General features: G+C 71.4%; 53 protein-coding genes (1 of these 53 cut by a window edge). 30 read left to right on the forward strand and 23 right to left on the reverse strand.

Features of this window, described 5'->3' with window-relative positions; translation table 11 throughout:
• Window positions 1-70 precede the first annotated feature (70 nt).
• From AB0J76_RS07855 to glgX, 4 genes are all read right to left on the reverse strand, one after another.
• Entirely contained in the window at window positions 71-1,090 is a 1,020-nt protein-coding gene (locus tag AB0J76_RS07855) for a hypothetical protein (protein ID WP_352320341.1), read from the reverse strand.
• Window positions 1,091-1,236: 146 nt separating this feature from the next.
• A complete protein-coding gene (gene treZ / locus AB0J76_RS07860) occupies window positions 1,237-2,949 on the reverse strand; it encodes a malto-oligosyltrehalose trehalohydrolase (protein ID WP_352320339.1) in 1,713 nt (570 codons plus the stop codon).
• Window positions 2,939-5,089 (reverse strand): malto-oligosyltrehalose synthase, encoded by a 2,151-nt coding sequence (gene treY, locus AB0J76_RS07865; protein ID WP_352320337.1) that lies wholly within the window; start codon window positions 5,087-5,089, stop codon window positions 2,939-2,941. The genes treZ and treY overlap by 11 nt, the downstream gene beginning before the upstream one ends.
• A complete protein-coding gene (glgX, locus tag AB0J76_RS07870; RefSeq protein WP_352320335.1) occupies window positions 5,082-7,175 on the reverse strand; it encodes a glycogen debranching protein GlgX in 2,094 nt (697 codons plus the stop codon). Before glgX ends, treY begins: the two co-directional genes overlap by 8 nt.
• 608 nt (window positions 7,176-7,783) lie before the next feature.
• Here glgX and AB0J76_RS07875 point away from each other — a divergent pair.
• The 5 genes from AB0J76_RS07875 to AB0J76_RS07895 all read left to right on the forward strand — a co-directional run bounded on the left by AB0J76_RS07875 (window position 7,784) and on the right by AB0J76_RS07895 (window position 10,579).
• Window positions 7,784-8,632, forward strand: coding sequence for a helix-turn-helix transcriptional regulator (locus AB0J76_RS07875; RefSeq protein WP_352324307.1), 849 nt, complete (start codon window positions 7,784-7,786; stop codon window positions 8,630-8,632).
• 219 nt (window positions 8,633-8,851) lie between these two features.
• The gene (locus AB0J76_RS07880) at window positions 8,852-9,055 is read left to right on the forward strand and encodes a DUF397 domain-containing protein (protein WP_352324308.1); all 204 of its coding nucleotides are present in this window, start codon (window positions 8,852-8,854) and stop codon (window positions 9,053-9,055) included.
• A 162-nt stretch (window positions 9,056-9,217) separates the two neighbouring features.
• A complete protein-coding gene (locus AB0J76_RS07885; protein WP_352324309.1) occupies window positions 9,218-9,433 on the forward strand; it encodes a DUF397 domain-containing protein in 216 nt (71 codons plus the stop codon).
• Window positions 9,434-9,513: 80 nt separating this feature from the next.
• Entirely contained in the window at window positions 9,514-9,933 is a 420-nt protein-coding gene (gene mscL, locus AB0J76_RS07890; RefSeq protein WP_352324310.1) for a large conductance mechanosensitive channel protein MscL, read from the forward strand.
• Window positions 9,934-10,000: 67 nt separating this feature from the next.
• Window positions 10,001-10,579 carry a hypothetical protein gene (locus tag AB0J76_RS07895; protein WP_352324311.1) on the forward strand — a complete coding sequence of 193 codons (579 nt, stop codon included), beginning with the start codon at window positions 10,001-10,003 and terminating at the stop codon, window positions 10,577-10,579.
• Here AB0J76_RS07895 and AB0J76_RS07900 read toward each other — a convergent pair.
• Complete coding sequence (locus AB0J76_RS07900) at window positions 10,570-11,487, reverse strand: threonine/serine dehydratase (RefSeq protein WP_352324312.1); 918 nt, start codon at window positions 11,485-11,487, stop codon at window positions 10,570-10,572. The genes AB0J76_RS07895 and AB0J76_RS07900 overlap by 10 nt on opposite strands.
• A 66-nt stretch (window positions 11,488-11,553) precedes the next feature.
• Between AB0J76_RS07900 and pip the strand changes: the two genes are divergently transcribed.
• The gene (gene pip, locus AB0J76_RS07905; protein WP_352324313.1) at window positions 11,554-12,513 is read left to right on the forward strand and encodes a prolyl aminopeptidase; all 960 of its coding nucleotides are present in this window, start codon (window positions 11,554-11,556) and stop codon (window positions 12,511-12,513) included.
• Here pip and AB0J76_RS07910 read toward each other — a convergent pair.
• Window positions 12,479-13,027, reverse strand: coding sequence for a phosphatase PAP2 family protein (locus AB0J76_RS07910; protein ID WP_352324314.1), 549 nt, complete (start codon window positions 13,025-13,027; stop codon window positions 12,479-12,481). The two genes, pip and AB0J76_RS07910, sit on opposite strands and share 35 nt — an antisense overlap.
• An 86-nt stretch (window positions 13,028-13,113) precedes the next feature.
• The gene (locus tag AB0J76_RS07915; RefSeq protein WP_352324315.1) at window positions 13,114-13,416 is read right to left on the reverse strand and encodes a hypothetical protein; all 303 of its coding nucleotides are present in this window, start codon (window positions 13,414-13,416) and stop codon (window positions 13,114-13,116) included.
• A gap of 79 nt (window positions 13,417-13,495) precedes the next feature.
• Between AB0J76_RS07915 and AB0J76_RS07920 the strand changes: the two genes are divergently transcribed.
• Together AB0J76_RS07920 and AB0J76_RS07925 are read left to right on the forward strand one after the other, a co-directional pair.
• Window positions 13,496-14,290: a universal stress protein gene (locus tag AB0J76_RS07920; protein WP_352324316.1), complete on the forward strand. Its 795-nt coding sequence runs from the start codon at window positions 13,496-13,498 to the stop codon at window positions 14,288-14,290.
• Between the two features lie 10 nt (window positions 14,291-14,300).
• On the forward strand, window positions 14,301-16,403 hold the full coding sequence (locus AB0J76_RS07925; protein WP_352324317.1) for a histidine kinase: 2,103 nt from the start codon (window positions 14,301-14,303) through the stop codon (window positions 16,401-16,403).
• Here the strand turns inward: AB0J76_RS07925 and AB0J76_RS07930 are convergent.
• Genes AB0J76_RS07930 through AB0J76_RS07940 form a run of 3 tightly spaced genes read right to left on the reverse strand, consistent with a single transcriptional unit; the run spans window position 16,344 to window position 19,054 of the window.
• Window positions 16,344-16,952: a response regulator transcription factor gene (locus AB0J76_RS07930; protein WP_352324318.1), complete on the reverse strand. Its 609-nt coding sequence runs from the start codon at window positions 16,950-16,952 to the stop codon at window positions 16,344-16,346. The genes AB0J76_RS07925 and AB0J76_RS07930 overlap by 60 nt on opposite strands.
• Window positions 16,953-16,964: 12 nt before the next feature.
• A complete protein-coding gene (locus AB0J76_RS07935) occupies window positions 16,965-18,083 on the reverse strand; it encodes a glycosyltransferase (RefSeq protein ID WP_352324319.1) in 1,119 nt (372 codons plus the stop codon).
• Window positions 18,080-19,054, reverse strand: a complete 975-nt coding sequence (locus AB0J76_RS07940; protein WP_352324320.1) for a glucosyl-3-phosphoglycerate synthase — start codon at window positions 19,052-19,054, stop codon at window positions 18,080-18,082. The genes AB0J76_RS07935 and AB0J76_RS07940 overlap by 4 nt, the downstream gene beginning before the upstream one ends.
• Before the next feature lie 98 nt (window positions 19,055-19,152).
• On the opposite strand from AB0J76_RS07940, the gene AB0J76_RS07945 reads away from it, so the two are divergent.
• Window positions 19,153-20,103, forward strand: coding sequence for a Gfo/Idh/MocA family oxidoreductase (locus tag AB0J76_RS07945; protein WP_352324322.1), 951 nt, complete (start codon window positions 19,153-19,155; stop codon window positions 20,101-20,103).
• Complete coding sequence (locus AB0J76_RS07950) at window positions 20,096-21,214, forward strand: zinc-binding dehydrogenase (RefSeq protein ID WP_352324323.1); 1,119 nt, start codon at window positions 20,096-20,098, stop codon at window positions 21,212-21,214. Before AB0J76_RS07945 ends, AB0J76_RS07950 begins: the two co-directional genes overlap by 8 nt.
• A gap of 1,184 nt (window positions 21,215-22,398) precedes the next feature.
• On the opposite strand, the gene AB0J76_RS07955 is transcribed toward AB0J76_RS07950, so the two are convergent.
• On the reverse strand, window positions 22,399-23,184 hold the full coding sequence (locus tag AB0J76_RS07955) for a sugar phosphate isomerase/epimerase family protein (protein ID WP_352324324.1): 786 nt from the start codon (window positions 23,182-23,184) through the stop codon (window positions 22,399-22,401).
• A complete protein-coding gene (locus AB0J76_RS07960) occupies window positions 23,181-24,215 on the reverse strand; it encodes a zinc-binding dehydrogenase (RefSeq protein WP_352324325.1) in 1,035 nt (344 codons plus the stop codon). Before AB0J76_RS07960 ends, AB0J76_RS07955 begins: the two co-directional genes overlap by 4 nt.
• Window positions 24,216-24,665: 450 nt before the next feature.
• Between AB0J76_RS07960 and AB0J76_RS07965 the strand changes: the two genes are divergently transcribed.
• From AB0J76_RS07965 to AB0J76_RS07980, 4 genes are read left to right on the forward strand one after another with little or no spacing between them, the layout of a single operon-like run.
• Window positions 24,666-26,036: an extracellular solute-binding protein gene (locus AB0J76_RS07965; protein ID WP_352324327.1), complete on the forward strand. Its 1,371-nt coding sequence runs from the start codon at window positions 24,666-24,668 to the stop codon at window positions 26,034-26,036.
• Window positions 26,033-26,947 (forward strand): sugar ABC transporter permease, encoded by a 915-nt coding sequence (locus AB0J76_RS07970; RefSeq protein ID WP_352324329.1) that lies wholly within the window; start codon window positions 26,033-26,035, stop codon window positions 26,945-26,947. Before AB0J76_RS07965 ends, AB0J76_RS07970 begins: the two co-directional genes overlap by 4 nt.
• Entirely contained in the window at window positions 26,934-27,779 is an 846-nt protein-coding gene (locus tag AB0J76_RS07975) for a carbohydrate ABC transporter permease (RefSeq protein ID WP_352324330.1), read from the forward strand. Before AB0J76_RS07970 ends, AB0J76_RS07975 begins: the two co-directional genes overlap by 14 nt.
• Window positions 27,780-27,781: 2 nt before the next feature.
• Window positions 27,782-28,927 (forward strand): ROK family transcriptional regulator, encoded by a 1,146-nt coding sequence (locus tag AB0J76_RS07980; protein WP_352324331.1) that lies wholly within the window; start codon window positions 27,782-27,784, stop codon window positions 28,925-28,927.
• Here AB0J76_RS07980 and AB0J76_RS07985 read toward each other — a convergent pair whose 3' ends face one another.
• Window positions 28,928-29,653, reverse strand: coding sequence for a helical backbone metal receptor (locus tag AB0J76_RS07985; protein WP_352324332.1), 726 nt, complete (start codon window positions 29,651-29,653; stop codon window positions 28,928-28,930).
• 142 nt (window positions 29,654-29,795) lie between these two features.
• Here AB0J76_RS07985 and AB0J76_RS07990 point away from each other — a divergent pair, with 142 nt between their 5' ends.
• Window positions 29,796-30,602 carry an SAM-dependent methyltransferase gene (locus tag AB0J76_RS07990; RefSeq protein WP_352324333.1) on the forward strand — a complete coding sequence of 269 codons (807 nt, stop codon included), beginning with the start codon at window positions 29,796-29,798 and terminating at the stop codon, window positions 30,600-30,602.
• Between the two features lie 9 nt (window positions 30,603-30,611).
• On the forward strand, window positions 30,612-31,511 hold the full coding sequence (locus tag AB0J76_RS07995; RefSeq protein WP_352324334.1) for a TIGR03619 family F420-dependent LLM class oxidoreductase: 900 nt from the start codon (window positions 30,612-30,614) through the stop codon (window positions 31,509-31,511).
• A 63-nt stretch (window positions 31,512-31,574) separates the two neighbouring features.
• Here AB0J76_RS07995 and tpx read toward each other — a convergent pair whose 3' ends face one another.
• Together tpx and icmF are read right to left on the reverse strand one after the other, a co-directional pair.
• A complete protein-coding gene (tpx, locus tag AB0J76_RS08000; RefSeq protein WP_352324335.1) occupies window positions 31,575-32,075 on the reverse strand; it encodes a thiol peroxidase in 501 nt (166 codons plus the stop codon).
• Window positions 32,076-32,271: 196 nt separating this feature from the next.
• On the reverse strand, window positions 32,272-35,478 hold the full coding sequence (gene icmF, locus AB0J76_RS08005; RefSeq protein WP_364389118.1) for a fused isobutyryl-CoA mutase/GTPase IcmF: 3,207 nt from the start codon (window positions 35,476-35,478) through the stop codon (window positions 32,272-32,274).
• 126 nt (window positions 35,479-35,604) lie between these two features.
• Between icmF and AB0J76_RS08010 the strand changes: the two genes are divergently transcribed.
• Window positions 35,605-36,657, forward strand: coding sequence for a glucose 1-dehydrogenase (locus tag AB0J76_RS08010; protein WP_352329393.1), 1,053 nt, complete (start codon window positions 35,605-35,607; stop codon window positions 36,655-36,657).
• A 29-nt stretch (window positions 36,658-36,686) separates the two neighbouring features.
• On the opposite strand, the gene AB0J76_RS08015 is transcribed toward AB0J76_RS08010, so the two are convergent.
• Together AB0J76_RS08015 and AB0J76_RS08020 are read right to left on the reverse strand one after the other, a co-directional pair.
• On the reverse strand, window positions 36,687-37,673 hold the full coding sequence (locus AB0J76_RS08015) for a CHAP domain-containing protein (protein ID WP_352329395.1): 987 nt from the start codon (window positions 37,671-37,673) through the stop codon (window positions 36,687-36,689).
• 124 nt (window positions 37,674-37,797) lie between these two features.
• Window positions 37,798-38,568 carry a protein phosphatase 2C domain-containing protein gene (locus tag AB0J76_RS08020; protein ID WP_352329396.1) on the reverse strand — a complete coding sequence of 257 codons (771 nt, stop codon included), beginning with the start codon at window positions 38,566-38,568 and terminating at the stop codon, window positions 37,798-37,800.
• Between the two features lie 75 nt (window positions 38,569-38,643).
• Between AB0J76_RS08020 and AB0J76_RS08025 the strand changes: the two genes are divergently transcribed.
• Together AB0J76_RS08025 and AB0J76_RS08030 are read left to right on the forward strand one after the other, a co-directional pair.
• Complete coding sequence (locus tag AB0J76_RS08025) at window positions 38,644-40,515, forward strand: N-6 DNA methylase (protein ID WP_364389121.1); 1,872 nt, start codon at window positions 38,644-38,646, stop codon at window positions 40,513-40,515.
• A gap of 38 nt (window positions 40,516-40,553) precedes the next feature.
• The gene (locus AB0J76_RS08030; protein ID WP_352320112.1) at window positions 40,554-41,450 is read left to right on the forward strand and encodes a serine/threonine-protein kinase; all 897 of its coding nucleotides are present in this window, start codon (window positions 40,554-40,556) and stop codon (window positions 41,448-41,450) included.
• On the opposite strand, the gene AB0J76_RS08035 is transcribed toward AB0J76_RS08030, so the two are convergent.
• The gene (locus AB0J76_RS08035) at window positions 41,434-42,444 is read right to left on the reverse strand and encodes an alpha/beta hydrolase-fold protein (protein WP_352320110.1); all 1,011 of its coding nucleotides are present in this window, start codon (window positions 42,442-42,444) and stop codon (window positions 41,434-41,436) included. The two genes, AB0J76_RS08030 and AB0J76_RS08035, sit on opposite strands and share 17 nt — an antisense overlap.
• 161 nt (window positions 42,445-42,605) lie before the next feature.
• Between AB0J76_RS08035 and AB0J76_RS08040 the strand changes: the two genes are divergently transcribed.
• Genes AB0J76_RS08040 through AB0J76_RS08065 form a run of 6 tightly spaced genes read left to right on the forward strand, consistent with a single transcriptional unit; the run spans window position 42,606 to window position 48,925 of the window.
• The gene (locus AB0J76_RS08040) at window positions 42,606-43,898 is read left to right on the forward strand and encodes an extracellular solute-binding protein (RefSeq protein ID WP_352320108.1); all 1,293 of its coding nucleotides are present in this window, start codon (window positions 42,606-42,608) and stop codon (window positions 43,896-43,898) included.
• Complete coding sequence (locus tag AB0J76_RS08045; RefSeq protein ID WP_352320107.1) at window positions 43,895-44,854, forward strand: sugar ABC transporter permease; 960 nt, start codon at window positions 43,895-43,897, stop codon at window positions 44,852-44,854. Before AB0J76_RS08040 ends, AB0J76_RS08045 begins: the two co-directional genes overlap by 4 nt.
• The gene (locus tag AB0J76_RS08050) at window positions 44,851-45,654 is read left to right on the forward strand and encodes a carbohydrate ABC transporter permease (protein WP_352320105.1); all 804 of its coding nucleotides are present in this window, start codon (window positions 44,851-44,853) and stop codon (window positions 45,652-45,654) included. The genes AB0J76_RS08045 and AB0J76_RS08050 overlap by 4 nt, the downstream gene beginning before the upstream one ends.
• Complete coding sequence (locus AB0J76_RS08055; protein ID WP_352320103.1) at window positions 45,651-47,021, forward strand: GH1 family beta-glucosidase; 1,371 nt, start codon at window positions 45,651-45,653, stop codon at window positions 47,019-47,021. The genes AB0J76_RS08050 and AB0J76_RS08055 overlap by 4 nt, the downstream gene beginning before the upstream one ends.
• Before the next feature lie 32 nt (window positions 47,022-47,053).
• A complete protein-coding gene (locus AB0J76_RS08060; RefSeq protein ID WP_352320101.1) occupies window positions 47,054-48,049 on the forward strand; it encodes a LacI family DNA-binding transcriptional regulator in 996 nt (331 codons plus the stop codon).
• A gap of 18 nt (window positions 48,050-48,067) precedes the next feature.
• Entirely contained in the window at window positions 48,068-48,925 is an 858-nt protein-coding gene (locus AB0J76_RS08065) for a phosphotransferase (RefSeq protein WP_352320099.1), read from the forward strand.
• A 13-nt stretch (window positions 48,926-48,938) separates the two neighbouring features.
• Here AB0J76_RS08065 and AB0J76_RS08070 read toward each other — a convergent pair whose 3' ends face one another.
• The gene (locus AB0J76_RS08070) at window positions 48,939-49,700 is read right to left on the reverse strand and encodes an SDR family oxidoreductase (protein WP_352320098.1); all 762 of its coding nucleotides are present in this window, start codon (window positions 49,698-49,700) and stop codon (window positions 48,939-48,941) included.
• An 82-nt stretch (window positions 49,701-49,782) separates the two neighbouring features.
• On the opposite strand from AB0J76_RS08070, the gene AB0J76_RS08075 reads away from it, so the two are divergent.
• Window positions 49,783-50,655: a LysR family transcriptional regulator gene (locus tag AB0J76_RS08075; protein WP_352320096.1), complete on the forward strand. Its 873-nt coding sequence runs from the start codon at window positions 49,783-49,785 to the stop codon at window positions 50,653-50,655.
• 4 nt (window positions 50,656-50,659) lie between these two features.
• Here the strand turns inward: AB0J76_RS08075 and AB0J76_RS08080 are convergent, their stop codons facing one another.
• The 3 genes from AB0J76_RS08080 to AB0J76_RS08090 form a co-directional block, all read right to left on the reverse strand.
• Window positions 50,660-50,920, reverse strand: coding sequence for a hypothetical protein (locus tag AB0J76_RS08080; RefSeq protein WP_352320094.1), 261 nt, complete (start codon window positions 50,918-50,920; stop codon window positions 50,660-50,662).
• 57 nt (window positions 50,921-50,977) lie between these two features.
• Window positions 50,978-51,967, reverse strand: coding sequence for a LacI family DNA-binding transcriptional regulator (locus tag AB0J76_RS08085; RefSeq protein ID WP_352320092.1), 990 nt, complete (start codon window positions 51,965-51,967; stop codon window positions 50,978-50,980).
• A gap of 191 nt (window positions 51,968-52,158) precedes the next feature.
• Window positions 52,159-53,031, reverse strand: coding sequence for a PfkB family carbohydrate kinase (locus AB0J76_RS08090; RefSeq protein ID WP_352320090.1), 873 nt, complete (start codon window positions 53,029-53,031; stop codon window positions 52,159-52,161).
• A 190-nt stretch (window positions 53,032-53,221) separates the two neighbouring features.
• Between AB0J76_RS08090 and AB0J76_RS08095 the strand changes: the two genes are divergently transcribed.
• The 4 genes from AB0J76_RS08095 (at window position 53,222) to AB0J76_RS08110 (ending at window position 55,820) form a co-directional block, all read left to right on the forward strand.
• Window positions 53,222-53,962, forward strand: coding sequence for a hypothetical protein (locus tag AB0J76_RS08095; protein ID WP_352320088.1), 741 nt, complete (start codon window positions 53,222-53,224; stop codon window positions 53,960-53,962).
• A 170-nt stretch (window positions 53,963-54,132) separates the two neighbouring features.
• Window positions 54,133-54,816 (forward strand): DUF4344 domain-containing metallopeptidase, encoded by a 684-nt coding sequence (locus AB0J76_RS08100; protein ID WP_352320087.1) that lies wholly within the window; start codon window positions 54,133-54,135, stop codon window positions 54,814-54,816.
• Window positions 54,817-54,833: 17 nt separating this feature from the next.
• Window positions 54,834-55,535, forward strand: coding sequence for a maleylpyruvate isomerase family mycothiol-dependent enzyme (locus AB0J76_RS08105; RefSeq protein WP_352320085.1), 702 nt, complete (start codon window positions 54,834-54,836; stop codon window positions 55,533-55,535).
• Window positions 55,536-55,547: 12 nt separating this feature from the next.
• Window positions 55,548-55,820: a DUF6343 family protein gene (locus AB0J76_RS08110; protein ID WP_352320084.1), complete on the forward strand. Its 273-nt coding sequence runs from the start codon at window positions 55,548-55,550 to the stop codon at window positions 55,818-55,820.
• 81 nt (window positions 55,821-55,901) lie between these two features.
• Here the strand turns inward: AB0J76_RS08110 and AB0J76_RS08115 are convergent, their stop codons facing one another.
• On the reverse strand, window positions 55,902-55,992 hold the end of the coding sequence (locus AB0J76_RS08115; RefSeq protein ID WP_352320082.1) for a DUF3040 domain-containing protein. 149 nt of this gene lie beyond the right edge of the window; the window shows 91 of its 240 coding nt (coding positions 150-240); its start codon lies off the right edge, out of view; it ends in the stop codon at window positions 55,902-55,904.

Here is a 55,992-nt window from a genome sequence, read left to right on the forward strand (position 1 = left end):
GTGAAACGTGTGCATGAGCGGGGAGGCACGTACGTGCTCCATGGGTCTGGCCGTCTCGCGGGGGCGGAGGTCAGGCGGCGAGGGCCGGGCGTGCGGCGTGGTCGGCGGAGGTCAGGTCGAGGCTGCCGGCGGCGCGGAGCCAGTCGTTGACCGAGCCGGTGAAGCCGGACGGCGGCCCCACCTTCAGACAGGTGAGCCGGCCGGAGCCGGGGGCGGGGCCCACCTTCAGGCGGCGGATGGCGCCCGAGCTGCCCGGCCCGCCGCGGTCGGCAAGGTCGGCGAGGTCCGCAAGGTCCGCAAGGTCCGCAAGGTCCGCAAGGTCGGCGTCGCAGGGAGTCAGTCGCACGCCGAAGGGCGGGACTCCCCGGAGAGCACCGGACGGCTGGATCCGCAGGAGGTCGTCGATCTCGTGGCAGGTGGCCAGCGGGTGCGCCCGCAGGTGGGCGAGCTGGTCGGCGACCAGGCGATGGGCCACTGATCGGAGGAGGGCGGTCGCGCACAGGCTGTGGGCGCAGGCGGCGCCGTCGAGCGTGATCTCCGGCAGGGCGAAGCGGCGCAGGCCGCGCGAGGTGACGCGCAGGCAGTCGCAGGCGGCCGTCTCGGACGGGTCCCACGGCGGGCAGGTGGCGTCGTCGCGCATCTGCACGTCCCAGGTGAGCCAGTCGTCGGCGAGGCGGAAGTCTCCCGGCTCGCCCGGCGACCTCGGGCAGGCGGGCACGGCCGAGGCGGTGGACGGGTCGATCAGCAGGCCGCCGCCCTGGCGGGCGAGGGCGCGGGCGACGGCTCTGGCGGTCTGCACGTTGCCGGGCAGGCGGCGTGGGGGCGCGGTGGTGGACACCAGCACGTGGTGACCGGCCCGGTGCAGCCGCCGGCGTTCGTCGCCCGTGAGGGTGAGGCCGGCCGGTCGCCAGGGGGTGGGGACATGGGTGACGGTCAGGGACGGCGGGGTGTCGAGCGCGTCACGGGCCGCCTTCCGGTACGGCCCGGGCACGCGCCAGGGCACGAACGTGTCGACGTCGAACGGCAGGTGCTCCACGGCTACGACGAACAGTGAGGTCAGCATGGCGGGGAGCGGCAGAACGATCTTCATGAGGTGCCTCGCCTTCGAAACGTGGTGAGGCACCCAGGATCCGGAACCGGGCCGGCCACGGTGCGGCCGAACCCGGTTCTGGGGACGAACCCACCGACCGGCCCCCCACCCTGTGGACAACCACCGGGGAGGCGGAGGGCCTTCGGTCAGGGAGTGGTGCGGGTGATGGCGAGGGTTTGGCCGGGGAGGCGGAGGCCGTCGGGGCCGGCGGCGACCGGGTCGTCCGAGGCCAGGAGGAGGGTGGCGCCCGCCGGCGGCAACGTCAGCGTCTCCGGGGAGAAGTTGACGCTGACGCACACCGTCCCGCGCCACATGACCAGCCACCTGCCCTCCGGATCGCTCTCCACCCGCACCCGGTCCAGCCGCGGGTCCGACAGCTCCGGCAGCGCCTTGCGCAGCGCGATGAGGTCCCGGTACCAGCACAGCAGGGACCAGTTCTCCTCCTCCTTCAGCTCGCTCCAGTCCAGCTTGGAACGCAGGAACGCCTCCTCGTCGGACGGGTTCGGCGCGTCCCAGGCGTACCCGAAGCCGTCGAACTCGCGCTCGCGCCGCGTCCCCTCGCTCTCCCGCAGCTCGGGCTCCACGTGGTCGGAGAAGAACAGGAACGGCGTGCCGGCCCCCCACTCCTCCCCCATGAACAACATCGGCGTGAACGGCGAGGTCAGCAGCAGCCCGGCCCCCAGCCTGAGTGCGGAGACGGGCAGCCGGTCGCCGCCGGGCCGGTTGCCGATCTGGTCGTGGTTCTGCAGGCAGGCGACCAGCCGGTGGCCGGGCACGCCGGTGAAGGGCTGCCCGTGCGTCCGGTCGCGGAAGCTGGAGTAGCCGCCGTCGTGCAGCACGCCTCGGGTCAGCACCCTGGCCAGCGCCGACGGGTCGGCGAAGTCCTCGTAGTAGCCGTGGCTCTCGCCGCTCACGGCGGTGTGCAGGGCGTGGTGGACGTCGTCGTTCCACTGCGCGGTCATCCCCAGGCCGCCGGCCTCCAGCGGGCGTACCATGCTCGGGTCGTTGAGGTCGGACTCGGCGATCAGCGACAGCGGCCGGCCGAGCGAGCAGGCCAGCGCGTCGACCTCCTCCGACAGCTCGGCCAGCAGGTGGCGGGCGCGCTTGTCGTGCAGCGCGTGGACGGCGTCCAGCCGCAGCCCGTCGATGTGGTAGTCGCGCAGCCACTGGACGGCGTTGCCGACGAAGTACCGGCGGACCTCGTCGGACCCCGGCCCGTCCAGATTGACCGCTTCGCCCCAATAACTACCAGCAAAGCCGGAAAAATACGGACCGAAGGGGTGGAGGAAGTTGCCCGACGGCCCCAGGTGGTTGTAGACCACGTCCAGGATGACGCCGATCCCGGCCCGATGGCAGGCGTCCACGAACGACTTCAGCCCGTCGGGCCCGCCGTACGTCTCGTTGACCGCGTAGAGATCGACGCCGTCGTACCCCCAGTTGCGCCCGCCGGGCACGGGGGCCACCGGCATGATCTCCACGAAGTCCACGGAGAGCTCGACCAGGTGCTCCAGCCGCTCGATCGCCGCGGCGAACGTGCCCTCGCCGGTGAACGTGCCGACGTGCAGCTCGTAGATCACCGAACCGCGCAGGTCGCGGCCCTTCCAGTCGTGGTCGGACCAGGTGAAGCGGTCGTGCTCGTAGACCGCGCTCGGCCCGAACACCCCCTCCGGCTGCCGCCGGGAGCGCGGGTCGGGGTAGGGCCCGCCGCCGTCGAGGACGAAGGCGTACCTGGTGCCGTGGCCGGCCTCGGCGACCTCGGCCCACCACCAGCCTCTCTCCCCCCGGGACATCGGCCGGCGTCCGTCCAGAACGTCGACCTCGACAGCCGTGGCCTTCGGTGCCCAGACCTCAAAGATCATGTCGCTCCAGCAGTGAGACGGGGTACTGATCGAGCAGCCGGGCCAGCGGAACCGTCCCCGAGTGCGGCTCGCCGGTGAGCAGGTCGCGCCAGGATCCACCGGGCAGCGTCAAGGTGGTGTCGCCCCACACCGAGTGGCCGGTGACCGCGGCGCGGCGCGCGAGGCGTACCGGCAGCCTGGTGGCGACCGCCACCGCCCGCGGGCCTTCGCCCCGTGCGAAGGCGATCGCGTGCTCGGCCGCCTCCCCCTCGGCCCGCAGCGGCAGGTACGGCGCCGCGCCCCCGAGCCGCCGGCGCAGCCGCAACGCCTGGGTCGTGACCAGGAGCTTGGCGGCGTCCCAGGAGGTCTCGGGCTTGCGCGGGTACGTCACGGGCCGCCGGTTGTCCGGATCGACCAGCGAGAAGTCGGTGGTCTCGTTGCCCTGGTACACGTCGGGCACGCCGGGCATCATGAGCTGCACCAGCTTGGCCCCGAGCGAGTTCGACATCGCGAACGGCTCGATGCGCTCGGTGAACTCCTCCACCGGCAGCCGCACGGCGGCCTGCGCGAACTCCCGCAGCCGTCGCTCGTAACCGGCGTCCGGACGCACCCACGAGATCGCGGTCTTGGCCTCGCGCGCCGCCTTGAGCAGGTAGTCGGTGAAGCGTTCCGCGGAGATCGGCCAGGCCGCCATCAGGTTCTGCCAGGCCAGGTAGTCGAGGTGGGGGTCGAAGGAGAGCTCCCGCGACCACTCGGACACCGTGGACGCCCACTCCCGCGGCATCTCCGACAACACCGACAACCGGGCCCGCACGTCCTCCGACCGCTTGGTGTCGTGCGTGGACAGGGTCGTCATCGTGTAAGGGGACATCTCCCCGCAGAAGTCGTGGAACTCCTCGACCGAGACGCCGAACACGTCCGGCTCGCCGCCCACCTCGTTGAGGCACGACAGGGGGAACCACCGGTACAGCGCGGTGTCCTCGACGCCCTTGGCCATGACCGGCCCGCACGTCTGCTGGAAGCGGACGATCGCCTCCGGCGAACCGTACAGGACCTGCTGGACGAGCGGCCGCACGGCGGGCGAGCACTCGGCGGCGGCCAGCTCGACGATCTCCACCGACTCGGGCGGCGGCTCCTCCCCCGGCACCAGGTAGGCGCGGTAGAGCGGCATCGCGGCCAGCAGCTCCGACACCGCTGACGGCGCGCAACCGGTGACCCTGGCCAGCCGGTCGATCTCCGCCCCGAAGAACAGGTCGAGCACCTCGCGCTTGGCCTGCGTCATCACCGGACGGTAGTCGTCGGGCTGCCCGGTCAGCTCGCTGAACAGCCGGACCAGCGGCTCCTTGCCCGAAGGGTCGACGAACAGGCCGTTGACCCGGTTGAGCACCTCGTAGCCGGTCGTGCCGTCGCACGCCCAGTCGGGCTGCAGCCGCTCGGGGCCGATGAGGATCTTCTCCACGACCGTCCAGGGGCCGCCGGTCCGCTCGCGCAGCCGGTCGAGGTAGCCACGGGGGTCGGCCAGGCCGTCGGGATGGTCGATGCGCAACCCGTCGACCAGGCCCTCGTCCAGCAGCCAGAAGATCACCTCGTGCGTGGCGGACAACACCGCCGGGTCCTCCACGCGCAGCCCGATCAGCGAGGAGACGTCGAAGAAGCGCCGGTAGCCGGGGCCCTCGCGCCAGTCGACCAGCCGGTAGTGGCCCGGGTGGGGGAAGGCGTGCTCGTGGTAGCGCAGGACGTCGCCGTCGACCACGGGCTCGGTGTCGTCGCCGAGCACCGGCAGCGCCACCTTCCCCTCCACCCATTCGATGTCGAACCAGTTCGCGTACGGCGAGGCGGGCCCGTCCTTGAGCACCGACCAGAACTGGGCGTTCATCGTGTTCATGTGGTTGGGCACGATGTCGATGACGATGCCCAGGTCGTGCGCGGCCAGTTCCTGGGCCATCTCGCGGAAGCCGGTGGCCCCGCCGAACTCCTCCCTGATCCTGGAGTGGTCGACGACGTCGTAGCCGTGCCGCGAGCCGGGCGTGGCCTGCAGCACCGGCGACAGGTAGACGTGGCTGACGCCGAGGTCGCGCAGGTAGCCGGCGATCTCGGCGACCTGCGCGAAACCGAAGTCGGGGGTGAGCTGCACCCGGTACGTCGAGGCCGGCCTAGACACGGCGCAGCACCCGCACGCTGCGTCCGGGGACCTCGATCGCCTCGCCCGCGCGCACCATCCGCACGTCGAGCCTGATGGGCATCGCGGTGTCGATCTCGGTGTGCCACATCTCGCCGTAGTCCTGGGGGATCGTGAACTTGATCGTGTCGTGGTGGGCGTTGAACAGCAGCAGGAAGGAGTCGTCCCTGATGGGGCGGCCGCGCCGGTCGGGCTCGGTGATGGCGTCGCCGTTGAGGAAGACGGCCAGCGACTTGGCGTAGCCGACGTTCCAGTCGCTGTCGGTCATCTCCTCCCCGGACGGGGTGAGCCAGGCGATGTCGCTCAGCCCGCGTACCGGCCTGCCGTAGAAGAACCTCCTGCGCCGGAAGACCGGATGTTTCTTCCGCAGCGCCGCGAGCTCCTGGGTGAACTCCAGCAGCAGCCAGTTCTCCCTGACGTCGGACCAGTCGACCCAGGTCAGCTCGTTGTCCTGGCAGTAGCCGTTGTTGTTGCCCTTCTGGGTGCGGCCCAGCTCGTCGCCGTGCGAGAGCATCGGCACGCCCTGCGACAGGAACAACGTGGTGAGGAAGTTGCGTTTCTGCTGCTCGCGCAGCGACTCGATGGCCAGGCTCGCCGGGCCCTCCTCGCCGCAGTTCCACGATCGGTTGTCGTCGGTGCCGTCGCGGTTGCCCTCCTTGTTCGCCTCGTTGTGCTTGTCGTTGTACGCGACGAGGTCCTGCAGGGTGAAGCCGTCGTGGCAGGTCACGAAGTTGATGGAGGCGGCCGGGCGGCGGCTGTCGTCCTTGTACAGGTCGCTGGACCCGGTGAGGCGGGAGCCGAACTCGGGCAGCGTGGCGGCCTGCCCGCGCCACAGGTCGCGGATCGTGTCGCGGTAGCGGCCGTTCCACTCGGTCCAGCGGGAGGGGAAGTTGCCGACCTGGTAGCCGCCGGGGCCTACGTCCCAGGGCTCGGCGATGAGCTTGACCTGCGACAACACCGGGTCCTGCTGCACCAGGTCGAAGAACGCGCTCAGCCGGTCGACCTCGTGCAGCTCGCGGGCGAGGGTGGAGGCGAGGTCGAAGCGGAACCCGTCGACGTGCATCTCGATGACCCAGTAGCGGAGCGAGTCCATGATCATCTGGAGGACGTGCGGCGAGCGCATGAGCAGACTGTTGCCCGTGCCGGTGGTGTCGACGTAGTAGCGCTTGTCGTTCTCGACCAGGCGGTAGTAGTTGGTGTTGTCGATGCCCCTGAAGCCCAGCGTCGGCCCGAGGTGGTTGCCCTCGGCGGTGTGGTTGTAGACGACGTCGAGGATGACCTCGATGCCCGCCTCGTGCAGGCTGCGCACCATCGCCTTGAACTCCAGCACCTGCCCGCCGCGCTGCCCGGTGCTGGAGTAGCGGTTGTGCGGGGCGAAGAAGCCGATGGAGTTGTAGCCCCAGTAGTTGGACAGGCCGCGCTGCTCCAGGATGTGGTCGGTGACGAACTGGTGCACCGGCATCAGCTCCAGCGCCGTCACGCCGAGCTTGGTGAGGTGGTCGAGGATCTCGGGGTGGCCGAGCGCCGCGTACGTGCCGCGCAGGTGCTTGGGGATCTTGGGATGGCTTATCGTCAGCCCGCGCACGTGCGCCTCGTAGATCACCGTGTCGTGGTACGGCGTCGCCGGCGGCCGGTCGTGCCCCCACCCGAAGAACGGGTTGATCACGATGGACCGCGGCACGTACGGGGACGAGTCGGCGTCGTTGCGCGTGTCCGGCTGGCCGAACCGGTAGCCGTAGACCGCCTCGTGCCAGTCGACGCCGCCCTCGATCGCCATCGCGTACGGGTCGAGCAGCAGCTTGTTGGGGTTGCAGCGCAGCCCGCGCGCCGGCTCGTACGGCCCGTGCACCCGGTAGCCGTAACGCTGGCCGGGGCCGATGCCGGGCAGATAGCCGTGCCAGATGAACCCGTCGACCTCCGTGAGCGGCACCCGCGACTCGACGTTGTCCTCGTCGAACAGGCACAGCTCCACCGCCTGGGCGACCTCGGTGTAGAGCGAGAAGTTCGTGCCCGCGCCGTCGTAGGTCGCCCCGAGAGGATAGGGGTCTCCAGGCCAGATCTCGATCATCGAGGCTCCCTTGCGGTCTTTCCCCATGTTCTGTTCCCCCGCTCCGCCGGACAAGGCCACCCTGTTCCTTCCCACGCGTCCGTCCGGAATACTCCGAAAAATCGAGTGAGCCGCCTCCGACGGCGCGGTCTCGAAGGCGGCTCACGTGTTCGGCCCGGTGGGGGGTCTGGCGAGGTTCGCGGATCCGGTGCGCGGCCCCCGCGCACCGGATCCGCACCCGCGATCGGACGACGCGACGCTGCGCCCCCCGATCCCCCGCGATCAGGACGGTCGATCCTCGCTCTGGCAGGAGCGAACGATCGTGGCAGCCGGGCCGACGAGCCCCCGTCGGCCCAGCCTTATGTGACGGACGGCCTCTGGTGAGCCATCACGCCAGGGAATGAACGCGGCATTTCGATCTCTGGTGGTTTGATCAAATCAGCCCCAGGGCATCCCCCTCTCTTACGGCTTGGCTGACTTTTACCCTCCGACGCCGGAATCCCACCCCGAATTGGCACTTGCCATGGGAACGTGCCGGTGACGATTACCTACCGCACATGCCTTCGAAACCGAACCCGGGGGTACGCTCCGGGGCAACCGGCCACCGCGCGGGAAGGGAGTGTGCGGCGATGACCATCCCCAACCCGACGCTCCGGCAGCGGCAACTGGCGATGCGCTTACGCGAGCTGCGCAACGAGAAGAACCTCAGCATCGCCGAGGTCGCCCAGCTCCTCCTGTGCTCCCCGGCCAAGATCAGCCGGATCGAGACCGCCCAGCGCGGCGTCAGCCTGCGCGACGTGCGCGACCTGTGCCGCCTGTACGAGGTCTCCCCCGCCGAGTCGGCCCAGCTCATGACGCTGGCCAAGGACGCCAGGCAGAAGGAGTGGTGGCAGTTCTACGACAACCGCGAGCTGCGGCAGATGCTCGGCCTGGAGGCGGAGGCCAGCGCCATCACCGAGTACGAGATCACCACCGTGCCCGGCCTGCTCCAGACCGAGGACTACGCCCGCGCCGTGATCCGCGGCTGGCTGCCCCGCATCGCGCCCGACGTGCTCGACGACCGGGTCAGGGTGCGGATGAAACGCCAGGAGTGGCTGCACCGGCCCGACACCCTGCGCTACTGGGTCCTGCTGGACGAGTCGGTGCTCTACCGGCACGTGGGCAGCCGGCAGACCATGCGTGAGCAGCTCGACCGGCTCATCGAGCTGAACGAGCTTCCGCACGTCACCATCCAGGTGATCCCGTTCACGGCGGGGGCGCACGTGGGTTTCGACAGCACCTTCCGGCTCATGGAGTTCGACCACGACTCCGGCATCGCCGACACCATTTTCGTGGAACATCAAATGGGCCTTTTCTACCTGGAGGCCGATAAGGTGGTCCGGCGTTTTCGCGAGATCATCGACCATCTGCGGGCCGAGGCCCTGGGCATCCAGGAATCGAAGCGGCGAATTACCGAGATGGCCGCAAGCTTCGGCTAGCACTCCGTCACGAGATCATCTCTTTTCTCCGGCCACCTGGCATGATGCCGCCGACACATCAAGAGCTCGCTTCCGTGGCAAGTGCCAGGTGCTACTGTTCATCCATTGGGACGCTTTCGCTCTCCACGTGAGATCGCCGGTGTCCGAGTTACACGTTCCAGCGCGCCCGGCGAGGTCCGACCGCCGCCGCGCCCATTGTCGATGCACGAGGGGGAGACAATGACGTCCCACCACCCTGACGTCCAGGCGGGTCCGCGCTGGCGGGCCGCCTCGCGCTGCAACAACGGAGAATGCGTCGAGGTCGCGTTGCTGTCCGCCGGCGAGATCGGCGTGCGGGACAACAAGAACCCGGCCGGCCCGGTCCTCACTTTCAGCGCCCGGGAATGGGACGCGTTCCTGCGTGGAATACGTCAGCCCGACTGAGCGCGCGGCGCTTTTCACGGCGGTCGTCCGCACGGACGCCCGCCTTTTGTTTTGTCCGGCTCAGGCGGGTGCACTGCCCCTTTGTCGCCTGGTCATCCTCGACTGTCAAGGTAAAATCACCTTCGGCTCAATACCTCTACAGCCGCCTTCAGGAGGTAATGGATGAAACGCCCACCTGCCCTTGACCAGGCACGCTGGCAACGGTGCAACAATGGCGACTGCGTCGAGGTCACCATGCTCGCCGACCGGGTCTGGGTGCGGGGAAGTCAGGACGCCAGCGGTGCCGTCCTGTCGTTCACCACCGACGAATGGGCCGCGTTCCTCGACGGCGTACGGCGCGGCCACTTCGATCTCGAACGGCTCGGGCCCCAGATCTGACCGGCCACGACGTTCTCCGTCGGGCTTCGTCGGGGGCCATCGGGGTTTCAGGCCGCGGCCCCCGGCAATATGCCGACTCCATGGGCGGTTTCAAGAAGTTCTTACTCCGAGGCAACATCGTCGAGCTGGCCGTCGCCGTCATCGTCGGCGCGACCTTCAGCGGGCTCGTCCAGGCACTGGTCACCGATCTCATCACCCCGCTCATCGGCGCGGTGACCGGCGGCCGGCAGCCGAACTTCGCCGAATACTCCTTCACCGTCAACGGCAGCCAGTTCAAGTACGGCGACTTCCTCAACCACCTGCTGACCTTCCTGGTCATCGCGGCGGTCGTCTACTGGCTGGTCGTGGCCCCGATGACGCGGCTGATCCACCTGTTCGAGCACGACAAGGCCGCGACGACCAAGGAGTGCCCCGAGTGCCTGTCCGCGATCCCGGCCGAGGCCAGCCGGTGCGCCCACTGCACGGTGGAGCTGGTGCCCCAGTCCGAGAAACCGCGCTGAACCGTACATCACGGACTCTTGACCCCAGTGGCGCGCCGGCACGGTGGTCGTTCGGCAAGATGGACCGATGAGCGTTGAGTTGATGGTCTGGGACGAGCCCGTGCCGATCAGCAGGGATCAGGCCCGGACCACGTATCTGGCGGTGAAGCGGAGCGACCCCGTCGAGGGGGACGTGCCCGACGTCGCCAAGGAGCTGCCCGGGCAGGTCACCCTGTACCCCGGGCACGTCCTGGTGACGATGGACCTGGACACGATGGACGAGAGCTCGGCCCAGGTGTTCACCACAGCCCGCGCGCACGGCCTGGTCTGCTACGACCCCCAGCGCGACCTGGTGCACAACGTGGCCCCGCTCGGCGTGTACGAGGGCATGCAGCTCCACACCGGCGACGGGATGGTCGTGCACGATCCCGACCTCGGGCTGGTCGACGACGTCCTGGCCACCCTGTCGCCGCAGAACCCGTTCGTCGCCCTGGTGAACTTCGGTCGGCACTTCCTCCAGGTCTCCCCCGGCTACGAGCTGGAGTACAAGGAGGGCACGATGGTCCGCGCGGTGGTGCCCGAGCTGGCCGAGGTGCGGCAGGCCTTCCACGAGTACGCCACCGGCGAGCGCGGGTTCCTCACCCGCCACGCCTGGACTCAGGCGTAGACCTGGGCGAACAGCTCCGGATCGACGTTCCCCCCGGACAGCACGGCCACCGTGCGCCCGGCGGGGACGCGTCCCGACAGCAGGGCGGCGGTGGTCGCCGCGCCGCTGGGCTCGGCCACCAGCCGGGCCGTGCGCGCGATGTGCCGCATGGCCGCCCGAAGCTCGTCCTCCGACACGGTGACGATGCCTTCGAGGTGCTCGCGCAGATGGGCGAAGGTCAGCTCGGACACCTGGTGCACGCGCAGCCCGTCGGCGATGGTCCGGAACGTGCGGGCGGTCTCCCAGGCGACGACGCGCCCGGCCGCCAGGCTCTCGGCGGCGTCGGCGGCCAGCTCGGGCTCCACGCCGTACACGCGCACGTCCGGCCGCAGCGCCTTGACCGCGGCCGCGACGCCCGCGGCCAGCCCGCCGCCGCTGACCGGCACGAGCACCGCCTCGACGTCCGGCAGGTCCTCGACGATCTCCAGCCCGATCGTGCCCTGCCCGGCGATGATCGCGCGGTGGTCGTAGGGCGGGACCAGCGTCAGGCCGCGCTCGCCGGCCAGCCGCTCGGCCGTCACCTCGCGCTGGTCGGGCGGCACGACCACCAGCTCGGCGCCCCACCCCTCGATGGCCGCCGCCTTGACCGCCGGGATGCCCTCGGGCACGACGACCACGCACGGCACGCCGAACCGCGCCGCCGCGAACGCCAGCGCCTGGCCGTGGTTGCCGGAGGAGTGCGTGACGACGCCGGCGGGACGCAGCTCGGCCAGCGCGTTGTAGGCGCCGCGGATCTTGAACGACCCGACCGGCTGCAGGCTCTCGGGCTTCAGCCACGCCTCGCCCATCCTCAGGAGCGGCGTGCGCACCGCGGTTCCGTCGATCCGGCCGGCCGCCGCGCGGATGTCGTCGATCGTCACCAGGTCCATACGGTCACTCTAGGCTCGGACCGGCACAATTCGGCCAGCTCCTGCTCCATGGCAGGATCGCGAGACATGAGAACTCTGTACCCGCCCATCGAACCCTACGAGTCCGGCCTGCTCGACGTGGGTGACGGCAACCAGATCTACTGGGAGGTCTGCGGCAACCCCGACGGAAAGCCGGCCGTCATGCTGCACGGCGGGCCGGGCGCCGGGTGCAGCGCCAACCACCGCCGGCAATGGAACCCCGAGCTGTACCGCATCGTCCTGTTCGACCAGCGCAACTGCGGGCGCAGCCTGCCGCACGCCAGCACGCCGGGCACGTCGCTGGCCGCCAACACCACCTGGAACCTGGTGGCCGACATGGAACGGCTGCGCGAGCACCTGGGCATCGAGCGGTGGCAGGTGTTCGGCGGGTCGTGGGGCAGCGCGCTGTCGCTGGCCTACGCCCAGACCCACCCCGACCGTACGACCGAGCTGGTGCTGCGCGGGATCTTCACGCTGCGCCCGCACGAGCTGCGCTGGTTCTACCAGGAGGGCGCCAGCTACCTGTTCCCCGACCTGTGGGAGTCGTACCTGGCGCCGATCCCCGTCGAGGAGCGCGGCGACCTCATGGCCGCCTACCGCGCCCGCCTCGAAGGCGACGACGACGCGGTCCGGCTGGCGGCGGCCAAGGCGTGGTCCCAGTGGGAGGGCGCCACGATCACGCTGCTGCCCGACCCGAGCCTGGTGGCGGAGTTCGGCGAGGACAAGATGGCGGTGTCGTTCGCCAGGATCGAGAACCACTACTTCCACCACGGCGGCTGGTTCGAGCCCGAGCAGCTCATCAAGAACGTCGACCGCATCCGGCACATCCCGGCCGTGATCATCCAGGGCCGCTACGACGCCTGCACGCCCATGGCCACCGCCTGGGACCTGCACAAGGCCTGGCCCGAGGCCGACTTCCAGGTGGTGCACGACGCCGGGCACGCGGCGACCGAGCCCGGCATCGTCGACCGGCTCATCGCGGCGACAGACGGCTTCGCGCGAGCCTGACCGCGGGGGTGACCGCGCCGACCAGCAGCAGCGCGAACAGCGGCGCGAGCACCAGGCCGAGCAGGAAGCCGCCGGCCACGTCGTGCGGGTAGTGCACGCCGACGAACACCCGGGAGAAGCCCATCAGGGCGGCCAGCGGCAGCACCACCCAGGCCAGGGCGCGCCAGACGAGGATGAGCGTGCCCGCCGCCCCGGCGGCGATCACGGTGTGGTTGCTGGGGAAGGACCAGTCCGTGGAGGGCGGGCAGGCCGCGATCGTGGCGATGCCGCCGCGGCACGGCCGGTCCTCCCGGACCAGCAGCTTCACGCCCTCGCTCACGACGTACGCGCCCACCACCCCGGCCGGCCCGGCGATGGCGAGCGCGAGGTCGCGGGCGGGGGCCTGGCGGGCCCGCCACCAGCACACGAGGAACAGCGCCGCGAAGATGAACAGGCCGGCGTCCGTGCCGAACTCGGCGAGGGCGTGCAGCCACCCGGGCGTGGTCAGGGCGAAGTCGACGATGTCGCGGTACACAGGTGTCCAATCCGTGAACGGGTAGTGGACACGACCTTATGAACTTTGATCGTCAAATGCTTCGACCGAAAGGGCGATTCCGGTCCTTACCCAAGATACTGGCGCACGAGGAGGGCACGCCGCTGCTCCAGCTCTCCCTCGGTGATGAGGCCGCGGTCGAACGCCTCGGCGGTGGCGTCCCGCTCGGCCATGTAGTACGCGGCCATGATCTCGCTGCGCAGCGGGGTGAAGCCGCGCTCCACGCAGTCGGAGAAGACGGTGACCTTCTGCTCGACGACGCCGGCGGGGACGGTGCACGTCAGGTCGTGCGCCTTGAGCTGCTGAACCGCTTCACGAAGGGTGACCGGGCCAAGGGACCCGTTGAAACGGGTGTCAAGGGTGATCTTCACTGTTTTTACGCCTCCAATCGTTTCAAACGCATCGGCAGAGACCGCGTATTCCCAGTTCAGAGCGGGTAAGGAGGCAAACGTGATCGGAGAGCACGTGATCGTCGGCTACAGCAACGACCCCGGTGGGCGGGACGCCCTCGCGCTCGGGGCCGCCATCACCCGGCTGACCGGGGGCGAGCTCACGGTGGCGTCGATCTATCCCCCGGGCAGCCCCGGGCTGGCCGTCGAGGCCCAGGCCAACCTGGCGCACGCGGGTGAGGAGCTGGGCGTCGTCCCGGCCGAGTACATGGCGTTCGAGAGCCGGGGCACCGGCCGCGGGCTGTCGGTGCTGGCCAGCAGGATCAGGGCCGACCTGATCGTGGTCGGCTCGGCGAGCGGCGGCCAGTACGGCCGCATCGCCGTCGGCAGCACCGCCGACCACCTGCTGCACCTGTCGCCGGAGGCGGTGATGCTGGCGCCCTCGGGCTACGTGCCGCCCGACGAGCCCGCCCGGCTCACCCTGGCCTACGTCCACCGGCCGCAGTGCGACGCGGCAGTCGAGCGGGTGGCGCAGGCGGCGCTCCGGTTCGACGTGCCGCTCCGGCTGATCACCCTCGACCTGCGCACCGAGAACCAGGGCAAGCTGCGCGACGACCTCGCCCTGGCCGTACGGCTGGCCTGGGAGAGCACCGGCATCGAGGCCGAGTCGGAGGTGGCCGAGGGCCACGACGTGCAGGCCGCGCTCAAGGACGTCGAGTGGCTGCCCGGCGAGCTGCTGGTCTGCGCCGCCGGCGAGGACGCCCAGCCCCACCGGGTGTTCCTGGGCGAGCTGGCGATGAAGGTGCTGCGGTCGTCGTCCTGCCCGGTCACCGTGCTGCCGCGGGGGTTCTCCTAAGCTTCTGGGCGTGCGTGTCGCCCGATTGATCGTCGTCGTGGTGCTGGCCTCGCTGGCCGGCGTCTACGTGGTGGCCGGCGCCTGGGGGGCGCTGCCGGTGCTGGCCGCGCAGTGCGCCTTCACGCTGCGGGCCAGGAAGGGGTGGCTGCTCGCCGTCCAGGGCGTGCTGGTCTACGCGGTGACGCTGGGGCAGGGCGCGTCCGTCGCGATCCTGGGCTTCCTCGCCGGATCGCTGCTGGTGACGCGCTGGTGGGCGCTGGCGCCCGCGGTGGCCTTCAGCGGCGTCGTGATCCACCACTGGCGCAATTCCGGGGACGCGGTCTCCACGACGGACCTCGCGATCACCACGGTGCTGGTGTCGCTGGTCGTGTTCGGCCTGATCCGGCTGGTCGAGCGGGTGGCCGAGATGGAGGCCACCCGTCCCGCGCTGGCCGCGGCGGCGGTGGCCGAGGAGCGGCTGCGCATCGCCGCGGAGCTGAGCGACGGCCTCGGCCGCGGCCTGGCCGCGATCAGGGCGGGCGCGCGGCGGGCGCTGGCCGCGCCGCGGGACGCGGCCGGGACGCTCGGCGAGGTGGTCGCGACGGCCCGGCTGTCGCTGGCGGACGCCCGCGCCGCGGCGGCGAGCTACCGCGCGATGTCCCTGGCCCCCGAGCTGACCACCGCCCGCGCCCTGCTGGAGGCGGCCGGCGTCGGCGTGGAGGTGCGCGCCGCCCACACCGAGCCGCTCGGCCCGGCGGGCGCGCTGCTCGCCTCGGTGCTGCGCGAGGCGGTCACGGACGTCGCCCGCCGCGGCACCGCCACGGTGTGCGCGATCGAGACCTGGGAGGAGCCGGAACGAGCCCAGGTGCACCTGCGCGTGGCCGACGACGGCCGCCGCACGGCCGAGGACGACGACGACGGCGGGCTCGCCGACCCGGCGGGGCTCGCCCGCCAGGTGGCGGCGGCGGGCGGCACCCTCGCCCGCGGCCTGTCCGGCCGGGGCCGGTACACGGTGGAGGCCGTGCTGCCCGCCACGCGCCCGCCCGCGGCGGCCCGGCGCGAGCCGCCCGACGTCTCGGTGGTCCTGCTGGCCGCCGTGCTGGTCGGGTTCAGCGTCAAGGCGCTGCTGCAGATCCCGGCCGGGCTGCTGGTCCCCGCGGTCGCGGCGCTGGCCGTGATCGTCGTCATGCAGCTGCGCTCGGTCGCCGGCCGCCACATGGTGGCGCTGGGGGTGATGGCGGCGCTCACCTTCGCCCCGATCCCGGTGTTCGGGCCGATCTGGCTGGGGACGGCGGGCTTCCTCGCCGGTCCGGTGCTGCTCGCCTTCCGCCCGCGCACGGCCTGGCCCCTGACGGCCGCGATCCTGGCCGCCGTCTGGACGGTCGCCTCCCTGTACGAGCTGCCCGGCCGCGTCAACATCACGGTGAGCACGCTCACCACCGGCCTGGTGGTCTACAGCCTGCTGCGCCTGGCCCAGCTCGCCAAGGAGCTGCACGCGGCCAGGGAGAGCCTGGCGCGTTCGGCCGTCGTCGAGGAGCGCCTGCGGGCCGCCCGCGACCTGCACGACCTGCTCGGCCACAGCCTGGCCGCCATCCTGCTCACCTGCGAGCTGGCCCGCCGGCTGCCCGACCCCGTCCGGGAGCTGGAGAACGTCGTCGCCATGGCCGCGCACGCCGAGCACGACCTGCGCTCGGTCACCGGCGAGCAGCGCGAGCTGTCCTTCGCCGCCGAGGCCGAGTCGGCCGGGAAGGTGCTGGCGGCGGCCGGGGTCGAGGTCACCCTGCGGCTCGCGCACCCCGAGCTGCCGGCCGACGTCGAGACCGTGCTCAGCGCCGTGCTGCGCGAGGCCGTGACGAACGTCCTGCGCCACAGCGCCGCGCGCGCCTGCGTGATCTCCACCTCCGCGGCCGGCGGCGAGGTCGGGCTGGTCGTCCGCAACGACGGCGCGGCCACGGCGGCCCCCCGTCGCGGCTCGTCCGGGCTGGGCAACCTCACCACCCGCCTGGCCACGCTGGGCGGCCGGCTCACGACCGCCTGCGAGGACGGCTGGTTCCGGCTCGACGCGCGCGCTCCGCTAGATCCAGCCGGCCTCGGTGGCGATGCGCACGGCGTCGGTGCGGTTGCGCGCGTTTAGCTTGGCCACGATGGCCGTCAGGTAGTTGCGCACGGTCCCGGCGGTCAGGTGCAGCCGCCGGGCGATGTCGGGGGCCTCGGCGCCGCCCGCCACCAGCCGCAGCACGTCGGCCTCGCGCGGCGTGAGCGGGTTGTCGGCCAGGTCCCAGGCGGTGACCGCGAGCGACGGGTCGAGCACCCGGCCGCCGCGGGTGACCTCCCTGATCGCCGCGACCAGGTCCTCCGGCGGGGCCGTCTTCAGCAGGAAGCCGTCCACCTGGGCGGCCAGGGCGCGCTTGAGATGGCCGGGCTTGCCGTAGGCGGTGAGCATGAGCGTGCGGCACGAGGGCACCCTGGCCCGGATCTCCGCCGCGGCGGCCAGCCCGTCGAGGGTGCCGGGCATGTCGATGTCCAGCACGGCCACGTCCGGCCGGTGCGCGGCGGCGGAGGCCACGGCGGCGTCACCGGACTCGACCGCGGCCACGATCTCGAAGTCGGCCTCCAGGCCGAGCAGGGTCGCGAGCGCGTGCCTGATCACGGCCTGGTCCTCGGCCAGAAGTACGCGAATCACCGGACATGTCTATCAGTCCGCGCGCAGCACCCGGTCGTACAGGTCGAGGTAGCGGTCGGCCATCACGCCGGGCGAGAAGCGGCGCCGGGCCTCGCGGCGGCACTCCTCCGGATCGATCTCGTCCACCCGCTGGACGTACTCGGCCAGCTCCTCCTCGGTGTCGGCGAGGAAGCCGGTGCGGCCGTGCTCGATGATCTCGGGCAGGCAGCCGCGGCGCAGGCCCACCGGCGGCACCCCGAGCGCCAGGGCCTCGACGACCGCCGTGCCGCCCGGCTCGTCCCACTGGATGGGGAAGAGCGCGGCGCGGGCCGAGGCGTACAGGTCATCCCTCTCCTGGCCGCCGACCGCGCCGACCCACCTGACCAGGTCGCCGTCGAGGTAGCCGGACACCTGGTCCAGGTGGTAGCGCACGTCGGGGTGGCTGTGCAGCGGGTGGTAGGGGTCCTGCAGGACGACGTCCAGCTCGGCCTGGCTGTCCCGGCCGCAGACCGGACCGGCCACGACCAGCGGCAGGCCGAGTTTCTGGCAGATCCGGGCGGCCACGTGCTGGCCCTTGAGGCCGCAGATCCGGCCCATGATCACCAGGTGCTCGCCGCGCTCGGCGCGGACGTCCTGCTCGGCGAGCGGGGTGGCCAGGTAGACGGAGCCCAGCGAGGCCGCGCGCAGGGCCTCCGGGGCGCGGGCGAGCTGCGAGTCCGACACCCCGTTGACCGCGATCGAGCGCGGGAAGGCGCCGTAGAACGCCGGGTGTTTACGCAGGTCCCAGTGGAGGGTGTGGAGGACCGGCGGCCCGCCCAGCGCGGCCAGCACCGCCGGCCCGACGACCTCCACGTGATCGTGCACGAGGTCGATGTCGTCGCGGGCGCGCAACTCGGCGGCCACCCGCGCCTGGTGCGCGTGCGCGATCCCCATGACCTGGTTGTACGGCTTCTGCAACTCCGCGAACTGGCCCTCGTCGTAGACGGCGATCAGCTCGTCGGCCTCCAGCGTGCTCGACGCCACGGAGGCCAGCACGACCTCGACGCCGCGTTCGCGCAGCGCCGGGACCAGGGTGGCGACGACGTTCTCGATGCCGCCGTAGCCGGGCGGCGGGACCGCCAGCCACGGTCCCGCGTTGATCAGCACCTTCACGCGACGTCCTCCTCCAGCATGAGCGAGGCGAGCGGCGGCCGTTCCGCCACTCCCACGTCCACCAGACCGGCCCGCCCGTCGAGACCGAACTGCAGCAGCGTGTGAGCCGGGGGTGTCGAGGACACCACGCGGCCCTGGCGTTCCAGCCGGGACCACGCGGTGAGCATGATCTGCCCGGCCATCCGGCCGAGCGCGTTCACGGACTGGTGGCCGTGCGCGCGGGAGCCCAGGTCCACCTGGGCCATGGCGTCGAGTCCCACCAGTTCCAGGAGGTCGACGAGGAGGCCGAACTCCACGCCGTACTCGGTGACGAAGGGCACCTGTTCCAGCACGTCGCGCCGGGCGGCGTACTCGCCGCCGAGGGGTTGGCGAAAGCCCGCCAGCTCCGGCCAGAACAGGTTGAGCAGCGGTCTGGCCACCAGCTCGGTGACCCGGCCGCCCGCGCCGCGCCTGGGCACGCCGTCCTCGCCGGTGAAGGGCCGTTCGTACGTCGCCTTGACGAACTGGGTGCCCGGGTTCACCAGCAGCGGACCGACCAGCCCCGACACGAAGTGCGCGCCGAAGTTGAGCAGGTCCGAGTCGACGAACGCGACGATGTCGCCGTGGGAGGCGGCCAGGCCCTTCCACAGCGCCTCCCCCTTGCCCGACAGGCGCGGCAGGTGGGGCAGCACCTCGTTCTGCGCCACGACGCGCGCGCCCGCCGCGCGTGCCCGTTCCGCCGTCGCGTCGGTGGAGTTGGAGTCGACGACGAGGATCTCGTCGACGAGTGGCGCCTGCTCCACCAGTTCACGTCTGATCACGGTGACGATGTCCCCGACCGTGCGCTCTTCGTCGCGCGCCGGCAGGACGACGCTCACCGTTGTGTTTCCCTTGGCCTCGATTAAGGCATCCACCGGCCATTCCGCGGCCGTACTGGAATGCGGGCCGCACCACTCCTGGGCCCTGGCCAAGGCTCGCACATCTGTCTCCATGCAGTCAGCCCCATCTCATTGGGGCACGACCCCTGCCCGATCTATGCGCCTTCGAACATCCTTGTTTGTTAACCCCTAGACGTGGCATATGTCGGGTTGTGTCCCCAATTACCCGTGTCGGCATCATTGGTGCCGGAAATGTCGCCGCTCGCCACGCAGATGTCCTGTCCGGCTTCCCCGATGTGACGATTGCCGGGGTGGCCGACACCGATCTCCACAAGGCTGAGGCGTTGGCCTCCGCGCACGGCGCCCCCGCCTACGGCGACCATGCCGGCCTGCTGGAGGCCGGCGGTCTCGACGCTGTCTACGTCTGTGTGCCTCCTTTCGCGCACGGTAACCCTGAATACGACGTCTTGTCGTGCAATCTCCCGATTTTTGTGGAAAAACCCCTTTCTCTCGACCTCAAAACCGCAGAAAACATCGCGGCCGAAATCGACCGGCGCGGGCTGCCGTCCGCCGTCGGCCACCACTGGCGCTACCTCGACATCGTCGACCGGGCCAGGGAACGGCTCGACGGCCGTCCCGTCCAGCTCGCGCTCGGGCACTGGCTGGACAAGGTCCCGCCGGTGGGCTGGTGGCTGAAGGCGAGCATGTCGGGCGGCCAGATCCTGGAGCAGGCGGTGCACGTCCTGGACCTGGCCAGGCTGCTGGTGGGCGAGGTGTCGATGGTGCACGCCGTACCGGCCGGGAACGCCGTGGACGGCGAGATCGACCGGGCCACCTCGGCCGTCATGAGCTTCGCGGGCGGCGCGACCGGCCTGCTGGCCACCTCCTGCCTGCTGCGCCGCAAGCACCGGGTGGGGCTGGAGGTGTGCGCCGACGGCATCGCGCTGGAGCTCAGCGAGACCCGGCTGCTCGTAGACGGCGAGGAGTCCGTCGAGGACGGCGGGCACGCCAAGACCCTCGTGGACCGCGCGTTCATCGACGCGGTGCGCGGGAAGGACGCCGACGTGCGCGCGCCGTACGGCGAGGCCCTGCGAACCCACCGCCTGGCCGTCGCGCTGGCGCGCTCCGCGGCGGAACGGAGGCCGGTGATGGTGGATGACTGAGGCGACGAGCACGATCCTGAGCATCGAGGCGCCCGGCGAGGTGTGCCTGGTCGAGGAGAAGCTGCCCGGCCTGCCCGAGGGCGGGTTCATGGTCGCCACCACGCACAGCGGCGTCTCGGCGGGCACCGAGCTGACCTATCTCAAGGGCGCCAACCCCTACCTCACCTCGGCCTGGGACCCGGCGCTCGGGCTGTTCCTGCCGGGCACGCCGTCGGTGGCGTACCCGGTGCGCGGCATCGGCTACATGCAGGTGGGCGTGGTCGCCGAGACCCGCACCCGGGCCGTGGCCGAGGGCGCGCGGGTCGCCATGGCCTACGGCCACCGCACGGCGTACGTGGCCGACCCGATGGCCGACCGGTTCGTCGTGCTGCCCGGCGACATCGACCCGCTGCTCGGCATCTACGTCGCCCACATGGGCCCGATCTGCGCCAACGGCCTGCTGCACGCGGCCGCCGACCTGCACGGGCCGGCCGTCCAGCACCTGGGCGACGGCGTGCGCGGCCGCCGCGTCGCGGTGGTGGGGGCGGGCGTGGTGGGGCTGCTGACCGCGTCCTTCGCCCTGTCCTGCGGGGCCGCCGAGGTGGTGGTCGTGGACGAGACCCGGGCCAGGCTCGCGGTGGCCGAGGCGATCGGCGCGCAGGTCCTGGCGGCCCCCGACGACGACCCGGCGGTGACGCTGAAGCGCCGCTGGCGGCACGCCCCGGGCGACCGCGGCGCGGACCTGGTCTTCCAGTGCCGCGGCCAACCGCGGGCGCTGGCCCTGGGGTTGCGGCTGCTGCGCCCGCAGGGCACGCTGATCGACCTCGCGTTCTACACCCAGGGCGCCGACGAGGTGCGGCTGGGCGAGGAGTTCCACCACAACGGGCTGGCGCTGCGCTGCGCGCAGATCGGCCGGGTGCCGCGCGGCCTCGCGCACGCCTGGGACCGGGAACGCCTGTCGCACGAGACGATCGGCCTGCTCAGGGAGCGCGGGAGGCTGCTACGCGAGCACCTGGTCACCGACGTCGTCGGCTTCGGGGAGGCCCCCGAACTTCTGACCGATCTCGCGGCCCGACGGCGGCAGGCCGTCCAGGCCGTGCTCAGCCACGACGTCGAGGATGAGGGCCGCTGACCAGCTGAAGTCCCGGCAACCGTGGCCGCGCAGCGTGAACGGGTTGAAGTACTCGCGGAAGCCGGAGTGGGCGACGGCGTGGATCATGCCCTCGGCGAGCAGGTCGGCCAGGTCGGGACGGCGGTCCCGGAGCCCCTGCCAGACCAGCCAGGTCAGGTTGATCCAGCTCGGCCCGCGCCAGTAGCGGGCCGGGTCGAACTCGGCCGTGGCCGGGGCGTGGCTGGGCAGCACGCCGTCCTTGAGGGAGAACTTGTCGAGGGCCGTGCCGATCAGCGCCTCGGCGATCTCCGTCGGCAGCCCCGGGAGCATGAGCGGCACCAGGCCGGCGGCGCTGCCCGAGCGGATCAGCCGGCCGGTGCGCAGGTCGCGGGGGCGGAAGTGGCCGTCCTGGTAGAGGTGGTCGACCATGGCCGCGGTGACGGCGGCGGCCTCGCGCCGGTGGGGCCCGGGGTCGTGGCCGCACACCTGCGCGATCTCGGCGAGCGCCGACTCGGCCACGCCGTACGCGGCGTTGAACAGCGGGTCCTCGATCTCGAACGCGCCGGCCCGCTGGTAGCCGCTGTCGCGGTAGGCGCCGGCGAGGGCGACGTACCGCTCGTAGTCGCGGTCGGTGGGGCGCTCGTCGGCGCTGACGGTGTTGAGGTCCCGGCGGACGAAGCCGGTCGCACCGGTCACCACGGCCCGCAGCGGCAGGTCCCAGGCCGGGCTGTTGTCCATGCCCGACTCCCACGGGTGGACGATCGAGATCAGGCCCTCGGGCGAGCGGCGGGAGGCGCGCAGGAACTCCTGCTGGGCGACGAGCTTGGGGTAGATCCTGGCCAGGAACGCCGGGTCGGGCTCGGCCTGGTGCACCTTCCAGGCGGCCAGCGCGTGCACCGGCGGCTGCACGATGCCGGAGGTCGCCGAGCCGGACGGCGCGCGGGCGCCCCAGAACTGCGGGCCGGGGAAGTAGGCGCCCTCGGGCACGACGGGGTTGAACACGATGTGCGGCACCCGGCCGTCGGCCCACTGGGCGCCGAACAGCGACAGCAGCTCCGCCCTGGCCCGCCGCGGCGACCAGCGGGCGTTGCCGATCGCGATGAAGGCGGAGTCCCAGCTCCACTGGTGGGGGTACAGCCGGCGGGAGGGAACCGTGTGGCTGCCGTCCCAGTTGGCGACGAGCACGCGTACGGCGTCGCGAAGGATCATAGGAATTTCCTGATGAAGGCCGCCGTCTGCGGGAGCACGATCTCGGGCTCGCCCCGCAGCCGGCATTCGAGGGCGAGGTAGCCGTCGAAGCCGACGGCGTCGAGCGTGGCGAGCTGCGCGCCCCAGTCGAGGTGACCGGTGCCGGGCTGGTTCCTGTTGGACTCGCTGATCTGCATGTGCGCGATGTACGGGGCCGCCTCCGCCAGGGCCCGGCAGGGGTCGTCCTCCTCGATGTTCATGTGGTAGGTGTCGCCGACGATCCTGATCGAGTCCATCGAGCAGTACGAGACCGCGTCGGCCAGCGTGTTGACCATGTGGTTCTCGTACCGGTTGAGCGGTTCGAGCATGATCAGCACGCCGTTGCGCTGGGCGTGCTCGCCGAGGATGCCGAGCGCCTCGGCCAGCACCTCGCGGTCGTCCGCGGCGGTGCGCGGCGGCTCGAACGGCGGCAGCCGGAGCGAGAACTGGCCCCATGAGGCCGGGGTCATGACGCCGATGCCGCCCAGCTCGGCGATCACGGTGAGCTGCGACCTGAGCTGCTGGATGGCGTCCTTGCGCCTGGCCGGGTCGAAGTCGCCGATGAAGTGCGGCATCTCGACGCACACCGTCGGCATCACGACGCCGTCGGCCAGCGCCCGCTTCAGCTCGGTCAGCCGGCCGGCGAAGTGGAAGTCGCCCTTCCCCCTCAGCTCGATCGCGTCGAACCCGGCCTCCACCGCGAACGCGAACTTCTCCTGCAGGCTGCGGCCGGGCAGAAGCTGCTCCTGGGCGGCGAGCTTCATCGTGACTCCTCGAAGGTGAAGACGAGCTGGAGCACCTCGGACTGGTGCTTGTCGATCAGGTCGAACGCCTCGGCCGCCTGCTCGACCGGCACGAGGTGGGTGACCAGGTCGCCGACCTCGACCTCGCCCCGGTGCACGAGCTCCATGAACGTGCGCTGGAGGCGTTCGACGTCCCAGCGGTGGGCCAGCCAGGAGGCGACGCCGCCGATCTGGGAGGAGACGAGCTGCACCTGGTTGTGGTGGAACTCCTCGCCCAGCCGCAGCCCGATGCCGTCGCCCTGGTAGAAGCCGGCCGCCACGACCCGGCCGCCCTTGCGCACACTCCTGATGGCCTCCTGGAGGCCCAGGTGGTTGCCGCTGAGCTCGATCGCGGTGTCGGCGCCCTCGATGCGCTTGCGCAGGAACTCGGCGACCGAGCCGGACCGCACGTCGAACGTCTCGGCGGCGCCGAACTTCCTGGCGAGTTCGAGCCGGTCGGGGATGGCGTCGGCGGCCACCACCCGGGCGCCGCTGAGCACCGCCATGCGGGTGGCGAGCAGGCCGATGACGCCCTGGCCGAAGATCGCGATCTGGTCGCCCAGGTGCACGTCGGCGGCGTGGACGGCGTTGAGCGCGATGGCGCCGACCCGGGCGAAGACGCCCGCGACGGGATCGGCCCCCGGCGGCAGGATGTGCCCGGCCAGCTTCTCGGCGGGGACGACGGCCTCGGCGCGGTGGCCCCAGATGCCCCACACGAGGCTGCCGACGGGCGGCTCGGCGACGTCGGGGGCCGCCTCCACCACCTCGCCGACCTCCTGGTAGCCCCAGCCGGACAGGGGGTAGGCGTGCGTCTGGCCTTCGAGGAAGAGCCGGCGCTCGGTGTCCCACTTGCGGGTGAGGTAGGGATTGGTGCCGCGATATGCGGTCAGCTCGGTGCCCGCGGAGACTCCGGAATAGAGGGTCCGCACCCGGACGGAGCCCGGCACGAGTTCGGCGGGCGACTCCAGGCTGACGCTGACACGGCCTGGCTCTTGGAAGGTGATGACGCGCATACCCCACACTTACGCTTTTTGATCAAACAAAAGTCAGAGATTTAGTGTTTGTTTGCACACCATAGTTGCGCTCGAAACACTCGTAAGTCTACGACTTCCGTCGATCGCGGCCGATGGAATCCAGGTTTCGGGTAGGGCGCGTTCTGGAAAGAGACCTTACCGACATGTCACGCCCCGTCTGTCCACCTGATCCGGAAGCGCCAGAAGCACTTGTCCGGGCAGCAACCGGATGACCGAAATGAGATCAGACCAGATCGTTTCGAGGTGGGCGTCCGTGATCGGTTCTGGGGAAGATTTGCCGGATCGCCGACCAACCTTTTACCGAAAGCCCTGATGACGGCGCGGGGGCGGCACGGCGAGGGTACAGGCCGGTCTCGTTCTCGCCTACGCCAGGTGCCTGGCCCTTTTCTGCGGGTAAGTGCGGCATATCCCCAACCAGAGGAGCGTGCCATGCCGAACAGGGTCACCGCCGTCCTCTCCGTCGCACTGCTGGCCTCGGCCGCCCTCACGGCCTGCGGCGACGGCGGCGAGCAGCAGTCCGGCGCGAACCAGATCACCGTCTGGACCGAGGAGAACCTCGGCGACCGGATGGCCGTGCAGAACCAGATCATCGCCGAGTTCACCAGGAAGACCGGGATCAAGGTGAAGCTGGTCGGCGTCGGGGAGGACCAGTTCAGCCAGACCGTGACGGCCGCCGCCGCCGCGGACGACCTCCCCGACGTCATCGGCGCGCTGCCGCTGGCCTCCGTCCGCGAGCTGGAGGCCAACGACCTGCTGGACACCGGGACGCCGGGCCGGATCGTGGACAAGCTCGGCAGGGACTCCTTCTCGCCGCGCGCGCTCGAACTGGACTCCTCGGGCGGCAAGCTGCTGGCCGTGCCCAGCGACGGGTGGGCGCAGCTCCTGCTCTACCGCAAGGACCTGTTCGATAAGGCCGGGCTGGCGCCGCCGGACACCTACGAGGCGCTGGAGGCGGCGGCGGCGAAGCTGAACGCGGGTGGGGTGGCGGGCATCACGCTGGCGATCGCGCCCAAGGACTCCTTCACCGCGCAGAGCTTCGAGCACGTGGCGCTGGCGAACGGCTGCCAACTAGTCGACAATTCCGGAAATGTCACGCTCGACAGCCCACAGTGCGTGAAAGCCTTCGATTTCTACGCAAAACTGGCGAAGAACTACTCGGTCAAGGGCAAACAGGACGTCGACTCCACCAGGGCCACGTACTTCTCCGGGAAGGCGGCCATGATGATCTGGTCGTCCTTCATCCTCGACGAGCTGGCGGGGCTGCGTAAGGACGCGCTGCCGAGCTGCCCCGAGTGCCGCGCCGACCCCGAGTGGCTGGCGAGGAACACCGGCGTGGTCACGGCGCTGAAGGGCCCGGGCGCGAGCGCGCCCGCCCAGTACGGCGAGATCGTCTCCTGGGCGGTGCTGCGCGGCGCCGCCGCCGATCCGGCCGCCAAGTTCGTCACGTACATGATGGACGAGGGCTACGAGCGCTGGATCGGGATGGCGCCCGAGGGCAAGTTCCCCACCCGCAAGGGCTTCGCGGACAAGTGGAAGAAGCTGCCCGCGGGCGTGGACACCAAGAAGCCGCTGTCGGAGGTCTACCCGGCCGACGTGCTGGACGCGCTGCGCAGGAGCCCCGACACCTTCGCCCGCTGGGGCATCCCGCAGGGCCAGGGCAAGCTGGTCGGCGCCACGATGGGCGAGCTGCCCGTGCCCAAGGCCCTCAGCCAGGTGGCCGACGGCTCGCTGACCCCGCAGGCCGCCGCCGCCCAGGCCAAGAAGGACGTGGAGACCATCAAGCGCGGGATCCGGCAATGAGCGCACCTCGCACCCTGCGGCAGCGGGAAGGGCGGGCCGGGCTGGCGCTGATCTCGCCCACGCTGGTCATCACGCTGGTCGTGGTGGTGCTGCCGCTGCTGTGGGCGATCATGCTGGCCTTCCAGGACGTGCGGCTGATCAACATCCGCCGGGCCGGCGTCTTCGGGCACTACACGCTGGAGAACTTCACGTACGTGATCTCCGAGCCGGGTTTCTGGGCGTCGCTGGTCAACACCCTGATCTACACGGTGGCCGGGACGGCCTTGTCGATCGCCATCGGCCTGGTGACCGCGCTCGCCCTGCGCGCCAGGTTCCCCGGCCGCACCCTGGTCAGGGCCTCGATCCTGATCCCGTACGTGGCGCCGGTGGTGGCCGTGGCCTTCCTGTGGGAGACCATGCTGAACCCCCAGTACGGCATCGTGAACACCTGGCTGAAGGAGCCGATCGCCTTCCTCACCCAGGCCCAGGGCGACCTCCTGGGGCTGAAGGTGCCGGTCGCGCTGCTCACGGTGATCGCGTTCGAGGCGTGGCGGTACTTCCCGTTCGCGTTCCTGTTCATCCTGGCCCGGCTCCAGGCGCTGCCGGCCGAGCTGGAGGAGGCCGCGGTCGTGGACGGCGCCACCCCCACCCAGCGCTTCCGGCACGTGATCATGCCGCAGCTCTGGCGCATCGTGGCGCTGCTGGCGGTGCTGCGGTTCGTGTTCACCTTCACCAAGTTCGACGACGTCTACCTGCTGACCGGCGGCGGCGCCGGCACCGAGGTGGTCAGCGTGCGCGTCTACAACTTCCTGACCGCCCGCGACGACATCGGCGCCTCGGCCGCGCAGGCGATCGTCCTGGCCGTCGTCCTCGTCGTGCTGCTGGCCGTGTACCTGCGCTTCTTCTCGGGAGGCGATCGTGAGCAGGGATAGGTTCGAGCGCGCGCTGTTCGCGGTGCTGCGGCCAGTGGTCATCGTGTTCCTCTTCGCCGTCACCGGGCTGCCGTTCCTGTACATGGTGACGCTGTCCGTACGGGACATCCAGGAGCTCATCCTGGAGCCCGGCTCGGTGTGGCCACGGCACTTCACCCTGGACACGTACGTGAACGTGCTGACCACGCAGGGGTTCCTCACGTTCATCAGGAACAGCGCGGTCGTGGCGGTCGCCTCGGTGGCCGCCACGCTGCTGATCTCGATCCCGGGCGCCTACGCCGTCGCGCGGCTGCGCTTCTTCGGCCGGCGGCCGGTGCACTTCCTGTTCCTCGCCGTCTACCTGTTTCCGGCGATCGTGCTGGCCATCCCCCTGTTCGTGCTGTTCACCATGCTGGGGCTCAGGGGATCTCTGGTCGGACTGATCCTGGTTTATATCGCGCAGACCGTGCCCGTCACGGTATACATGCTGCGCAACTACTTCGAGACCGTGCCGCAGAGCGTGGAGGAGGCGGCCGCGATCGACGGCTGCTCGCGGCTGTCGACCATCTGGCGGGTGGTGCTGCCACTGTCCAAGCCCGCGCTCATGGCAACCGGCCTCTACGCGTTCATGATCGCGTGGAACGAGTTCCTGTTCGCCCTGCTGTTCCTCGTGGAGCGGCGGGAGAGCTGGACGGTCTCCCTGGGGCTCTCTCAGCTGGCGGGGAGCATAGAGATCCCCACGACGGTGCTGATGGCAGGATCCGTGGTGCTGACGCTGCCCATCGTGATCGTGTTCTTCGCCAGTGAACGCCTGCTGACGGAGGGCCTCACGGCAGGAGCGGAGAAGGGATAGACATGCTGACGGCAGGGCAGGTCCTCCAGCTCATCCGCGATGGCTCCTGCCGTACCCGCAAAGATTTGATCGAGTTCACCGGCCTGTCCCGGTCGACCGTCACCGACCGGGTCGACCGGCTCATCGCCGCCGGCTACCTGCACGAGTCCGGCGTCGGCGCCTCGGGCGGCGGCCGGCCGCCCTCGGTGCTCGACGTCGACGCCGGCCGGCGGCTGATCCTCGTGGCCGACCTGGGCGCCACCCACGCCCGGGTGGCGCTCACCGACCTCGCCGCCCGTCCGATGGCCGAGGAACGCGCCGAGATGCGCATCGACCGCGGGCCCGAGCCCGTGCTGACGTGGGTGCGCGAGGCGTTCCAGCGCCTGCTGGACAGGGCCGGGCGGCCGGTCGGCGACGTGTGCGGCATCGGGCTCGACCTGCCCGGCTCGGTCGACCACACCGGCGGACGGGTGATCAGGTCGTTCCTGATGCCGGGCTGGGACGACCACCCGATCAGGGAGGCCGTCGGGCGCACGTACGACGTGCCCATCCTGGTGGAGAACGACGCCAACGCGATGGCCCTCGGCGAGTGGTGGTCGTCCTGGCGGGAGACCGACTCGCTGGTCCTGGTCAAGGTGTCCACCGGCATCGGCACCGGCATCGTCCTCGACGGGCGGATCTACCGGGGCGTCGAGGAGGCCGCGGGCAACATCGGGCACGTCCGCATCCGGGAGAGCGACGACCGGGTGTGCACCTGCGGCTCGCGCGGCTGCGTGGCCTCGCTGGCCGGCGGGCACGCGATCGCGGCCGACCTGGGCCGGGAGACCAGCCGCGACGTCGTGCGCCTGGTGCAGGCCGGCGACCCGGCGGCGATCGCGCGCGTCCAGGAGGCGGGCCGCACGCTGGGCGTGGTGCTGGCCACCGCGGTGAGCCTGCTCAACCCCGGCGTGCTGGTGCTGGCCGGGGACATGGCCGAGACGGAGGAGCACTACCTGACCGGGATCAGGGAGATCGTCTACCGGCGGAGCCTGCCGTACACGACGCGCAACCTGGAGATCGTCACCAGCAGGCTCGGCGACCGGGCGGGGATCGTGGGCATGGCGGTGATCGTCATGGAGCACGTGCTCTCCCCCGCGGCCGTGGACGCCGCGCTGGCCGCCGTCGGCTGATCAGGCCAGCGCGCGCGGCAGGGCGGTGGCGGCCTCGGTGAGCGAGGGGCCGTACCAGGTCAGCAGGCGGCCGCTGACCAGCGCGCAGTCCAGGCCGGGGAACGCCTCGGGGCCGTCGTCCGCGCTGAAGGCGTAGGGCTCGTCGGGCAGCACGACCAGGTGGGGGCGGTTGCCGGTCAGCTCGGGCAGCGGGATCTTCGGATAGCGGTCGGGGTGGGCGGCGTACAGGTTGTCCACGCCGAGGTGGCGCAGCACGTCCCCGGTGAAGGTGTCGCGGCCCACGACCATCCAGGGGCGGCGCCAGATCGGCACGATCGCGGTGCGCCGCGGGCCGTCCGCGGGGGCTCCCCACGCCTGGCGGGCCTCGGCCAGCCAGGCCGGGCGGTCCGTACGGCAGGCGTGCGCGAACATGCGCTCCAGCGAGGTGAACGCCTGCTCCAGCGTCTCGATCCTGGTCACCCACACCGCCACGCCCGCCGCGCGCAGGGCCTCGACGTCGGGCGCGCGGTTCTCCTCGGCGTTGGCCAGGACGACGTCCGGGCGCAGGCGCAGGACGGCGTCGAGGTCGGGGTTCTTGGTGCCCCTGACCCGGGCCACGTCCAGGTCGGCCGGATGCGTGCACCAGTCCGTCGCCCCGACCAGCGCCTCCGGGACGGTCGCCGCCACGGACTCGGTCAGCGACGGCACCAGCGACACGATCCGCCGGACGGTCTGGGGTACCTCCACAGGGATCCCTGTGTCATCGTGGACCACGGCACCACCTTAGGTTGCGTTTTCCTGAAATATGCGTAGCACCACTCTTATGTCGGTATAGATCCGTAGAATCCCGGTAAAGATCGTTAAAACTCTGTGATCGGGGGCTCGACGGTTGGAGCACGAGGCATCGGACTTCGATCCGAACACGCCGAACGTGGCACGGCTCTACGACTACTACCTCGGCGGCAAGGATCACTTCCCGGTCGACCGCGCGGCGGCCGAGCGCATCCTCGCGGTGGCGCCCGAGGTACGGGCGGCGGCGCGGGCCAACCGCGCCTTCCTCGGCCGCGCCGTCCGCCACCTCGCCGAGTCCGGGATCAGGCAGTTCCTCGACATCGGCACGGGGCTGCCGACCCAGGGGAACGTGCACGAGGTCGCCGCCAAGGTCGCGCCCGGCTCCCGCGTCGTCTACGTCGACCGTGACCCCGTGGTGCTGGTGCACGCCAGGGCGCTGCTCACCGGCCACGGCGAGGACACGACAGTGGTCGAGGGCGACCTGCGCAACCCGGGCGACATCCTGCGCGACCCGGAGGTGCTGCGGACCATCGACTTCAGCCGGCCGGTCGCCGTGCTGCTGGTGGCGATCATGCACTTCATCGAGGAGTCCGACGACCCGGAGCGGATACTCAAGACCCTGCGTGAGGCCATGGCGCCGGGTAGTTACCTGGTCATGTCCCACGGCACCAGCGACGCCCGTCCCGACGCGGTCAGCACGGGCACCGAGGTCTACCGCAACGCCACCGCGCGGCTGGCGCTGCGCAGCCGGGCCAGGATCAGGGAGCTGTTCGAGGGGTTCGAGCTGGTGGAGCCCGGCCTGGTGTGGCTGCCCGAGTGGCATCCGGACCAGGCGGACACGATCGACTTCATGGACCACCCCGAGTCGTCGCTCATCGTGTGCGGCGTGGCCAGGAAGCTCTAGGACACGCCCATGGACCTCGGCCTCGCCGTCCCGCAGTACGGCGGGTTCGCCGCGCTGAGCAGCGTGACGCGGGTGGCCCGCGAGGCCGAGGCGATGGGGTTCGCCGGCCTGTGGGCGGGCGACCGGCTGCTGACGCCGCTGCGGCCCAAGGACCGCTATCCCGGGGGCGACGGCAGCGTGCCGCGGGCCCATCGGGTGTTCCTCGACCCGTTCGCGGTGCTGGCGGTGGCCGCGTCCGTGACCTCGTCGGTACGGCTGGGCACCAGCGCGCTCAACGCCTGCTGGTACCCGCCGCCGGTGCTGGCCCGCTCGCTCACCACGATCGACCACCTGAGCGGCGGCCGGCTGGCGGCGGGCCTCGGCCTCGGCTGGTCCTCCGACGAGTACGCCGCCGTGGGCGTGCCCTGGAAGGGCCGGGCCGAACGTTACGAGGCCACCCTCGACGCCCTGGAGGCGATCTGGGGCACGGACCCCGTGACGTTCGAGCACGACCTGTGGACGATCGCGCCCAGCCACATCGACCCCAAGCCGGCCCGCCGCCCGCCGCTGCTGCTGGCCGGGTTCGCCCCGGAGGCGTTGCGCCGGATCGGGCGCAGGGGCGACGGCTGGCTGACGGCCGCGCTGCCCGTGCCCGTGCTCCTGTCGATGTGGGAGACGGTCAGGGACGCCGCCGAGCGCGCCGGACGCGACCCGGACGCCCTGCGCATGATCCTGCGCTCCAACCCGGTGATCACCGGCGACGGCGCCCCGCCGCGCAGCGGCACGGTCGCCCAGATCGCGGCGTACCTGTCGCGGGCGGCGGAGGCCGGGGTCCACGAGGTCGTCCTGGACCTCCAGCACACCGCCGCCGACGACGACCACCTGCTGGAGCTGGCCGCCGACTTCCGCGAGCGTCTCGGCGCGGATTGAGCGCGGATTGAGCGCGGATTGAGCGCGGTTTGAGCGAGGTTTGAGCGAGGTTTGAGCGCGGGGTTACTTGAGCGCGGACAGCGCGCCCTCGTAGTCGGGCTCCTGGGTGATCTCGGGCACCAGCTCGGAGTAGACCACGTTGTCGTCGGCGTCGATCACGACGACCGCGCGCGCGGCCAGGCCGGCCAGCGGGCCCGACTCCTGGGCCACGCCGTAGTCGGCGAGGAACTCGCGCCCGCGCATGAGCGAGAGCATGGTCACCTTGTCCAGGCCCTCGGCGCCGCAGAACCGGTTCTGGGCGAAGGGCAGGTCGGCCGAGACGCAGAGCACGACCGCGTCGGGGTGCTCGGACGCGACCTGGTTGAAGCGGCGCACCGAGGCCGCGCAGACGCCGGTGTCGACGCTCGGGAAGATGTTGAGCACCTTGGTCTTGCCGGCGAAGTCGGCCAGCGTGCGGTCGGACAGGTCGGTGCCGACCAGCTTGAAGGCGGGCGCGGCGTCGCCGGGCTTCGGGAAGGCGCCGCCCACGGTGATCGGGTTGCCCTTGAAAGTGACGTCGGACATGAAAGCCTCCTGATAGCGATGTTCCCCGACCAGCGATCCTAGCGGCGCGATCTCCCCCGCGCCGTAGCGGCTCGGGCACGGCACAGCGACGACCCAGCGACGGCCCGGAAGCGGCCCGGAAGGGCGCACGGGCGGCACGGCGACGGCCCGGCGGGCGGCGGCCGCCGCTCGCCGGGCCGTCGTTCGTCGCCTGCGCCTAGACGTTGCGCCGGTACTGGCCGCCGGCCTCGAACAGGGCCTCGGTGATCTGGCCGAGCGAGCAGACCCGCGCCGCGTCCATCAGCACCTCGAACGCGTTGCCGTCGGACATCGCGACCTCGCGCAGCCGGGACAGCTCCGCGGGCGCCTGCGACCGGTTGCGCTCGTGGAAGGCGCGCAGGCGGTCGAGCTGCGACTGCTTCTCCTCCTCGGTGCCCCTGGCCAGCTCCAGCTTGTGCGGGTCGGACTGCTCGGCGCCGGGGTTGCGGAACGTGTTGACGCCGATGATCGGCAGGGATCCGTCGTGCTTGCGCATCTCGTACAGCATCGACTCGTCCTGGATCTTGCCGCGCTGGTAGCCGGTCTCCATCGCGCCGAGCACGCCGCCCCGGTCCGACAGCCGCTCGAACTCGGCCAGCACGGCCTCCTCGACCAGGTCGGTCAGCTCGTCGATGATGAACGAGCCCTGCAGCGGGTTCTCGTTCCTGGCCAGGCCCCACTCGCGGTTGATGATGAGCTGGATCGCCATCGCCCGGCGCACCGAGTCGGCCGACGGGGTGGTGACGGCCTCGTCGAAGGCGTTGGTGTGCAGGCTGTTGCAGTTGTCGTAGATGGCGATCAGGGCCTGCAGGGTGGTGCGGATGTCGTTGAAGGACATCTCCTGGGCGTGCAGCGACCGGCCCGAGGTCTGGATGTGGTACTTGAGCTTCTGGGAGCGCTCGGCCGCGCCGTAACGCTCGCGCATGGCCACCGCCCAGATCCGGCGCGCCACCCGGCCGAGCACGCTGTACTCGGGGTCCATGCCGTTGGAGAAGAAGAACGACAGGTTCGGCGCGAAGTCGTCGATCCGCATCCCCCTGGCCAGGTACGCCTCCACGTACGTGAACCCGTTGGCCAGCGTGAACGCGAGCTGGCTGATCGGGTTGGCCCCCGCCTCGGCGATGTGGTAGCCGGAGATGGAGACCGAGTAGAAGTTCCTGACCCCGTTCTGGATGAACCATTCCTGGATGTCGGCCATCATCCGCAACGAGAACTCGGTGGAGAAGATGCAGGTGTTCTGCCCCTGGTCCTCCTTCAGGATGTCGGCCTGTACCGTGCCCCTGACCGTGGCCAGCGTGCGGGCGCGCAGGTCGCGGGCCTCCTGCTCGTCGGGCTCGCGGCCCTGCTCGGCGCGGAAGCGGTCGAGGGCCTGGTCGATCGCGGCGTTGAGGAAGAAGGCCAGGATCGTGGGCGCCGGGCCGTTGATCGTCATGGACACCGACGTGTTGGGCGCCGCCAGGTCGAACCCGTCGTAGAGCACCTTCATGTCGTCGAGCGTGGCGATGGACACGCCCGAGGTGCCGACCTTTCCGTAGATGTCGGGACGCAGGTCGGGGTCGTGGCCGTACAGGGTGACCGAGTCGAAGGCGGTGGACAGCCGGGTGGCGGGCTGGCCCTCCGACAGCAGCTTGAAGCGCCGGTTGGTGCGGAACGGGTCGCCCTCGCCGGCGAACATCCTGGTCGGGTCCTCGTCGTCGCGCTTGAACGGGAACACCCCGGCGGTGAACGGGAACGACCCGGGCAGGTTCTCCGAGCGCAGGAAGCGCAGCAGGTCGCCGTGGTCGCTGAAGCGCGGCAGGGCCACCCGCGGGATGCGGTTGCCGGACAGCGTCTCGCGCCAGAGCGGGGTGTGGATCTCCCGGTCGCGGATCTTGACGACCAGCTCGTCGCTGCGGTACGCCTCCTTGATCGCGGGCCAGCCGTCGAGCAGCCGCCGGCTCTCCTCGCTCAGCTCCCCCTCGGCCTGCTCGGCGAGCCCGGCCAGCCGCGCGTCCTCGCCGTCCAGGAGCTCCCGTACGGCGGCGAGCTGCTGACGACGGCGCGCGACCTCGGCCTGGGCCAGCGTCTCGGCGTGGTAGCTCCGGACGGAGTCGGCGATGTCGGACAGGTAGCGCGCCCGGGCGGGCGGGACGATCGCCGCAGCCGCCTTGGAGGTGCGCTCGGTCACCACGGGCAGCAGCCCCGGCCCGGCGTCCGCCAGCAACAGGCCTTTGAGGTGCTGGTAGAGGGCGGTGACGCCGGCGTCGTTGTAGCGGGCGGCGATCGTGCCGAAGACCGGCATGTCCTCCGGCGACTGCCCGAACGCCTCCCGGTTGCGCACGAGCTGGCGGCGCACGTCGCGCAGGGCGTCCTCGGCGCCGCGGCGCTCGTACTTGTTGATGACGACGGCCTCGGCGAAGTCGAGCATGTCGATCTTCTCCAGCTGGGAGGCGGCGCCGAACTCGGGCGTCATGACGTAGATGGGCACGTCGACGTGCGGGACGATGCCGGCGTCGCCCTGGCCGATGCCGGGGGTCTCCACGATCACCAGGTCGTAGCCGGCCGCGCGGCACGCGGTGACCACGTCGTCGAGGCAGGCCGGGACCTCGTTGGCGGCCCCGCGGGTGGCCAGCGAGCGGAAGTAGGTCTGGGGGCCCAGGCTGTTCATCCTGATGCGGTCGCCGAGCAGCGCGCCGCCGCCGCGCCGGCGGGTGGGGTCGATGGCGAGGATGGCGATGCGCAGCTTGTCGTCGTTGTCCACCCGGAACCGGCGGACCAGCTCGTCGGTGAGCGAGGACTTGCCCGAACCGCCCGTGCCGGTGATGCCCAGCACCCGCGCCGGGCGCTCCTGGACGGCGACCGCCGCCTTCAGCCCCTCGGCCAGCCCGGCGGGGGCGCGGCCGGACTCCATGAAGGTGATCGCGCGGGCCAGCGCCGCCTGGTCGCCCGAGAGCACGGCCTCGACCGACGGCGGGTCGCCGAGCTCGTGGTCGCACTCCTCGATGAGCTTGTTGATCATGCCGGGCAGGCCGTACCGCTGGCCGTCCTCGGGCGAGAAGATGCGCGTGACGCCCCGCTCGTGCAGCAGCTCGATCTCCTCGGGGACGATCACGCCGCCACCGCCGCCGTACACCTTGACGTGGCCCGCGCCGCGCTCGCGCAGCAGCTCGACCAGGTAGGTGAAGAACTCGACGTGGCCGCCCTGGTAGGAGCTGATGGCCACGCCCTGGACGTCCTCCTGCACGGCGGCCGTGACGATCTCGTCCACGGACCGGTTGTGGCCGAGATGGATCACCTCGGCCCCCTGCGTCTGGAGGATGCGCCGCATGATGTTGATCGCCGCGTCATGGCCGTCGAACAGCGCCGCGGCGGTCACGAAACGGACAGGGTACGCCGGAACGTGCACGCCTGATCACTCCTTTGTGAGGGGACCCCTCCTGCGAAGATACTAGGACGTCCAACTATTTCGGTAGTAGGACGTCCTCGTAGCTCCTTCCGGTCTGGGTAAGGACTGCCCCAGGGGGTGACGCCGATGCGCGCGTTGACGTTCGAGCCGGGCCGGCAGGGGACACTAGAGGTGGAAGAGGTGCCCGATCCGGAGCCAGGGCCAGGGGAGCTCCTCGTGCAGGGGCTGGCGCTGGGGGTCTGCGGCACCGACAGGGAGCTGGCGGCGGCCGAGTACGGCTGGGCGCCGCCCGGCAGGAGCCGCATGGTCATCGGCCACGAGTCGCTCGGCCGGGTGCTCCAGGTGCCCGACGGGTCCGCCTTCTCCCCCGGCGACCTGGTCGTGGGCGTGGTGCGCCGGCCCGACCCCGAGCCGTGCGGGGCCTGCGCGCGGGGCGAGTTCGACATGTGCCGCAACGGCCGCTACACCGAGCGCGGCATCAAGGAGATCGACGGCTACGCCAGCGAGCGGTGGGCGGTCGAGGCCGGGTACGCCGTCCGCCTGGACCCGTCGCTGGAGAGCGTGGGCATGCTCGTCGAGCCGACGTCCGTGGTGGCCAAGGCGTGGGAGCACATCGAGCGCATCGGCTCGCGGGCCTGGTTCGAGCCGCGCACGGTGCTGGTGACCGGCGCGGGGCCGATCGGGCTGCTGGCGGCGCTGCTGGGCCGGCAGCGCGGGCTGGAGGTGCACGTCCTGGACCGGGAGGCGGGCGGGGCCAAGCCCGCGCTGGTGGCCGACCTGGGGGCGACGTACCACGTCGGCACCGGCCTGGACGCCTTCGCCGACGCCAAACCGGACATCATCATCGAGGGCACCGGGGTGGGGCAGCTCGTCATGGAGGCGCTGACCTGCACGTCCGCGGCCGGGATCGTCTGCCTGGCCGGGCTCGGCGCGGGCGGGCGCACCCACCGCCTGGACGTCAGCGAGATCAACCGGGACATCGTCCTGGAGAACGACGCGATCTTCGGCACGGTCAACGCCAACCTCCGCCACTTCAGGGACGCCGCGACCGCCCTGGCCCAGGCGGACCGGAGCTGGCTCGAACGCCTGGTCACCCGCCGCGTCCCCCTCACCCGGGCGAAGGAGGCGCTCGCCCACGAGCCCGGCGACGTCAAGGTGGTCCTCGACCTCACCAGTTGATCCCCGCGGCCTCAGTTCTTCGGGGCGCCTCAGTTCTTCGGGGTGTAGGGCTTGCGGCGGTTGGCGGGAACCTGGGCCGCGCCCGTCCGGCCGTCGCGCGGGGCGGGCACCTCGGGCGCCGTCGCCCGGACGGCGCGTTGCCGGAGCGCGGCGGAGGAGGACGTCCTGGCCTGCGTGGAGGGGCCGGCCGCCGGGGCGGTGCCCACGCGGATCGCGGCGGCCTCGCGCGGCGGCGGCGGGGCGGGCGTGGGCACGTTCACCGGCGGCGCCCATTCCTCGTCACCCCTCGTCCGCGCGGCGCCGCGGCCCTCTGGCGCGTTCCAGAACCGCAGCCAGCCGAAGCGGCGGTGGACGCCACGACGGCGGCCGGTCACGCGTAAGGAGAGCACGACGGTCACCAGCACCATCGCGACCAGCAACGCGGGCGGCGTGCCCAGGACGTCGAGCGGCGAGGACCGGCCCACGTCCGAGCGCGGCGCGGGCACGAAGGGCCGCTCGGTCGACCGGATCTCGGTCGCCTGGTCGGCCGCGGCCTTGACCACCCGGGGAAGGCCGTAGCCGACGACCTTGTCGGTGTCCCTGACCTTGCGCTTGAGCCAGACGCGGTCGACGTTGGCCTCGATGGTGTGGATCTTCTTGCCCTCGACCCGTTCCACGATCCCGACGTGGTCCACGCCCTTGTAGCTCTTGCCGCCGCCCCAGTCGAAGAAGACCAGCGCGCCGGGCTCGGGCCGCTGCGCCCAGGCGTTCTGCTTGATGAACCAGGCGGCGTGCGAGGGCGTCCAGGCGAACTGCCCGACGTACGGGCCGAGGCCGGTCCTGTCGGCCGCCCAGGCGATGAACATGTCGCACCAGGGCGCGTTGCGGTACTGGGTGTCCTGGACGCGATCCGCGTACCACTGGCCGAATTTGGTGGTCTGGCCGCTCTTCTCCTTGTAACCGAGTTCCTGCCGTACCTGCTTCAGCAGCGCGTCCGCGATCGGGTCCAGGGTGACTCCTCCCCGAAAAACCGACAAATCACGATGGACTGTAGTAGCGCCATCGCGGAATTGCTCGAATCATTCAGAAAGTGTCTATTTATCGGCCCATATTTCGGCATTGGGACGCATGCGACTGCTGAGACGGGTGGTGCGCCGCCCGTCAGGTCCCCGCGCCCACGCGGTAGACGCTCACCTCGCCCGCGCCCGGCGCCACCACGTCGGCCACGATCACGGTGACGTTGTCGGGCGAGCCGCCCTCGTTCGCCAGGTCGATGAGCCGCTGGACGGCCGCCGCCGGGTCTGCCACCGTGGTCAGCACCTCGTGCAGGACCTCGGGCCCGAGCACGGTGGTGAGCCCGTCGGAGCAGAGGAGGTAACGATCGTCAGGCTCGGCCTCGCGCAGCGCCATGTCCGGTTCGGCCCTGCCCTCGCTGCCCAGGACGCGCAGCACCATGGAACGCCGGGGGTGCACGGCGGCTTGATCCTCCGTTATCCGCCCTTCGTCCACCATCGACTGCACAAGTGTGTGATCCTTGGTCATCTGATAGAGCGCACCATCACGAAGCAGGTATCCGCGGGAGTCACCCAGATGAGCAAGGGCGAACCGGTAGCCGTCCCACAGCATGGCGGTCACCGTGGTCCCCATCCCCCGGCGGGCGGGGTCGATGTCGGCCAGTTCGACCAGCCTGCGGGCCGCCTCGTGCACGGCGCCCTCCAGGGCCGCCTCCAGGTCCGAGCCGGTCTCGGGAAGCGTGGCATCCAGCTCGCGCATGACGGCGATCGCCGCCGAGCTCGCCAGCTCGCCTGCCGCGTGCCCGCCCATGCCGTCGGCAACCACGAGCAACCGGCCACTCGCATAGCCGGAATCCTCGTTCTGCTCCCTGCGACGGCCCACGTCTGATTCGGCGGCATAGCGGATGTTGTGCTTCATACCCAGCAGTAAATCATTGGTTGAAAGACTTCACAAGCAGATGCGCTGAAGACTCTTGTGAACTACTGTGGCCTCATGAGCCACGACCCGACCGTGAACGCCGGGGACATCGCCCGGCTCGCCGGTGTCGGGCGTGCCGCGGTGAGCAACTGGCGCCGCCGCCACGACGACTTCCCCCAGCCGATCGGCGGAACCGCGAACCAGCCGCTGTTCTCGCTGCGGCAGGTCGAGTCCTGGCTGCGCCGCTATGGGAAGTCCTACCAGGTCTCGCTGGGAGATCGGGTGTGGCAACGCCTGAAAGCCGCCGGCGATCTGCGGCTGGGCCAGCTGGTCGCCCAGGCTGGAACGTTGCTGACCAGCGGTGAGAGCGAGCTGGAGCCCGAGCTGGCCGGGCTCGTGTCGGAGCTGGCCGAGCGCCACGGCGCGCTCACGGCCTACGAGTTCCTCTGCGAGCGTTACCTGGAGGCCCACTCCCGCCAGCTCTCGGTCACCCGCCACGACGTGGCCGAACTGATGCTGCGGCTGGTCCGGGCCGAGGGCGCCACCGTCCTCGACCCGGCCTGCGGGGTCGGCACCCTGCTCCTGCCGCCCGCCGGCGCCCTGCCCACAACGCTGCCCACCGCGCTGCCCGCAGCGCTGCCCGGCGGGGCGGAACGGTCCGAAGCCGTTCCCGGCGACCCCGCGCCGGCCGCGGGCGACGACCCGCCGCCGGGCCGGCCCGCCCGGGTGCTCGGGCAGGAGCTCAGCGAGACCTCGGCCGCCATCACCGCCGCCCGCCTGCGGCTGCGCGGCATCGAGGCCGACATCGTGGCCGGCGACTCCATGCGGCTCGACGGCTTCCCCGAGGTCAAGGCCGACGCCGTGGTGTGCGATCCGCCGTTCAACGAGCGGGCCTGGGGTTACGAGGAGCTGACCGGCGATCCGCGCTGGGAGCACGGCCTGCCGCCGCGCGGCGAGCCTGAGCTGGCCTGGGTCCAGCACTGCCTCACCCACGTCCGGCCCGGCGGCCTGGTCGCCGTGCTCATGCCGCCGGCCGCCGCGAGCCGCAAGGCGGGCCGCCGGATCAGGGCCAACCTGCTGCGCGCCGGAGCCCTGCGCGCGGTGGTGGCGCTGCCCGGCTCCGACCTGTGGTTGCTGCGCCGGCCGAAGGCGGGCGAGCGGCCGCCGTCGGAGGTGCTCATCCTCGACGCGACGGCCGACCTGGCGCCGGTCGAGGCCGCCTGGCTGGCCTACCTCGACGACCGCTCCGACCAGACGGTGCGCATCATCGACCTGCTGGCCGACGAGGTCGACATGACCCCGGCCCGCCACCAGCGCCGCGACGACGTGGGCCGGGCCTTCGCGCAGGCCCGCGACCGGTTCCTGGCCGCCGCGGCCGTCCCGCCCGACCTGAAGGTGCTCGACCAGCCGCTCGACCAGCCGTCCACGACGCTGGGCGACCTGATCAAGGAGGGCCTGGTGAGCACGTCCCAGGCGCCGCCCAAGATGGCCGCCGACGGGGGTGACGTGGCCGTGCTCACGGCCGACGACGTGCTGCGCGGCGGCGCGCCCTCCGGCCTGACCACCATGCAGCCCGGCCTGATCGTGATCCGTCCTGGCGACGTGGTGGCCTCCTACTCCGGGGTGCGGGTGATCACCGACGGCGGCGCGGTGCTCGGCCCCCACCTGACCCTCTACCGGGTCGACGCCCGCCGGCTCGACCCCGACTTCCTGGCCGGCTTCCTGCGGGCCGCGGGCGGCCGGGTGACCACCGGGTCCAGCAGGTTCGACGTGCGCCGCACCCGCGTGCCGCGGTTGTCGCTGAAGGAGCAGAAGGCGTACGGGGAGGCGTTCAGGCAACTGGCCGTGCTGGAGGACGCGCTGCGCGAGACGTCGACCCTCGGCCGCACGCTGATCAGGCTGGGCCTCGACGGTCTGGCCGACGGCCATCTGCACCCGCAGTCCTGACGGTGTAGTTTTTCCCGAAAGGCTGCGTGGAGGGGCGAATGGTCATCGGCGACCGCTATGAGCTCGACGACCTCCCCCTCGGGCAGGGCGGGATGGGCGCGGTCTACGCGGGCCACGACCGCCACCTCGACCGCAGGGTGGCGGTGAAGCTGCTCAGGCTGCCGAGCGGCCCCGACCACGAGCTGGAACGCCGGTTCATCCGCGAGGCGCGCATCCTGGCCAGGCTGGAACATCCGGGCGCGCCCGTGCTCTACGACTTCGGCACCCACGAGCAGCGGCTCTACCAGGTGATGCAGTTCATCGAGGGCGTCACCGTGGCCGACGTGGTCAGCGAGCACGGCCCGCTGCCGGTGCCGTGGGCGGCGGCCATCGCGGCCCAGGCGTGCGCGGTGCTGTCGGCGGCCCACGCCCTGGCGATCTGCCACCGCGACCTCAAGCCGACCAACCTCATGCTCTGCCCCGACGGCAGCGTCAAGGTGCTCGACTTCGGGCTCGCGCTGCTGCGGGACGCCGACGTCACCACGTTCACCCGCATCGGCCAGATTCTCGGCACGCCGGCGTACATGGCGCCCGAGCAGATCCAGCACGGCGTGGCCGAGCCGCGCAGCGACCTGTACTCGCTCGGCTGCGTCCTGCACGAGATGCTGACCGGGCACCAGCTCTTCACCGGGCCGACCGACTACGTGGTGTTCGAGCAGCAGGTCAAGGAGCGTCCGCCGGCCATCCCCGGGCTTCCCGACGAGCTGGGCGCGCTCCTGGCCGAGCTGCTGGAGAAGCAGCCGGAGAACCGGCCGGCCGACGCCGACGAGCTGTACGAGCGGCTGGCCCCCTTCGCCGTCGAGCTGCCGATGCTGCCCGGCTTCCTGACCGAGGCGCCGAGCCCCGGCCGCATGTACGCCCGCATGGTGGGCCGCGTGCTCAGCCGCCGGTCGTAGCGCCCGGGAGCGCGGCGAAGGCGGCGATCAGGGCGTCCCCCAGGCGGTCGCGCCAGCAGTAGCGGTCGTGGCCGCCCTCGAACTCCCGGTAGTCCGCCGCCGCGCCGAGCACGGCCCGCAGCCGCTCGGTCGGGCCGTGCATGTCGTCGTCCTCCAGGCTGCCGAGCTGGAGGTGCACGCGCGGCGCCGGGCCCCTGGCCAGCTCGCCCGTCAGCCGTTCGGGCTCGGGGCCGTCCGGCCACCAGAACGAGCCCGACTGCGACACCGCCGCCGCGAACCTGCCGGGATGCCGGTGGGCGGCGTAGACGGCGGTGAGCCCGCCGAGACTCTGGCCGGCGATCACGGTGAAGCCGTCGTGGGGCAGGGCGTCCACGAACCCGGGGTCGCAGGTGAGCCGGGCCGTGCGCTCGGGGCCCGACTCGACCAGCCAGGCCCGGACCGGCGGGATGCGGCCGGCGGCGATGAGGTTGTCGAGGATGACGGGCAGGTCCTCGGTCCACTCCTCGCCGTCGAGCGCCACCAGCGAGCCGACCGGCGGCAGCGCGGGCTCGTACCGGAACCCGGCGGGCTCGCGGACGAGCCGGTGGCGGCGTCGGCCGGGAACCAGCCACGGTGACGACGGGGTCGTCTCCGCGATCGAGAAGCCCCGCCACAGGCGGGGGTTGAGCGGGTCGGCGACCGGTGCGCCGTCCACCTGGAGGTGATAGGAGGCGCGCCAGCCGCGCCGCACGCGGAACGTGCGGCTCCAGAGGCCCGGCGCGCGCTCCAGCAGGGCGTCGATGCCGTCGGGACGCAGCCTGCCGGCCAGGACGCGCACCTCACGGGCGGGACCGTGCCACAGGAACGTGACCGCGTCGTGCTCGTCGTCGAGCCGGGCGACGACGGGCGTGACGGGTGTGCCGCTCCGGCCGGGCGCACCGGGGCGCGGAACCTGCAGGGTCTCGGGCGGAAGGTCGCTCGTCACGGCGGGCCGCTCCTCAGTCCGGTCGGACACGTTGCAGCACCCTACCCCACCCCCTCCCGGCCCGGCCCTGAACGCGCTCTCTCGGTAACGCCGATCGTTATGCGGACCCCGTTGACAGGGCGGCGTGACGGCCGCGAATCTGGCGAGAGAGCGCTCTCTCACATCCCCCGTTCTCCCCCAGGAGGGTTTCCATGACCCCTCGTGTCCGGCGGCTCGCCCTGCCCGTGCTCGCCGCGTCCCTGCTCGCGCTGGCGACGGCCTGCGGTGGCGGCGCAGGCCCCACCACCGAGGCGAGCGCCAAGCCCGGCGAGAAGATCAAGCTGTCCATCGGCCTCTTCGGCGACTTCGGCTTCAAGCCGCTCTACGAGGAGTACAAGAAGACCCACCCGAACATCGAGATCACCGAGGCCGTCACCCAGTTCAACGACCACCACAACAACCTGGTCAAGCGCCTGGCCACGAACGCCGGCGCTGGTGACGTCGAGGCCGTCGAGGTGGGCTACATCAGCACCTTCACCTCCCAGCCCGGCAAGTTCGTCGACCTCAAGCAGTACGGGCTGGACAAACGCCAGGGCGACTACCTCGACTGGAAGTGGCAGCAGGGCCTCAGCAAGGACGGACAGCAGCTCCTCGGCCTCGGCACCGACGTCGGCGGCCTGGCGATGTGCTACCGCAAGGACCTGTTCAAGAAGGCCGGGCTGCCGAGCGACCGGGCCGCGGTGAGCGCTCTCTGGCCCACCTGGGAGCAGTACATCGAGACCGGCAAGAAGTTCGGCGCCGCGAACGTCGCCGGCGCCAAGTTCGTCGACTCCCCCGGCGAGATCTTCCGCGCCATGGTCAACCAGGCTCCGGTCGGCCTGTACGACGCCCAGGACAAGATCATCGTGGACAGCAACCCCGACGTGAAGAAGGCGTGGGACCTGTCCAACCAGCTCACCCAGGAGGGCCTGACCGCCAAGCTGGCCGCCTTCACCCCGCCGTGGAACACCGGCTTCGCCAAGGGCTCGTTCGCCACGATCATCTGCCCCGCCTGGATGACCGGGTTCATCCAGGAGCAGGCCAAGGACGCCTCCGGCAAGTGGGACATCGCGACCGTGCCGGGCGGTTCGGGCAACAGCGGCGGCTCGCATCTGATGGTGCCCAAGCAGAGCAAGCACCCGAAGGAGGCGGCCGAGCTGATCGACTTCCTGACCTCCAAGGAGAACCAGGCCAAGGTGTTCAAGGAGGAGGGCACGTTCCCGTCGATCCCGGCGCTGTACGACGACCCCTCGATCCAGAACTTCACCAAGCCGTTCTTCGGCGACGCCCCCATCGGCAAGATCTACTCCGACGCCGCCAAGGCGCTCAAGCCGCAGCACCTCGGCCCCAAGGAGGCCGACGTCCGGGTGGCGATCGGCAACGGGCTCGGCCGGGTCGAGCAGGGCAAGCAGACGCCCGACGAGGCGTGGGCGCAGGTCCTCCAGGACGTCCAGAAGATCAAATGAGTACGCTCCCGCTGTCGGCGCCGGCCCGGCACCGGCGGCGTGGCGTGCGGCACACCCTCGACGTGAGGGTGTCGCCGTACGCCTACGTCGCCCCCTTCTTCCTGCTGTTCTGCGCCTTCGGGCTGTTCCCGCTGGTCTACACGGCCTGGGTGAGCCTGCACGACTGGACCCTGCTGTCGGAGGAGCACACGTTCGTCGGCGCGAAGAACTTCCAGACGCTGCTGGCCGACGGCTACTTCTGGAACGCCACCTTCAACACGCTGTCCATCGGCGTGCTGTCCACCGTGCCGCAGCTCCTGCTGGCCGTCTGGCTGGCCCACCTGCTGAACCGGCGGCTGCGCTTCCAGACGCTGCTGCGCATCTCGATGCTGCTGCCCAACGTCACCAGCGTGGTGGCCGTGGTGGTGATCTTCAGCCAGCTCTTCGGCCGCGACTTCGGGCTGATCAACTGGGTGCTGTCGTGGGTCGGCATCGGGAAGATCGACTGGGCGGCGGGCACCGCCACCTCGCACATCGCGCTCTCCGTGATGATCATGTGGCGCTGGACCGGCTACAACGCGCTCATCTTCCTGGCCGCCATGCAGGCCGTGCCGCGCGAGCTGTACGAGGCCGCCACCCTCGACGGCGCGAGCAGCTTCACCCAGCTGCGCCGCATCACCATCCCGATGATCCGGCCGACGATCATCTTCGTCGTCATCGTCTCCACGATCGGCGCGATGCAGATCATCGCCGAGCCCCTGCTGTTCGGCCAGAGCAGCGGCGCGGGCGGCGGCGCGGCCAGCGGCGGCCCGGACCGCCAGTACCAGACGCTCGCGCTGTTCGTCTACGAGCAGGGCTTCACCAAGTTCGACTTCGGGTACGCCTCGGCGGCGTCCTGGCTGATGTTCCTGGTCGTGGTGGTCGCCGCCGGGATCAACTTCCTGATCAGCCGCCGGGTGAAGGGCGGCACGACATGAGACTGCGCTACCTGACCCTCATCGCGGTCGCCTTCTTCTCCGCCTTCCCGCTCTACTACAGTGTCGTGGTGGCCTCGCGGCACAACTCGGCGCTGGCCGAGGTCCCGCCGCCGCTGCTGCCCGGCGGGAACCTCCTCGCCAACGTCGCCCGCGTGTTCGACACCGTGCCGTTCGGGCTGGCGCTGCTGAACTCGGTCATCGTGGCGGGCTCGATCGCGGTCGCGGTGATGTTCTTCTCGACGCTGGCCGGGTTCGCCTTCGCCAAGCTGAGGTTCCGGGGCAGGAACGCCATGCTGGTGATCACCGTGGCCACCATGATGGTCCCGGCCCAGCTCGGCATCATCCCGCTCTACCTGCTCATGGTGAAACTGGAGTGGACCGGCACGGACTACGCGCTGATCGTGCCGGCGCTGGTCAACGCGTTCGGGGTGTTCTTCATGACCCAGTACCTGACCCGGGCGCTGCCGGACGAGCTGCTGGAGGCCGGGCGGGTGGACGGGTGCACGACGTGGGGCCTGTTCTGGCACGTCGTGCTGCCCGCCGCACGGCCGGCGGCGGCCGTGCTCGGCATGCTGACGTTCATGTCGGCGTGGAACGACTACTTCTGGCCGCTGGTCGTGCTGAACCCGGACAACCCGACCGTCCAGGTGGCGCTGTCCACGCTGGCCAGCGGTTACGTCAACGACTACGTGCTGGGCCTGGCGGGCACGGCGGTCGGCGTCCTGCCGCTCGTGGCGGTCTTCGTGCTGTTCGGCAGGCAAATCATCGGTGGAATCATGCAAGGAGCTGTTAAGGGATGAAGTTTCCCGAGGAATTCGTCTGGGGAGCCGCCACGGCCTCCTACCAGATCGAGGGGGCGGTCAAGGAGGACGGGCGCGGCCGGTCGATCTGGGACACCTTCTCCCACACCCCCGGGAAGGTCGCCGGCGGCGACACCGGCGACGTGGCCTGCGACCACTACCACCGGTACAAGGACGACGTCGCGCTGATGCGCGAGCTGCGGCTGCGGGCCTACCGGTTCTCGGTGGCGTGGCCGCGCGTGCAGCCGGAGGGAGCCGGGCCGGTCAACCCGCGCGGCCTCGCCTTCTACGACAAGCTCGTAGATGAACTACTAGCCGCCGAAATTTCGCCCTATGTCACGCTTTATCACTGGGACCTTCCCCAAGCCCTCGAAGACCACGGCGGCTGGACGAACCGCGACACGGCCTACCGTTTCGCCGACTACGCCCAGGCCGTGCACGACCGGCTCGGCGACCGGGTGACCCACTGGACGACGCTCAACGAGCCCTGGGTGTCGGCCTTCCTCGGCTACGGCAACGGCGTGCACGCGCCCGGCCGCCGCGACCCGGGCCAGGCCATGCGCGCGGCCCACCACCTGCTGCTCGGCCACGGCCTGGCGGCGAGCCGGCTGCGGGCGGCGGGGGCGCGCAGCATCATGCTCGTGGTCAACTCCGCGCCGGTGCTCACCCCGGCCCAGGTCAACGACCCCACGGCGGTCGCCGGCGAGGCGGACGCGGCCGCCGCCGAACGTGTCCACGCCCTGCTGACCAGGCAGTTCCTCGACCCGGCGGTGCACGGCAGGTACCCGGAGGAGGTCCTCGCGGCGGCGGCCCGCAACGGCGGGACCGCGCACGTGCACGACGGCGACCTGGAGCTGATCAACGTGCCGATCGACCTGGTCGGCGTCAACTACTACAACCCGTGCGTGGTCGAGTCGGGCCCGGGGCTGCCCGCCGACGCCGCCTGGCCCGGCTCCGACGGCGTGCGCTTCACCACGGCGGACGCGCCGGTCACCGCGATGGGCTGGCCGATCGTGCCCGACGGCCTGTCCCGGCTGCTCGTCCGGCTCTCGAAGGACTATCCGCAGGTCGGGCTCATGGTCACCGAGAACGGCGCGGCCTTCGACGACCTGGTCGAGGACGGCAGGGTGCACGACGACGAGCGCGTGGCGTACCTGGACGGGCATCTGCGCGAGCTGCACCGGGCCGTCGAGGCGGGCGCCGACCTGCGCGGATACCTCGTGTGGTCGTTGCTGGACAACTTCGAGTGGGCCGAGGGCTACCGGCGCAGGTTCGGCATCGTGCACGTGGACTACGCGACGCAGACCCGGGTGCCCAAGGACAGCGCCCTGTGGTACCGCGACGTGATCGGCAGGAACGGCCTGTAGATTTTTTCCGTGCTCTCCCTCTTGGTGCAGTCATGAGACGCCCGACGCTGGAGGCGGTCGCCGCCCGCGCGGGCGTCTCCCGCGCGACCGCCTCCAGGGTCGTCAACAACCAGACGACCGTCGCGCCGCACATCCGCGACGCCGTGCAGCGCGCCATCGACGAGCTGGGCTACATCCCCAACTCGGCGGCGCGCAGCCTGGTCACCCAGCGCACCGACTCGATCGCCCTGGTCGTCAGCGAGCCGGGCACCCGGGTCTTCTCCGAGGACCCGATGTTCTCCACGGCGATCAGGTCGGCCAGCTACGAGCTGGAGGCGGTCAACAAGCAGGTCGTGCTGATGCTGGCCTCCTCGCCCAAGAGCCACGCCCGGGTGGAGCGGTACATCTCGGGCGGCCACGTCGACGGCGTCATGCTGATCTCCATGCACGGCGCCGACCCGCTGCCGGCCGCGCTGTCGCGCCTGCGCGTGCCCGTGGTCTCCTACGGGCGGCCGGCCGTGCCGGTCGACATCCCGTTCGTCGACAACGACAACGTGGGCGGGGCCGAGGCGGGCGTCCGGCACCTGGTCGAGTCCGGACGGCGCAGGATCGCCACCATCGCCGGCCCACAGGACATGATCGCCGGGCAGGACCGCCTGACCGGCTACCGCAACGTGCTGCGCGACTCCGACCGCCGCTCGATCGTGGCCGTGGGCGACTTCACCCGGGAGTCGGGCGCGATCGCGATGCGCCAGCTCCTCGGCGACGACCCCGCGCTCGACGCCGTGTTCGTGGGCAACGACCTGATGGCGGTCGGCGCGCTTCAAGCGCTGCGCCAGGCCGGGCGGCGGGTGCCCGACGACGTCGCGGTGGTGGGGTTCGACGACATCGAGGCGGCCAAGTACACCGAGCCGCCGCTGACCACGCTGCGCCATCCCATCGCCGAGCAGGCGGCGGCCATGGTCCGGCTGCTGCTCGGCCTGTTCGAGGGCGGCTCGCGGGAGCCGGTGATCCTGCCGACCGAGCTGGTGGTCCGTGAGTCGGCCTGAGCCCGCCGCAGCCGCCCGGTGATCTCCGTTGGCGAGGCCGTGGCCGCCGCCGTCGCGGTGGCCGAGGAGCACGGCCTCACGGTGCGCGAGCCCGTCGTGCTGAAGGACTCCTACAACCTGCGCGTCCACCTGCGGCCGGCGCCGGTCGTGGCGCGGGTGCCCACGGTCACCGCCCTGGCCCGGCTCCGGCCCGAGGAGGCGATGCGGCGGGAGCTGGCGGTCGTGTCGTTCCTGCACGAGCGCGGTGCGCCGGTCGTGCCGCCGAGCGACCTGCTGCCCGCGCGGGTGCACGAGCGCGGCGGGGCGCTGGTGTCGTACTGGCGGCACGTCGAGCACGACGGGTCGCGGCCGGTGACGCCCGAGGTGTTCGGGCGGGCGCTGCGCGAGCTGCACGAGGCGCTGCGCGGGTATCCGGGCGCGCTGCCGCGCCTCGGGCCGGTCCTCGACGAGCCCGGTCACCTGCTCCGGGTGCTCGCCGCCGACCTGGAGCCGGCGGTGTCGGCCCGGCTCGCCGAGGCCCGCGCCGGGCTGGCGGCCCGGCTGCCGGAGGGCGGGCAGGCCGTGCACGGCGACGCCCATCCGGGCAACGTGCTGGTCACGCCCGCCGGCCTGCTGTGGAACGACTTCGAGGAGACCACGTACGGGCCTGTGGGCTGGGACCTGGCCTGCCTGCTCGGGACCGTGCGGCTCGACGGCCGCGCGGCCGTGCGCGCCTACGGCGCCGATCCCGGCGACCCGGCCCTGGCGGTGTTCGCGGAGGCGCGGGCGCTGCAGGCCGTCCTGTGGAGGCTGGTCAGGGCGCGGCGCTTCCCCGAGGAGCGGGCCGCCGCCCGCGCCGTCCTCGACGAATGGCTGCGCGACCCCGCCGGCCGCTGACCCGGGCCCGTTCTCAGACCGGTACGACGCCCTGCGCCGGGCCGAGGAAGTAGCCGCCGGTGGCGTCGAGCACGTGGCCGGTGATCCACCGGGCGTCCGGCCGGGCCAGCAGCGCCACGGCGTCGGCGATGTCCTCGGGACGGCCGATGCGGCCGAGCGCGGTGACCTCGGTGACGCGCCGCTCGGCGACGCCGTCGTGGTCCTCGCGCAGCCAGGCGTTCATGTCGGTCTCGGTGACGCCCGGGGAGACGGTGTTCACGGTGATGCCGCGCGGGCCGAGCAGCGGGGCGAGGGTGAAGCCGAGCGTGTCCAGCGCGCCCTTGGTCATCGAGTACACGACGTCGGGCAGCGCGATGCGCACGACCGCCGAGGACACGTTGATGATCCGGCCGCCGTCGTTCAGCAGCGGCAGCGCCCGTTCGATCACGAAGTACGGCGCCCGCACGTTCACCGCGAACACCCGGTCGAACTGCTCGGGCGTGACCGAGTTCAGCACTCCGCCCAGGATGGCGGCGTTGTTCACCACGATGTCCAGCCGGTCGTCGCGCAGTCCGTCGAACAGGGCGTCCACGCCGTCCTCGAAGGCGGCCTTGACGGCGTACGCCTGGCCGCCGGCGTGCTCGATCTCGGCGACCGTCTCCTTGGCCAGGTCGTCGTTGGTGGCGTAATGGACGATCACCCGGGCGCCGCCGGCGGCCAGGCGTCGCGCCACGGCCCGTCCGATGCCGCGCGAGGCCCCCGTGACCAGCGCGGTCCTGCCTGCGAACTCACTCAATGCGTGCTCCTTCATCGGTGGAGCTCCATCGTGCGGCGGGGACGCCGCGGGCGTCCAAGACCGGCTGTTATAGCTTCTTGCTATGGATGCCCATATCCGGGATCTGCGGTATTTCGTGGCGGTCGCGGAGGAGTTGAGCTTCACGCGGGCGGCCACCGAGCGGCTGTTCATCTCCCAGCCCTCGCTGAGCAGGCAGATCAGGCAGCTTGAGCTGTCCCTGCGGGCCAGGCTGTTCGACCGCGACCGGCGGACCGTCGCGCTGACCGCCGCCGGGGCCGCGCTGCTGCCGCTGGCCCGGCAGATCATCGAGCAGTGGGAGGACGCGCGGCGCGCGGTGGCCTCGGCGCGCGAGGAGCGCACGCTGACCGTGGGGTTCCAGACGCGGATCGGGCGGGGGCTGGTGCCGTCCATCGTGGAGGCGCTGCCGGGGTGGGAGCTGCGCTTCCGCCAGATCACCTGGGCCGACCCGACCGTGGGGCTGGGCGACGGGCAGGTGGACGTCGCGGTCGCCTGGCTGCCCGTCCCCGGCGACGGCGTCTACGACTGGACGGTGGTGAGCACCGAGGAGCGGTGGGTGGCGCTGCCCGCCGGGCACCGGCTGGCCGGGCGGGCGGAGGTCGGGCTGGCCGAGCTGGCCGGCGAGCCGTTCGTCGCGCTGCCGCGCACGGCGGGGCCGATGCGGGACTTCTGGCTGGCCGCCGACCGGCGCACCGGCCCGGCGCTGGTCGGGGCGGAGGCGGAGACGGCGGAGGAGGCGTTCGAGGTGGTGGCGTCCGGGCGGGCCGTCGCGCTGGTCTCGGCCGGGAACGCCGAGCTCTACCGGCGCGACGACGTGGTGGCGCGGCCGGTGACCGGCCTGCCGCCGAGCAGGCTGGCCATCGTCTGGCGGCGCGACGACCGCAGGCCGTCGGTGCGCGCGCTGGTGCGGGAGTTCGTCCGCTGCCTGTGCGCGTGACGGGTCAGGTCGGAATGGTGGCGCGGGCCTCCTCGACGTGGGCGGCCACGCGGTCGGCGCCGCACGACTTCGCCAGGGCGCGGGCCTCGTCGGCGAGCGCCAGCGCCTCGTCGTGCCGCCCCTGGGCGACCGCGATATGAATCAGCCCGACCTGGTTGGACGCGGCCTCGACCGCGTCCAGTTCACGGTCGGACGCGGCGAGCGCGGCGTCGTCCCCTGCGTAGATCCCGCGTTCGTAGAGCTCCCTGGCCCGCTCGATCCACATTCGCCCGAATGTACGGGAAGTCGAGGCCGTGACCAAGGAGGTGCACGGCGGCTCCGGTCAGCCGCGGGCCCGCGCCGTCGAGGCCCTGACCACCAGCTCCGGCTCGAACAGCAGCTCGTCGGCGGGCACCACGGCCTTGTCGATCTGGGCCACCAGCAGGTCGACGGCGGCCCGGCCCATCGCGTCGATCGGCTGGCGGACCGTGGTCAGCGGCGGCTCGGTGCAGTTCATCAGCGCCGAGTCGTCGAAGCCGATGACCGAGACGTCCCCCGGGACGTCGAGGCCGGCCCGCCTGGCCGCCCGGACCGTGCCGAGCGCGAGCAGGTCGCTGGCGCAGATCACGCCGGTCACGCCCTGCTTGACCAGCCTGGACGCGGCCGCGTGCCCGCCTTCCAGGGAGAACATCGTGTGCTCGACCAGCCGCGGGTCGCCGCCGCGGGCCTGGAACGTCTCCAGCTTGCGCCGGGAGGGCATGTGGTCCTTCGGGCCGAGCACCATGCCGACGCGTTCGTGGCCGAGCGCGCGCAGGTGGGACAGGGCCATCTCGGCGGCCACCACGTCGTCGCAGGAGACCTGCGGGAAGTCCAGCCGCTCGACGGCCGCGTTGACCAGGACGGTCGGCAGCTTGCGCTCGTGCAGCAGCTCGTAGTGGTCGTGCGAGGCGTCGGCCTGCGCGTAGAGGCCGCCGGCGAAGACCACGCCGCTGACCTGCTGCTGGAGCAGCAGATCGACGTAGTCTGCCTCGGAGACGCCGCCGACCGTGCGGGTGCAGAGCACCGAGGTGAATCCCTGCTGGGCCAGCGCGCCGCCGACGACCTCGGCGAAGGCGGGGAAGATCGGGTTCTGCAGCTCGGGGAGCACCAGGCCGACCAGGCGGGCGCGGTCGCCGCGCAACTGGGTGGGACGTTCGTAGCCGAGCACGTCGAGCGCGGTCAGGACGGCCTCGCGGGTGGCGTCGGACACACCCGGCTTGCCGTTGAGCACGCGGCTGACCGTCGCCTCGCTCACCCCGACCTTCTTCGCCACCTCTGCGAGTCGTCGCGTCATGCGCAAACTATACGGCCTCCCGCGCAAACGCTTGCGATCACTTACGTAACCCTCGCCCCCCCTTCCCACTCCCGCCCAGAGCAGCCTTCCCGGCAATTTCGGCGCAGCGGACGGGGGAAATGCGGAGTGCCGCACGACAATGACCAGTCAAATGTTTGCGCAATCACGTCAAGCGGTTGCGAAATCCTGCGTCACAACTCCGCCCTGGACGGCAAGCCTTGCCAGTCGCTCACGCTCGTCATCGCCGCCGCGCTCAGCAGCGCGCCCCGGTGCAGCCGTTCCTGCGGCGTCAGGCCGTCGAGCGCGGCGCTGATGTAACCGGCCGCGAACGCCTCCCCCGCGCCCGCCATGTCCACCACGGGCACCTGCGGGACGGCCACGTCGTAACGCATGCGGTCGGCGCGCACGCTGGCGCCCTTGGCGCCCCGGTCGACCACCACCTCGCGCTCGGGGGTGAGGGCTGGCTTGACCAGGTCCAGCTCGTCTTGGGCGAGGAAGAGCAGGTGGGACCGGCAGGCCAGCTCGCCGAGCACCTCCTCGGCCTCCCGGACCGAGGGCCACAGCTCGGGCACGTAGTCGACGGCGAAGGAGATCATCACCCCGGCCGTCCGCGCCGCGCCCATGGCGGCGTGCACGGCGTCGAGCGCGTCCCTGCCCAGGGCCGCCGTGACGCCCGTCACGTGCAGCATCTTGGCGGCGCCCACCCGGTCCATCGGCACGTTGCCGGGCGACAGCCGGGACCCGGCCGAGCGGGTGCGGTACTGGGCGGTCACCGGCTCGCGGCCGACGCGCACCTCCCTGAGCACCATCCCGGTACGCGCCCCTTCGACCACCCGCACGTCCTCGACGTCCACGCCCTCGCCCTTGAGCACGGTCAGCGCCCTGGCGCCCAGCTCGTCGTCCCCCACCCGGGCGGCGTACGCGCATCGGTGGCCCAGTCTGGACAGGGCGATCACCAGGGTGAACTCGGGGCCGCAGACGTCCAGTCTGGCCTCGTTCTCGTGCCGCACCCGGCCGCTGGAGACCACCCCGAGCGGCTCGCCGAGCGCGTAGACGTCCGTCATGAGCCAGACTGTAGTTGGTCACGACTGCGCGGATTGATTTTTTCGCATAAGTCCTGGTTGGGACCGTGATCAAATATTTTCTGTATCTTTAGCGAACCTTTTCCCCAACTCGTGCCTCAAAGTAGTAGAGGAAGCCGGCGCGCCCCGGTGCCGGCTTCGAGTCGATACGGCGAGAGGAATCAGCACCCTCATGAGAAAGATCGCAGTAGGAATCATCACCGCCTTCGTCGGCGGGGCCATGTTGGTTTCCGGCGCGGGCGCCGCCTCCGCCACCGCGACCAAGCACGCCACCGAACTCAAGATCCGTGACATCACCCCCAACCCGGTCGTGGTGAAGGCCGGCAGCGAGACCACCGCGTACTTCGACATCGGCGCCAGCTCCGACGTCAAGAAGGTCACGCTGAGCGTGGCTCCGGAGGGCGACGTCCGCACCTTCCGTGCCAAGGACGTCAAGGACCTCGAGGGCTGGCGCTTCGCCGTCCCGTTCACCGAGGGCGACTTCGCCGGCAAGTGGAAGGCCACCGCCGTGGCCTTCGACAAGGACAACAAGCAGGTCGCCACCGACTCGGCGTTCTTCGCCGTCGAGATCCAGAAGGGCAAGGCCGACACCCGCATCACGCGCTTCACGGCCGACCCCTACAAGGTCCGTCAGGGCCGCTCGATCTACTTCTCCGGTCGCCTTCAGGTCGATGACGAAGGCTGGGAGGGCCTGCGCGGCGAGAAGGTCAGCGTCTACTACCGCGCCGACGGCTCCAGCGGCTGGAAGTGGGTCGCCTCGGCCAAGACGTCCTGGGGCGGCAAGTTCGCCACCAAGACCCGCGCCTGGAAGAGCGGCACGTTCAAGGCCGTCTTCGAGGGTGACGACGAGCTCAACAGCTCCGAGAGCCGTCGCGACTACGTCAAGGTCTACCGCTCCTGGCACCACCACTGATTGATCGCCGAGGCCCGGTTCCCCTGCGGGGAGCCGGGCCTCCGGCATTTCCGGATTCTTTTGCCGGAGAGGTTTATCGATCAGCGGATCGCCGCATGGACTGACCCATTTGCAAAAGAGGCGGCCAGCCGCCTCGCGGTCCCCGGCGTCGATCCGACAGGAGCCCCCACATGCCCCACCCCCTGATCGCCCTCGTCCTGAGCCTGACGAGCACGTTGGGGGCGGCCCCTTCGGTCCGTTACGAACCCGCCGGCACGGCCCGGGAGCAGCACGCGAGGCAGCTTTTGAAGGACAGCGGCGTGCTGCGCACCCGGCTCGGCGGCGTCCAGGTCGTCGCCCGCGGCTGCGACGCCCCCCGCGCCACCTGGAACGGCGACCGGCGGCGGATCACCATCTGCTACTCGCTGGTGGCCAAGATCGACCGCACGCTCACCGGCATCTCCGAGACGGAGGAGGCCGACCGGCGCACCACCGCCGCCCGCGTGGACGGCGCGCTGGCCGCCCTCTACCACCACCAGCTCGGCCACGCCCTGGCCGCGCTCAACGGCCTGCCCGCCGGCGAGCCGCGGGCCGACCGGTTCGCCGCGCTGACGCTCGCCGCGCGCGACGGCGGCCACGTGGTGGCCGCCGCCGAGGCCCGCCACCTGCTGGCCGCCCACACCCACGCCGACCACCTGTCGGGAACGGCCGCCGCCGCCACGTTCGCCTGCCTCCTGTACGGCGCCGACCCCGTCAAGTACGCCCGCATCGCCAAGGGCGGCTGGGTGCCGGCCCAGCGCGTCCCGTCGTGCCGCGCCGAGTACGAGCGGGCCAGGGCGGAACTGGGGTCGCTGGCCGTGAAAGTCGGGGCCTGAGGGGTACGTCCGGATGTATGGCTGAGGAGCTGCTCAGGGACTTCGACCCGTTCGACATCTTCGACACCGAGGCGGCCCGGCTCGACCGGTTCTTCGACGGGCTCGACGAGGCGGGCTGGGCGCGTCCGTCCCGCTGCGCCGGGTGGTCGGTGCGCGACGTGCTGGCCCATCTGGCGGGTGAGGAGGCGTACAACCACGCCTGTCTCGACGGCACCGTGCAGGAGCTGCTGACCCGGGTGGCCGCCGAGGGGGTGACCGGGTTCAACGACTTCAACGAGTGGACCGTACGGCAGCGCCGCGACCTGCCCGTCGAGGAGGTGCTCCAGGAGTGGCGCACCAAGAACGGCGAGACGCGCGAGCGTATGCGCGCCCTCGGCCCCGACGCGCTGATCGACACGGCGGCGGGCCCGTACCCGGTGGGGTTGCAGACCTTCCACTACGACTCCGAGTACGCCACCCACGCCGACGACGTCGGCGCGCCGGTGGCGCAGGAGGAGATCGACGACCGGACGTTCTGGCGGGTCGCCGTCGGGCGGTTCGTGCTGGCCGAGCAGGAGTCGAGGGCTCAGGTGGAGCAGACGGCCGAGCAGATCTGGGTGAGCGTCGACCAGGGCAGCGCGTCGTTGTCGTACCCGGAGTTCGTGGAGGCCACCGTGGGGCGGCTGCCGACCGACGGGCTCGACCCGCGGGTCGCCGCCGCGCTGCGGTGCCTGGCCTGAGAGGAGAGCGGGATGTGGCTGCGCAACCGTGCGGGCACCGAGCCGGTGACGGCGCGCAGCCCGCTGCGCGCCAGGCGGGCCCTGTCGTGGATCGCCCTGGTGGTCGCCGCGGCCGCGGCGGTCTTCTTCGTGATCCGCGCGATGGCCACGGGTGAGCAGGTGTGGGTCTGGGAGGCCGCCCTGGCCGCCGCGGTGGCCGTGGTGGCCGCCGTGGACCTGGCGGTGCTCAGACGCCGGCGCGCCGGGCCGTCGGGCGGCGGGTCAGGTAGTGAGCACGGCCGGTGAGAAGGCGGGCACGGCCGGTCAGGTGGTGAGCACGGCCGGTCAGGTGGTGAGCACGGTGGGTCAGGTCGTGAGCACGGCGGGTCACGTGGTGAGCACGGCCAGCAGGAGCAGCAGGATCACCGCGGCGGCCACCCCGAAGATGATCCAGACATGGGTCAGCGCCCACACTCGC

It is taken from the genome of Nonomuraea sp. NPDC049624, assembly GCF_040675255.1.
Lineage (GTDB): Bacteria > Actinomycetota > Actinomycetes > Streptosporangiales > Streptosporangiaceae > Nonomuraea.

Coding starts and splice junctions, on each gene's coding strand:
- AB0J76_RS07900 (WP_352324312.1), bottom strand. CDS start 11,487: ATGGACCTGGTGACGATCGACGACATCCGCGCGGCGGCCGGCCGGATC.
- AB0J76_RS07950 (WP_352324323.1), top strand. CDS start 20,096: ATGACTGAGGCGACGAGCACGATCCTGAGCATCGAGGCGCCCGGCGAG.
- AB0J76_RS07960 (WP_352324325.1), bottom strand. CDS start 24,215: ATGCGCGTCATCACCTTCCAAGAGCCAGGCCGTGTCAGCGTCAGCCTG.
- AB0J76_RS07855 (WP_352320341.1), bottom strand. CDS start 1,090: ATGAAGATCGTTCTGCCGCTCCCCGCCATGCTGACCTCACTGTTCGTC.
- AB0J76_RS07955 (WP_352324324.1), bottom strand. CDS start 23,184: ATGAAGCTCGCCGCCCAGGAGCAGCTTCTGCCCGGCCGCAGCCTGCAG.
- AB0J76_RS08025 (WP_364389121.1), top strand. CDS start 38,644: ATGAGCCACGACCCGACCGTGAACGCCGGGGACATCGCCCGGCTCGCC.
- AB0J76_RS07880 (WP_352324308.1), top strand. CDS start 8,852: ATGACGTCCCACCACCCTGACGTCCAGGCGGGTCCGCGCTGGCGGGCC.
- tpx (WP_352324335.1), bottom strand. CDS start 32,075: ATGTCCGACGTCACTTTCAAGGGCAACCCGATCACCGTGGGCGGCGCC.
- AB0J76_RS07995 (WP_352324334.1), top strand. CDS start 30,612: ATGGACCTCGGCCTCGCCGTCCCGCAGTACGGCGGGTTCGCCGCGCTG.
- AB0J76_RS08105 (WP_352320085.1), top strand. CDS start 54,834: ATGGCTGAGGAGCTGCTCAGGGACTTCGACCCGTTCGACATCTTCGAC.
- AB0J76_RS08010 (WP_352329393.1), top strand. CDS start 35,605: ATGCGCGCGTTGACGTTCGAGCCGGGCCGGCAGGGGACACTAGAGGTG.
- AB0J76_RS07980 (WP_352324331.1), top strand. CDS start 27,782: ATGCTGACGGCAGGGCAGGTCCTCCAGCTCATCCGCGATGGCTCCTGC.
- AB0J76_RS07970 (WP_352324329.1), top strand. CDS start 26,033: ATGAGCGCACCTCGCACCCTGCGGCAGCGGGAAGGGCGGGCCGGGCTG.
- AB0J76_RS08100 (WP_352320087.1), top strand. CDS start 54,133: ATGCCCCACCCCCTGATCGCCCTCGTCCTGAGCCTGACGAGCACGTTG.
- AB0J76_RS07940 (WP_352324320.1), bottom strand. CDS start 19,054: ATGGAGACAGATGTGCGAGCCTTGGCCAGGGCCCAGGAGTGGTGCGGC.
- AB0J76_RS08040 (WP_352320108.1), top strand. CDS start 42,606: ATGACCCCTCGTGTCCGGCGGCTCGCCCTGCCCGTGCTCGCCGCGTCC.
- AB0J76_RS08090 (WP_352320090.1), bottom strand. CDS start 53,031: ATGACGGACGTCTACGCGCTCGGCGAGCCGCTCGGGGTGGTCTCCAGC.
- AB0J76_RS08110 (WP_352320084.1), top strand. CDS start 55,548: ATGTGGCTGCGCAACCGTGCGGGCACCGAGCCGGTGACGGCGCGCAGC.
- AB0J76_RS07885 (WP_352324309.1), top strand. CDS start 9,218: ATGAAACGCCCACCTGCCCTTGACCAGGCACGCTGGCAACGGTGCAAC.
- AB0J76_RS07965 (WP_352324327.1), top strand. CDS start 24,666: ATGCCGAACAGGGTCACCGCCGTCCTCTCCGTCGCACTGCTGGCCTCG.
- AB0J76_RS08020 (WP_352329396.1), bottom strand. CDS start 38,568: ATGAAGCACAACATCCGCTATGCCGCCGAATCAGACGTGGGCCGTCGC.
- treZ (WP_352320339.1), bottom strand. CDS start 2,949: ATGATCTTTGAGGTCTGGGCACCGAAGGCCACGGCTGTCGAGGTCGAC.
- glgX (WP_352320335.1), bottom strand. CDS start 7,175: ATGATCGAGATCTGGCCTGGAGACCCCTATCCTCTCGGGGCGACCTAC.
- AB0J76_RS08085 (WP_352320092.1), bottom strand. CDS start 51,967: ATGACGCGACGACTCGCAGAGGTGGCGAAGAAGGTCGGGGTGAGCGAG.
- AB0J76_RS08030 (WP_352320112.1), top strand. CDS start 40,554: ATGGTCATCGGCGACCGCTATGAGCTCGACGACCTCCCCCTCGGGCAG.
- AB0J76_RS08055 (WP_352320103.1), top strand. CDS start 45,651: ATGAAGTTTCCCGAGGAATTCGTCTGGGGAGCCGCCACGGCCTCCTAC.
- AB0J76_RS07895 (WP_352324311.1), top strand. CDS start 10,001: ATGAGCGTTGAGTTGATGGTCTGGGACGAGCCCGTGCCGATCAGCAGG.
- AB0J76_RS08050 (WP_352320105.1), top strand. CDS start 44,851: ATGAGACTGCGCTACCTGACCCTCATCGCGGTCGCCTTCTTCTCCGCC.
- AB0J76_RS08060 (WP_352320101.1), top strand. CDS start 47,054: ATGAGACGCCCGACGCTGGAGGCGGTCGCCGCCCGCGCGGGCGTCTCC.
- AB0J76_RS08080 (WP_352320094.1), bottom strand. CDS start 50,920: ATGTGGATCGAGCGGGCCAGGGAGCTCTACGAACGCGGGATCTACGCA.
- AB0J76_RS07875 (WP_352324307.1), top strand. CDS start 7,784: ATGACCATCCCCAACCCGACGCTCCGGCAGCGGCAACTGGCGATGCGC.
- AB0J76_RS08075 (WP_352320096.1), top strand. CDS start 49,783: ATGGATGCCCATATCCGGGATCTGCGGTATTTCGTGGCGGTCGCGGAG.
- mscL (WP_352324310.1), top strand. CDS start 9,514: ATGGGCGGTTTCAAGAAGTTCTTACTCCGAGGCAACATCGTCGAGCTG.
- AB0J76_RS08095 (WP_352320088.1), top strand. CDS start 53,222: ATGAGAAAGATCGCAGTAGGAATCATCACCGCCTTCGTCGGCGGGGCC.
- pip (WP_352324313.1), top strand. CDS start 11,554: ATGAGAACTCTGTACCCGCCCATCGAACCCTACGAGTCCGGCCTGCTC.
- AB0J76_RS08045 (WP_352320107.1), top strand. CDS start 43,895: ATGAGTACGCTCCCGCTGTCGGCGCCGGCCCGGCACCGGCGGCGTGGC.